This window comes from Pseudomonas sp. BS-2016, from assembly GCF_001806145.1.
Lineage (GTDB): Bacteria > Pseudomonadota > Gammaproteobacteria > Pseudomonadales > Pseudomonadaceae > Aquipseudomonas > Aquipseudomonas lundensis.
The window spans coordinates 57,672-115,342 of the sequence record NZ_MLCT01000015.1; the positions used below are offsets into that span (position 1 = coordinate 57,672).

At 57.3% G+C, this 57,671-nt stretch carries 50 protein-coding genes and 3 tRNA genes (2 of these 53 cut by a window edge); 31 read left to right on the plus strand and 22 right to left on the minus strand.

All coding sequences use genetic code 11. From position 1 onward, the window contains the following. From BKD70_RS05715 to BKD70_RS05725, 3 genes are all read right to left on the minus strand, one after another. Positions 1-274, minus strand: the 5' portion of a protein-coding gene (locus BKD70_RS05715) for a co-chaperone GroES (RefSeq protein ID WP_016779794.1). Its footprint begins 20 nt before the window's first position; 274 of the gene's 294 nt are visible here — the first part of the coding sequence; the start codon lies at positions 272-274; the stop codon falls past the left edge of the window. Between the two features lie 242 nt (positions 275-516). After that, positions 517-990, minus strand: a complete 474-nt coding sequence (locus tag BKD70_RS05720) for an FxsA family protein (RefSeq protein ID WP_047274179.1) — start codon at positions 988-990, stop codon at positions 517-519. A 71-nt stretch (positions 991-1,061) separates the two neighbouring features. After that, a complete protein-coding gene (locus tag BKD70_RS05725; protein ID WP_047274177.1) occupies positions 1,062-1,787 on the minus strand; it encodes a HugZ family protein in 726 nt (241 codons plus the stop codon). Between the two features lie 156 nt (positions 1,788-1,943). Between BKD70_RS05725 and BKD70_RS05730 the strand changes: the two genes are divergently transcribed. Beyond that, positions 1,944-2,702: an SDR family oxidoreductase gene (locus tag BKD70_RS05730; protein ID WP_047274175.1), complete on the plus strand. Its 759-nt coding sequence runs from the start codon at positions 1,944-1,946 to the stop codon at positions 2,700-2,702. Between the two features lie 123 nt (positions 2,703-2,825). Here the strand turns inward: BKD70_RS05730 and BKD70_RS05735 are convergent, their stop codons facing one another. After that, positions 2,826-3,839 carry a DUF481 domain-containing protein gene (locus BKD70_RS05735; protein ID WP_047274173.1) on the minus strand — a complete coding sequence of 338 codons (1,014 nt, stop codon included), beginning with the start codon at positions 3,837-3,839 and terminating at the stop codon, positions 2,826-2,828. A 165-nt stretch (positions 3,840-4,004) separates the two neighbouring features. Here BKD70_RS05735 and BKD70_RS05740 point away from each other — a divergent pair, with 165 nt between their 5' ends. The 4 genes from BKD70_RS05740 to BKD70_RS05755 all read left to right on the plus strand — a co-directional run bounded on the left by BKD70_RS05740 (position 4,005) and on the right by BKD70_RS05755 (position 8,737). After that, a complete protein-coding gene (locus BKD70_RS05740; RefSeq protein ID WP_047274171.1) occupies positions 4,005-4,358 on the plus strand; it encodes an MGMT family protein in 354 nt (117 codons plus the stop codon). A 42-nt stretch (positions 4,359-4,400) separates the two neighbouring features. Next, positions 4,401-5,945, plus strand: a complete 1,545-nt coding sequence (locus BKD70_RS05745; RefSeq protein ID WP_047274169.1) for an AmpG family muropeptide MFS transporter — start codon at positions 4,401-4,403, stop codon at positions 5,943-5,945. 103 nt (positions 5,946-6,048) lie between these two features. Then, on the plus strand, positions 6,049-7,764 hold the full coding sequence (locus BKD70_RS05750) for a proline--tRNA ligase (RefSeq protein ID WP_047274166.1): 1,716 nt from the start codon (positions 6,049-6,051) through the stop codon (positions 7,762-7,764). Between the two features lie 19 nt (positions 7,765-7,783). Next, entirely contained in the window at positions 7,784-8,737 is a 954-nt protein-coding gene (locus BKD70_RS05755; RefSeq protein ID WP_047274165.1) for a hypothetical protein, read from the plus strand. Between the two features lie 8 nt (positions 8,738-8,745). Here BKD70_RS05755 and dinB read toward each other — a convergent pair whose 3' ends face one another. Then, positions 8,746-9,813, minus strand: coding sequence for a DNA polymerase IV (gene dinB, locus BKD70_RS05760; RefSeq protein WP_047274163.1), 1,068 nt, complete (start codon positions 9,811-9,813; stop codon positions 8,746-8,748). A gap of 284 nt (positions 9,814-10,097) precedes the next feature. Here dinB and BKD70_RS05765 point away from each other — a divergent pair. From BKD70_RS05765 to BKD70_RS05785, 5 genes are all read left to right on the plus strand, one after another. Next, positions 10,098-10,174, plus strand: a tRNA-Met gene (locus tag BKD70_RS05765). A gap of 197 nt (positions 10,175-10,371) precedes the next feature. Then, positions 10,372-10,448: transfer RNA gene (locus tag BKD70_RS05770), tRNA-Met, on the plus strand. A 147-nt stretch (positions 10,449-10,595) separates the two neighbouring features. Beyond that, positions 10,596-10,672: transfer RNA gene (locus BKD70_RS05775), tRNA-Met, on the plus strand. A 259-nt stretch (positions 10,673-10,931) separates the two neighbouring features. Next, positions 10,932-13,574, plus strand: coding sequence for a bifunctional lysylphosphatidylglycerol flippase/synthetase MprF (mprF, locus tag BKD70_RS05780; RefSeq protein ID WP_047274162.1), 2,643 nt, complete (start codon positions 10,932-10,934; stop codon positions 13,572-13,574). Further along, entirely contained in the window at positions 13,574-14,854 is a 1,281-nt protein-coding gene (locus BKD70_RS05785; RefSeq protein ID WP_047274161.1) for a virulence factor family protein, read from the plus strand. Before mprF ends, BKD70_RS05785 begins: the two co-directional genes overlap by 1 nt. 67 nt (positions 14,855-14,921) lie before the next feature. On the opposite strand, the gene BKD70_RS05790 is transcribed toward BKD70_RS05785, so the two are convergent. After that, positions 14,922-16,823 (minus strand): potassium transporter Kup, encoded by a 1,902-nt coding sequence (locus BKD70_RS05790; protein ID WP_047274160.1) that lies wholly within the window; start codon positions 16,821-16,823, stop codon positions 14,922-14,924. 291 nt (positions 16,824-17,114) lie between these two features. Here BKD70_RS05790 and rimO point away from each other — a divergent pair, with 291 nt between their 5' ends. From rimO to tsaA, 5 genes are all read left to right on the plus strand, one after another. Beyond that, complete coding sequence (rimO, locus tag BKD70_RS05795) at positions 17,115-18,452, plus strand: 30S ribosomal protein S12 methylthiotransferase RimO (protein WP_047274158.1); 1,338 nt, start codon at positions 17,115-17,117, stop codon at positions 18,450-18,452. A gap of 104 nt (positions 18,453-18,556) precedes the next feature. Beyond that, on the plus strand, positions 18,557-19,042 hold the full coding sequence (locus BKD70_RS05800; RefSeq protein ID WP_047274156.1) for a GNAT family N-acetyltransferase: 486 nt from the start codon (positions 18,557-18,559) through the stop codon (positions 19,040-19,042). A gap of 50 nt (positions 19,043-19,092) precedes the next feature. Further along, positions 19,093-19,803 (plus strand): rRNA pseudouridine synthase, encoded by a 711-nt coding sequence (locus tag BKD70_RS05805; RefSeq protein ID WP_047274154.1) that lies wholly within the window; start codon positions 19,093-19,095, stop codon positions 19,801-19,803. 75 nt (positions 19,804-19,878) lie between these two features. Further along, positions 19,879-20,340, plus strand: a complete 462-nt coding sequence (locus BKD70_RS05810; protein ID WP_047274152.1) for a DUF1456 family protein — start codon at positions 19,879-19,881, stop codon at positions 20,338-20,340. Positions 20,341-20,392: 52 nt separating this feature from the next. Continuing rightward, positions 20,393-21,088 (plus strand): tRNA (N6-threonylcarbamoyladenosine(37)-N6)-methyltransferase TrmO, encoded by a 696-nt coding sequence (gene tsaA / locus BKD70_RS05815; RefSeq protein ID WP_047274150.1) that lies wholly within the window; start codon positions 20,393-20,395, stop codon positions 21,086-21,088. A gap of 64 nt (positions 21,089-21,152) precedes the next feature. On the opposite strand, the gene fpr is transcribed toward tsaA, so the two are convergent. Further along, positions 21,153-21,932: a ferredoxin-NADP reductase gene (fpr, locus tag BKD70_RS05820; RefSeq protein WP_047274148.1), complete on the minus strand. Its 780-nt coding sequence runs from the start codon at positions 21,930-21,932 to the stop codon at positions 21,153-21,155. 117 nt (positions 21,933-22,049) lie between these two features. Between fpr and BKD70_RS05825 the strand changes: the two genes are divergently transcribed. Beyond that, positions 22,050-22,976 carry a LysR family transcriptional regulator gene (locus tag BKD70_RS05825; RefSeq protein ID WP_047274145.1) on the plus strand — a complete coding sequence of 309 codons (927 nt, stop codon included), beginning with the start codon at positions 22,050-22,052 and terminating at the stop codon, positions 22,974-22,976. On the opposite strand, the gene BKD70_RS05830 is transcribed toward BKD70_RS05825, so the two are convergent. The 3 genes from BKD70_RS05830 to BKD70_RS05840 form a co-directional block, all read right to left on the minus strand. Beyond that, a complete protein-coding gene (locus BKD70_RS05830) occupies positions 22,973-23,335 on the minus strand; it encodes a diacylglycerol kinase (protein ID WP_047274143.1) in 363 nt (120 codons plus the stop codon). The two genes, BKD70_RS05825 and BKD70_RS05830, sit on opposite strands and share 4 nt — an antisense overlap. 73 nt (positions 23,336-23,408) lie before the next feature. Beyond that, complete coding sequence (gene erdR / locus BKD70_RS05835) at positions 23,409-24,059, minus strand: response regulator transcription factor ErdR (protein WP_047274141.1); 651 nt, start codon at positions 24,057-24,059, stop codon at positions 23,409-23,411. Between the two features lie 295 nt (positions 24,060-24,354). Next, entirely contained in the window at positions 24,355-25,107 is a 753-nt protein-coding gene (locus BKD70_RS05840) for a tRNA-uridine aminocarboxypropyltransferase (RefSeq protein WP_047274317.1), read from the minus strand. A 227-nt stretch (positions 25,108-25,334) separates the two neighbouring features. Here BKD70_RS05840 and BKD70_RS05845 point away from each other — a divergent pair, with 227 nt between their 5' ends. Beyond that, complete coding sequence (locus tag BKD70_RS05845; RefSeq protein ID WP_047274139.1) at positions 25,335-25,745, plus strand: PA3611 family quorum-sensing-regulated virulence factor; 411 nt, start codon at positions 25,335-25,337, stop codon at positions 25,743-25,745. A 206-nt stretch (positions 25,746-25,951) separates the two neighbouring features. Further along, positions 25,952-27,052 carry a TIGR00730 family Rossman fold protein gene (locus tag BKD70_RS05850; RefSeq protein ID WP_047274137.1) on the plus strand — a complete coding sequence of 367 codons (1,101 nt, stop codon included), beginning with the start codon at positions 25,952-25,954 and terminating at the stop codon, positions 27,050-27,052. A gap of 100 nt (positions 27,053-27,152) precedes the next feature. Here BKD70_RS05850 and recX read toward each other — a convergent pair whose 3' ends face one another. From recX to BKD70_RS05875, 5 genes are all read right to left on the minus strand, one after another. Further along, positions 27,153-27,620 (minus strand): recombination regulator RecX, encoded by a 468-nt coding sequence (recX, locus tag BKD70_RS05855; RefSeq protein ID WP_047274135.1) that lies wholly within the window; start codon positions 27,618-27,620, stop codon positions 27,153-27,155. 7 nt (positions 27,621-27,627) lie between these two features. Beyond that, complete coding sequence (gene recA, locus BKD70_RS05860; RefSeq protein ID WP_047274133.1) at positions 27,628-28,746, minus strand: recombinase RecA; 1,119 nt, start codon at positions 28,744-28,746, stop codon at positions 27,628-27,630. A gap of 83 nt (positions 28,747-28,829) precedes the next feature. Then, positions 28,830-29,330 (minus strand): CinA family protein, encoded by a 501-nt coding sequence (locus BKD70_RS05865; protein WP_047274131.1) that lies wholly within the window; start codon positions 29,328-29,330, stop codon positions 28,830-28,832. A 111-nt stretch (positions 29,331-29,441) separates the two neighbouring features. Further along, on the minus strand, positions 29,442-29,756 hold the full coding sequence (locus BKD70_RS05870; protein WP_047274129.1) for a phage holin family protein: 315 nt from the start codon (positions 29,754-29,756) through the stop codon (positions 29,442-29,444). A 273-nt stretch (positions 29,757-30,029) separates the two neighbouring features. Next, on the minus strand, positions 30,030-30,752 hold the full coding sequence (locus tag BKD70_RS05875; protein ID WP_047274127.1) for an XRE family transcriptional regulator: 723 nt from the start codon (positions 30,750-30,752) through the stop codon (positions 30,030-30,032). A 192-nt stretch (positions 30,753-30,944) separates the two neighbouring features. Here BKD70_RS05875 and mutS point away from each other — a divergent pair, with 192 nt between their 5' ends. Both mutS and fdxA read left to right on the plus strand, forming a co-directional pair. Then, positions 30,945-33,524 (plus strand): DNA mismatch repair protein MutS, encoded by a 2,580-nt coding sequence (mutS, locus tag BKD70_RS05880; protein WP_047274125.1) that lies wholly within the window; start codon positions 30,945-30,947, stop codon positions 33,522-33,524. A 130-nt stretch (positions 33,525-33,654) separates the two neighbouring features. Further along, positions 33,655-33,978 carry a ferredoxin FdxA gene (gene fdxA / locus BKD70_RS05885; protein ID WP_047274122.1) on the plus strand — a complete coding sequence of 108 codons (324 nt, stop codon included), beginning with the start codon at positions 33,655-33,657 and terminating at the stop codon, positions 33,976-33,978. Between the two features lie 128 nt (positions 33,979-34,106). Here the strand turns inward: fdxA and BKD70_RS05890 are convergent, their stop codons facing one another. The 3 genes from BKD70_RS05890 to BKD70_RS05900 all read right to left on the minus strand — a co-directional run bounded on the left by BKD70_RS05890 (position 34,107) and on the right by BKD70_RS05900 (position 36,489). After that, entirely contained in the window at positions 34,107-34,736 is a 630-nt protein-coding gene (locus BKD70_RS05890) for a CoA transferase subunit B (protein WP_047274121.1), read from the minus strand. A 2-nt stretch (positions 34,737-34,738) separates the two neighbouring features. Further along, positions 34,739-35,437 (minus strand): CoA transferase subunit A, encoded by a 699-nt coding sequence (locus BKD70_RS05895; protein ID WP_047274119.1) that lies wholly within the window; start codon positions 35,435-35,437, stop codon positions 34,739-34,741. 380 nt (positions 35,438-35,817) lie between these two features. Next, entirely contained in the window at positions 35,818-36,489 is a 672-nt protein-coding gene (locus BKD70_RS05900) for a TetR family transcriptional regulator (protein WP_047274312.1), read from the minus strand. A 267-nt stretch (positions 36,490-36,756) separates the two neighbouring features. On the opposite strand from BKD70_RS05900, the gene BKD70_RS05905 reads away from it, so the two are divergent. From BKD70_RS05905 to BKD70_RS05925, 5 genes are all read left to right on the plus strand, one after another. Then, the gene (locus tag BKD70_RS05905; RefSeq protein WP_047274117.1) at positions 36,757-37,908 is read left to right on the plus strand and encodes an efflux RND transporter periplasmic adaptor subunit; all 1,152 of its coding nucleotides are present in this window, start codon (positions 36,757-36,759) and stop codon (positions 37,906-37,908) included. A 3-nt stretch (positions 37,909-37,911) separates the two neighbouring features. Next, positions 37,912-41,073, plus strand: coding sequence for an efflux RND transporter permease subunit (locus BKD70_RS05910; protein WP_047274116.1), 3,162 nt, complete (start codon positions 37,912-37,914; stop codon positions 41,071-41,073). Next, positions 41,070-42,521, plus strand: a complete 1,452-nt coding sequence (gene adeC, locus BKD70_RS05915; RefSeq protein WP_047274114.1) for an AdeC/AdeK/OprM family multidrug efflux complex outer membrane factor — start codon at positions 41,070-41,072, stop codon at positions 42,519-42,521. Before BKD70_RS05910 ends, adeC begins: the two co-directional genes overlap by 4 nt. Before the next feature lie 854 nt (positions 42,522-43,375). Beyond that, entirely contained in the window at positions 43,376-43,576 is a 201-nt protein-coding gene (locus tag BKD70_RS05920) for a hypothetical protein (RefSeq protein ID WP_047274113.1), read from the plus strand. 429 nt (positions 43,577-44,005) lie between these two features. Further along, positions 44,006-45,478, plus strand: a complete 1,473-nt coding sequence (locus BKD70_RS05925; protein WP_047274111.1) for an inorganic phosphate transporter — start codon at positions 44,006-44,008, stop codon at positions 45,476-45,478. A gap of 192 nt (positions 45,479-45,670) precedes the next feature. On the opposite strand, the gene ccoM is transcribed toward BKD70_RS05925, so the two are convergent. The 3 genes from ccoM to BKD70_RS05930 form a co-directional block, all read right to left on the minus strand. Next, positions 45,671-45,784 (minus strand): cytochrome c oxidase subunit CcoM, encoded by a 114-nt coding sequence (gene ccoM, locus BKD70_RS25535; protein WP_019411060.1) that lies wholly within the window; start codon positions 45,782-45,784, stop codon positions 45,671-45,673. Positions 45,785-45,926: 142 nt separating this feature from the next. After that, complete coding sequence (locus tag BKD70_RS25010; RefSeq protein ID WP_094987356.1) at positions 45,927-46,088, minus strand: hypothetical protein; 162 nt, start codon at positions 46,086-46,088, stop codon at positions 45,927-45,929. Positions 46,089-46,164: 76 nt separating this feature from the next. Beyond that, positions 46,165-46,500, minus strand: a complete 336-nt coding sequence (locus BKD70_RS05930) for a hypothetical protein (protein WP_047274109.1) — start codon at positions 46,498-46,500, stop codon at positions 46,165-46,167. Positions 46,501-46,672: 172 nt separating this feature from the next. On the opposite strand from BKD70_RS05930, the gene rapA reads away from it, so the two are divergent. The 3 genes from rapA (at position 46,673) to BKD70_RS05945 (ending at position 54,380) form a co-directional block, all read left to right on the plus strand. Further along, complete coding sequence (gene rapA / locus BKD70_RS05935; protein WP_047274106.1) at positions 46,673-49,519, plus strand: RNA polymerase-associated protein RapA; 2,847 nt, start codon at positions 46,673-46,675, stop codon at positions 49,517-49,519. A 259-nt stretch (positions 49,520-49,778) separates the two neighbouring features. Continuing rightward, positions 49,779-51,983, plus strand: a complete 2,205-nt coding sequence (locus BKD70_RS05940) for a bifunctional diguanylate cyclase/phosphodiesterase (protein ID WP_047274104.1) — start codon at positions 49,779-49,781, stop codon at positions 51,981-51,983. 213 nt (positions 51,984-52,196) lie between these two features. Then, the gene (locus tag BKD70_RS05945) at positions 52,197-54,380 is read left to right on the plus strand and encodes a hypothetical protein (RefSeq protein ID WP_047274102.1); all 2,184 of its coding nucleotides are present in this window, start codon (positions 52,197-52,199) and stop codon (positions 54,378-54,380) included. A gap of 148 nt (positions 54,381-54,528) precedes the next feature. On the opposite strand, the gene BKD70_RS05950 is transcribed toward BKD70_RS05945, so the two are convergent. Beyond that, on the minus strand, positions 54,529-54,834 hold the full coding sequence (locus tag BKD70_RS05950) for a DUF2288 domain-containing protein (protein WP_047274101.1): 306 nt from the start codon (positions 54,832-54,834) through the stop codon (positions 54,529-54,531). A gap of 363 nt (positions 54,835-55,197) precedes the next feature. Between BKD70_RS05950 and BKD70_RS05955 the strand changes: the two genes are divergently transcribed. The 3 genes from BKD70_RS05955 to BKD70_RS05965 all read left to right on the plus strand — a co-directional run. Then, positions 55,198-56,319 (plus strand): branched-chain amino acid ABC transporter substrate-binding protein, encoded by a 1,122-nt coding sequence (locus BKD70_RS05955; RefSeq protein WP_047274099.1) that lies wholly within the window; start codon positions 55,198-55,200, stop codon positions 56,317-56,319. A 248-nt stretch (positions 56,320-56,567) separates the two neighbouring features. After that, entirely contained in the window at positions 56,568-57,491 is a 924-nt protein-coding gene (gene livH / locus BKD70_RS05960; protein WP_047274097.1) for a high-affinity branched-chain amino acid ABC transporter permease LivH, read from the plus strand. Then, positions 57,488-57,671, plus strand: the 5' portion of a protein-coding gene (locus tag BKD70_RS05965) for a high-affinity branched-chain amino acid ABC transporter permease LivM (RefSeq protein WP_047274095.1). It continues 1,073 nt past the right edge of the window; only the first 184 of its 1,257 coding nucleotides appear in the window; the start codon lies at positions 57,488-57,490; the stop codon falls past the right edge of the window. Before livH ends, BKD70_RS05965 begins: the two co-directional genes overlap by 4 nt.

Genomic DNA, 57,671 nt, shown 5'->3' on the forward strand with positions numbered 1-57,671 from the left:
GAATCTCGTTCTCAGCCATTACCAACAGGTCTTCGCCGTCTACCTTCACGGTGTTGCTGCCGGAGTAAGGGCCGAACACGACTTTGTCACCCACTTTCACGGCCAGCGCACGCACTTCACCGTTGTCCAGAACGCGACCCGTGCCCACGGCGATCACTTCACCGCTGTTGGCTTTTTCGGCAGCCGAACCAGGCAGAACGATACCGCCAGCGGTTTTCTTTTCTTCTTCGCTGCGACGGATTACGACGCGGTCATGCAGAGGACGAAGCTTCATTGTCGATCTCTCCTAATTGTGGTGTTCATCGGCCGGTGTCATACCGGCTGGGTTTACAAGTCCGGAATTGCCGGGGGTGTTTCGCGGATAAGTGCTTGCTGTTGCCAGCAAAACCCTGCGGTGTCCGTTACATGAGGGCGACCGTGGTGATTACAAGGGTCGACCCATGATTTTTTTTGCGCGCTCCTGCGGCTAAAAACGAACACGGCACCGAAGTGCCGTGCTGTAAAAGCTGAAGCGTTTTACTTGTCGCGGTGCTCAAACTCACCTTCGATCACATTGGGTTCACGCCCCAAGGGCTGGTGTGTACCGGGACGCGCCGTGGCATCGAATTCATCCGCAAAGGCACGCTGGCGCATGGCTTGCTCTTCAGCGCGTTTGCGCAAGCGATTGACCAGCAGACCGCGAACCGGTGGCAGCAGCAACAGCAAACCGGCGATGTCGCTGATAAAGCCGGGCAGCACCAGCAAGCCACCGCCCAACGCCATCATCAAACCGTGGAGCATTTGTTCGGCAGGTAACTCGCCGCGATTCAAACTTTCGCGCGCGCTGAGTGCCGTCGCCAATCCGGCGACCCGCACCACAAGAATCCCCAGCATGGAGCCAGCAATGATCAGCAACAACGCGGGGAAAAAACCTATCGCGGTGCTGACCTTGAAAAAGACGTACAGCTCTAGCACGGGAAACAACAGAAAGAGCAATAGAAAAGCGCGCATCAAGTGATTCCTCTCCGGAAGAATATCTTCCAACTCAACCTAGATGACGGCGCTTGGCGCTGAATTCAAGGTCAGGCTGGCTGTTTTTTCGGCCATTCGCTGGCGCGGGCCAGAAGAACCAAGGCTTCGCGCGCTTGTATCGGGGTGTTGCAGCTCTCAGGAAAGCCTAGCCAATAAAGCCCCTCACCGATGCGCAAATGCATGCCCTCGCTGTCTATTCCGACCAGCACGGCAGGTGTGGTTTGCGGCAACCCGGCTAACTGCACGTAATGCTGAATGGCATTGGCATGGTCGTCGTTCATGTGCTCAACCATGCGCTGCTCGACCTGCCCGGCAAACGGGTTGGCCAACGTCACCTGATCCAGCCAGTGGATGGCACCAAACCCGCCGATATAACGATGGCGCACCGGTTTTAGCACCCAGAAATCAAAATCGTGGGCCGTGTGATAGCTGCGGGACTCGGGGAAGTAGCGGTAATAACGCTCGGCAGCCGCTTCAATGGCCGCCGCATCGGTCAACTGCTCGGCTTCGGCCATCACGGTCAAACGCCCTACAGCCTGTACATCCTCTGCCCCACGCTCGCCAACCATCAATGAGCACTTGGGGTCTTGACGCAGGTTGTGGGTGTGTTGGGCAATGCGACTGATGAGAATCAAGGGACGACCTTGATCGTCCAGGCAATACGGCACCACCGAGCCGAACGGGAAGCCCGGCATCGCCTTGGACTGCGTCGCCAGTGCTCCACGGTATTCCTTGAGCAGTAATTCTCGGGCATGCTTGGCAGCTTCAACGCTCAATCTGTGACTCCTTATAAAAAATCCGTCGAAAACGGACGAGTTCAGGGCATGCAGTACACCCGCACTCAGGGCTGTATTTGATAGACGACCACTCCCCCGGCGTCGATCAAAGGCAGTGTAAGGAATCACTCCGATGAATTGCTGCCGAGGGCTGTCATGCAACTTAAAGACAAAGTAATCATTATCACTGGCGGTTGCCAAGGACTAGGTCGTGCCATGGCCGAGTATCTGGCGGCCAAAGGCGCAAAGCTGGCGCTGGTTGACCTGAACCCCGAAAAGCTCGAAGTCGCCGTAGCGGCCTGCCAGGCCCAAGGCGTCGAAGCCCGGGCCTATCTGTGCAACGTGGCGGATGAAGAGCAGGTCACCCAAACGGTGTCACAGATTGCCGATGACTTTGGTGCAATCCACGGCCTGATCAATAACGCCGGTATCCTGCGCGATGGCATGTTGCTCAAGGTTAAAGACGGCGAGATCACCAAGATGAGCCTGGCGCAGTGGCAGGCGGTGATTGATGTGAACCTGACCGGTGTGTTCCTGTGCACCCGTGAAGTCGCCGCCAAAATGGTCGAGCTGAACAATCAGGGGGCGATTATTAATATCTCGTCCATCTCGCGGGCCGGCAACGTGGGTCAGACCAACTACTCGGCGGCCAAAGCTGGCGTAGCCGCTGCGACCGTGACCTGGGCCAAAGAGCTGGCGCGCTATGGCATTCGGGTCGCGGGCATTGCACCGGGCTTCATCGAAACTGAAATGACCTTGGGCATGAAACCGGAAGCCCTGGAGAAAATGACGTCGTTCATCCCGCTCAAGCGCATGGGCAAAGTCGAAGAAATCGCTCATTCAGCGGCTTATATCTTTGAAAACGACTACTACAGCGGCCGAATCCTGGAGCTGGATGGCGGGCTGCGAATTTAACCCGCGATTGCGCCGCGCCCGCCCGGGCAGTTGTTTCGGGCAATGCCATTCACGCAGCAAGCATTTGGCACCGAAACTGCCCATACAGGCAATTTCGGCAGCCGATGCGCCTCGGCTGACTGATTACCAGGTCACACCAAAACCTGCGGTGTATCGGGTTTTGTTGAGCGTGTTGTCCGTCCCGCTGCCATTGCCCACCAGGTCTTTCTCAGCCTTGAGGTTGAGGGAGGCCCATTCGGTGACTTTGTAACGCAGGCCGATTTCAGCCTCAAGGCTGTAATCCGAGGCACTGGACAACGGCTTGCCCACTTCGCCATTGGTGAACAGCGACACCGTCTTGCCCAGCAAATAACGGTTGTAGTCCCAACGCATGGCCAAGGAATAGAAGTTGTCTTTCTTGCCGTCTGAATATTCGTAATCCGTGCGGTTCACCAGTGAGCCCAGTGAGAACGCGCCGAGCTCGTCATCCCAGAACTGATAGCCAGGACCCGTACCCACGGTGCGCTGACGGGAGATATCTTCGACCTTGTCACGCTTGTACGTCAGGCGACCTTGCCAATACCACTTTTCATCAATGAAGTGGTCAAGGGCGTATTCAGCGCTCCAGTTATCCGTGGTGACCACATCGTTCTGGAACTCGCGGTTATATTCGCCTTCAGCGTGATGACGCCAGGCACCGTGACGGGCAGTGGTTTTAAAGTCGATGTCGTAGTCGTCGGTGTCTTTGTCGGCACGCTTGTAGTCGAGGGCCACATCTATATTGCCCTTCCAGACCAGATCTTCGATCACCGGTTTGGGCTTGATGATCTGTTGAATGCTTGCCAGGTCGACTGTTCTGGGGGCATCACCATTGGCCAACGTGACCTTGCCGTCCTCGGCTGCTTTTAGCGATTTGGCTTTTTCGCCCGTGTACTCATCCTGTTTGACCAATAACTCCTGATCGCTCTCAAGGGTTTTAACCTCTTTCCAATCAATGGGAATGGCCCCCGCATATTTGGTTTGAATGAGTAACTTGCCGCCATCAAACACTTTGATCTTGCCGCTCAGGCGGTCGCCGTTTTTCAACCAGACCGTATCAGCAAGCAAAGGCGTGGACACATTCAACACAGCGAGGCATAACAGGGTTCTGGACAACATAAGCAGATGCGAAACTCAGGTTTGCGAAAGAATGCCGGCATTATCCAGATGGACACGCCCCAGGCAAAGAAAGACCGGCTGAAAAGGATGTAGTTCCTTCATTAGTCCAATTGACAGAAATGCCTTCAGCTATACACCCCAGCCAACTCGATAAAGAAACCTGACGTGAATTGCGACCCATCTCCCACTCAAACGCCAGCCGATATTCGGCGCGAAGCCCTCTATTCAACGCTGATGCAGGTGCCCGCAGGCTCTGTGGTGACGTACGGTCAGCTCGCCGGGCTGGCGGGCCTGGGCCGGGCAGCGCGGTGGGTCGGGCGCACACTCAGCCAGCTACCGGAAGGCTCGCGCTTGCCGTGGCACCGTGTCGTGGCCGCGGGCGGGCGTATCAGTTTGCCAGCAGGTTCGCCGTCAGGGGACGAGCAGCGCGCGCGGCTTCGCGATGAAGGGCTGAGCATTGTGAATAATCGCGTGGATATACAACGCCATGGCTGGCGCCCGATAGAGCACTGCGGTTAGAGTGCGCCCTTTGTTTCCGTAACCTGAGGCAGACTCCAGCCCATGCCCCGTAAAACCTGGCGCGCCGCGCTCGCTGCCTATGCCAGCCCCTCGACTCTTGTGCTGTTGTTGCTCGGTTTTGCCGCCGGCTTGCCGTACATGCTGGTGTTCTCAACGCTTTCCGTCTGGTTGCGCGAAGCCGGTGTGGCCCGCGAAACCATTGGTTATGCCAGCCTGATCGGCCTGGCATACGCTTTTAAGTGGGTGTGGTCACCCCTGCTCGACCAATGGCGCCTGCCCTTGCTGGGCAGGCTCGGCCGCCGCCGTTCGTGGCTGGTTCTGTCGCAGTCGCTGGTCATTCTGGGCCTGGTCGGCATGGGGTTCTGTGACCCGCAAAAACATCTGTCCTGGCTGATTGCCATTGCCGTAGTCGTGTCTTTTGCTTCGGCTACCCAAGACATTGCCGTCGACGCGTACCGCCTGGAGATTGCGGAAGACAGCCGTCAGGCCGCACTCGCCGCCAGCTACATGTCGGGCTATCGGGTAGCCGCCTTGCTGGCCACGGCCGGCGCCCTGTTTTTCGCGGAAGGATTCGGCTCCACCGGGTTTAACTACAAACACTCCGCCTGGACCGGCACCTACGTGCTGTTCGGGGTGCTGATGGTCCCGGCCCTGCTGACCACCTTTTTCATGCGCGAACCGCCCGTGCCCCTGCGCACGCAGTTGTCCGCCGGGCGATACGGCTTCGGCCATCAACTGGCATCGGTATTCGTACTGATTGTGCTGCTGGTCTCGTTCCCCGCGATGTTTACCCAGCTCTACAACACCGATTTCGCAAGTGTGCTCTTTGGTGACCAGACACCTCTTGATTTACTGCTGGAAGACCGGGCTTTTCTGCGTGCGATTCTTTACACCCTGCTGACCGCGATGTGCCTGTCTTCAATCGGACGACGCGGGTTGGCGCCCGTGCTTACCCCTGTAAACGACTTTATCGTGCGTTATCGGTGGCAAGCACTGTTGCTGCTCGGCCTGATCGCCACCTACCGCATGTCTGACACGGTCATGGGCGTCATGGCCAACGTGTTCTATATCGACCAGGGCTTTACCAAGGATCAGATTGCCGGGGTCAGCAAGATTTTCGGCCTGATCATGACCCTCGTGGGAGCAGGCATGGGCGGCCTGCTGATCGTGCGCTTCGGCATCTTGCCGATCCTGCTCATTGGCGGCGCGGCGTCGGCCGGGACGAACCTGCTGTTCATGCTGCTGGCCGACATGGGCCCGAACTTGCAGATGCTGATTGTCACGATTTCACTCGACAACTTCAGCTCCGGCCTCGCTACGTCGGCGTTCGTGGCCTACCTGTCGAGCCTGACCAACCTCAAGTTTTCCGCCACTCAATACGCGCTGCTCAGTTCCATCATGCTGCTGCTGCCGCGTCTGATGGGGGGTTACTCCGGCGTTCTGGTCGAGAAGTTCGGCTACCACAACTTCTTCATCATTACGGCGGTGATGGGCATCCCCACGCTGCTGCTGATCAGCCTGCACTGGTATCAAGAGAGCCGCCGCGCACGGCAAAAACCGCCTGTCGACCTCCAAAAAGCCCCGTAAACACTCGGGGGAGCCAGCCTCCCCCGCCCGGCCTGTACGCAAGCACATCTCGCCCGTACAATGCCCAGTCATTTCTAGTCATCAGCAACGGCACCGGCTAACCATGCGCACCAGTCAATATTTGCTCGCCACACAAAAAGAAACGCCATCGGACGCGGTCGTTATCAGCCATCAGCTGATGCTGCGCGCAGGCATGATTCGCAAACTTGCTTCCGGCCTGTACACCTGGCTGCCGATGGGCCTGCGCATCATGCGCAAGGCCGAAGCCATTGTTCGTGAAGAAATGAACGCTGCAGGCGCTCTGGAAGTGCTGATGCCGAGCATCCAGCCGGCCGAACTGTGGCAAGAATCCGGGCGCTGGGAAGAATACGGCCCCGAGCTGCTGCGCCTTAAAGACCGTCATGGCCGTGAGTTCTGCGTGGGCCCGACCCATGAAGAAGTGATCACCGACCTGTGCCGCAACGAGTTGAACAGCTACAAACAGCTGCCTATCAACCTGTATCAGATCCAGACCAAGTTCCGTGACGAAATCCGTCCCCGTTTCGGCTTGATGCGCGGCCGTGAATTCATCATGAAGGACGCGTACTCCTTCCACGCAGACGACGCCTCGCTGCAGGTCACTTACGACCGCATGCATCAAGCGTACTGCAACGTGTTTACTCGTCTGGGCCTCAGATTCCGTCCGGTTGAAGCCGATAACGGCTCCATTGGCGGCGCCGGCTCCCACGAGTTCCACGTACTGGCTGAATCGGGCGAAGACGACATCGTGTTCAGCAACGGCTCTGACTACGCGGCCAACATTGAAAAAGCCGAAGCCATTCCAACTGAAACCGTGCGCCCGGCTGCCACTGAAACGCTGCGCCTGGTGGACACCCCGGACGCCAAAACCATTCAGCAATTGGTCGAAGGCCATGGCCTGGCGATTGAAAAAACCGTCAAGACCCTGATCGTCCACGCCGCCGAAGAAGGCAAGCTGATTGCGCTGGTCATCCGTGGCGACCACGAACTGAACGAAATCAAAGCGTCCAACCACCCGCTGGTGGCCAGCCCGCTGGTCATGGCGGGCGATGCCGAACTGCGCGAGGCCATCGGTGCCGGTGCAGGCTCGCTGGGCCCGTTGAACCTGCCATTGCCTTGCATCATCGATCGCTCGGTCGAAATGATGAGCGACTTCGCCGTAGGCGCGAACATCGACGATAAGCATTACTTCGGCGTGAACTGGGAGCGTGATCTGCCAGTACCGACGGTTGCCGACCTGCGTAACGTCGTGGCGGGCGACCCGAGCCCGGACGGCAAAGGCACGCTGGAAATCAAGCGCGGCATCGAAGTGGGGCACATTTTCCAGCTGGGCACCAAGTACAGCGAAGCCATGAAGTGTCAGGTGCTGGGCGAGAACGGCAAGCCGGTCACGCTGAGCATGGGCTGCTACGGCATTGGCGTGTCGCGCGTGGTTGCCGCTGCCATCGAGCAGAACAACGACGAGCGCGGCATTATCTGGAGCGATGCGTTGGCGCCGTTCCAGGTGGCGCTGGTGCCGCTGCGTTACGAAACCGAAGCGGTGCGCGAAGCCACTGACACCCTGTATGCCCAACTGACAGCGGCAGGCTTTGAAGTGCTGCTGGATGATCGCGATAAGAAAACCAGCCCCGGCATCAAGTTTGCCGACATGGAACTGATCGGCATCCCGCACCGCATCGTAGTCAGCGACCGTGGCCTGGCCGAAGGCAACCTGGAGTACAAGAGTCGCACCGAAGCAGAGCCGCAAGCCCTGCCCGTGGCTGACGTCCTGGCCTTCCTTCAGGCACGCATCCGTCGCTGAACCCGAATATAGAGACGCCATGTTCAATCGAAGTACCTTAACCCTCGGGGGCGCCGCCATGTGCGGCGCCCTGCTGTTGAACGGCTGTGCCAACCACATGTCGCAACGCAGCGAGCACGAGGAGCGCATCGAGCGCAAACTGCTGTCCCACAGCCTGCTCATCGATGTGGGTTCGCCGGCTGTTCTGGAGTTGCCGCAACGTCGTGTGCGCATCAACGAGCAAAAGACCTTCGAAGTCACCGAGTTCGATGTCACCCGCCGTTACGACCGCTACACCCCTTACCAGCCCTGGAGAGAAATCTACGAGGTGCCATTGGGGGCTGTGGCAGTGGTTGCGGGGGTCGGCGCCAATGTGCTGAACATCTTCATGTTCGGGCAATTGCCGGACAGCGTCACCAGAGACTGGCTCAGCTATGGCGTTGACGGGCTGAATCCGGCCATGAACGTGCAATCCAATGGCCGGGCCCAACAGAGCCTGGCCGGGATCGAAGACGTCCAGCGCGATTCTCGTCTGGAGTATTCCAGCCTGCCGTGGGCTGAACGTCCCGTAGCGGTGACAGCGGGCAAACAGACCCACGAACTGACCACTGACCGCAATGGCGTGTTACGCCTCAACCTGCTGGACGGCCCTTTTGCCGAACAGGATCTCAACCACGTCGGCAAATTGACGATCACGGTAGAGGACGCACAGGACGAGACGCACTCCGACTCAACCCTCTCAATCAGCAGCCACTTGCGCGGCAAACTGCTGGAAGCGCACAACCTGATCTTCGACGACCTTGAGGGTGACGATGTCAACCAATGGGTGCATCGGGTCAAACGCTTGTCTGAGTTAGGCCTTGAAGAAGAAGCCAGCGAACTGGAACAGAGCCTGATCGAACTCACACGCAACGATCCTGAGTTGCAGCGTGAATTCCTTCAGTCTCTGACCAAAAACGCCGGTCGGCTGGTCGCAGACCCCGGCGTAAGTTGAGGGGCGCGCTACGAGCGCCCGTCAAATAACTCCAACTGCTCAAACCCGGTACTCAAATCCTGCAAGCGCACGCCAAGCCCGAGCAATCGAACGGGTTTGGCGCCGCGCGCAAAGGCCTGACTCAACAGGCCCTGATAACTCTCCAGATCCCTTCCGGCCCCCGACTGCTCAAGCGTGGTCTGGGTGAAATCGTGAAACTTCACTTTGACGAACGGCTTGCCCGGACGGTAACTCGCGTCCAGCCGCCCGATACGCCCATTCAAGGTGTCGAGCAGTTCCGGGAGTTTTTCCAGGCAGGTCGCCAGATCCGGCAAGTCGACGTCGTAGGTGTTTTCAACACTCACGGACTGACGGCGACTGTCGCTGTGCACCAGGCGCTCATCAATGCCTCGCGCCAGCCCCCACAACCGCTCACCAAAGCTGCCGAATTCACGCACCAGCGCCAGCTTGCTCCAATCGCGCAATTGCAGGCAGGTCTCGATCCCCAGCCGCGCCAGCTTGTCGGCGGTCACCTTGCCTACGCCATGCAGCTTGTTGACCGGTAGCGCAGAGACAAAATCGTCCACTTGATCTGGGGTAATCACAAATAACCCGTTGGGCTTGCGCCAGTCACTGGCGATTTTTGCCAGAAACTTGTTAGGCGCCACCCCGGCCGAGACCGTGATGTGCAACTGATTGGAAACTCTGCGCCGGATATCCTGAGCAATGCGCGTGGCACTGCCGGCGAAGTGCGGACTGTCCGACACATCCAGATAAGCCTCATCCAGCGATAACGGCTCAATCAACTCGGTGTAATCGCGCAGGATGCCGTGAATCTCGCGGGATGCTTCTTTATAAGCGTCCATCCGCCCATGCACGATCACCAGATCCGGACACAGCTTCAGCGCATGCCGCGAGGACATGGCCGATCGCACCCCATAAGCCCGCGCTTCATAGTTGCACGTTGAGATCACGCCCCGCCGATCTGCTGAGCCTCCGACCGCCATAGGCTTGTTTGCCAGGCTCGGATCATCACGCATCTCAATGGCGGCGTAGAAACAGTCACAGTCGACATGAATGATTTTTCGCTGCGTCATGTGGGGCGGCGTTCTTTCTAAGGCTCAAAGCGGGCCGCCAGTATGTCATCCGCAACTGTATATAGCACCAGTAGTCTTCAGCATCCCCGACCAGCGTGGTTCTACAGCGGCACATATTTATTTCCCCTATCGAACTCACCCCTTTAATAGAGCAAACTCCCATACCACGTGGCCTGCAGACCCTCATATAACTTCAATCACGGCCTAACCAATTGAACCAGAACACTTTTTTCTAAATTAACGTTTGACACATGCGCGTATCGCTGTAGAATCCGCCCCACAGACGCGGGATGGAGCAGTCTGGTAGCTCGTCGGGCTCATAACCCGAAGGTCGTCGGTTCAAATCCGGCTCCCGCAACCAAACATCGAAGAAGGCCACTTGAAAAAGTGGCCTTTTTTGTGCGCGTCAGTTTCTGCGTACCCTGCGGCGCCCGGCATTACTCATTTCGTTCCCGCGCTTGATTCACGCAGACAACCAACAGCATTTCATCTAATTGCCTGCATTTATGCATTAAAGGTTGACTCCTCAGCTCATCACTGTAGAGTGCGCCCCACAGACGCGGGATGGAGCAGTCTGGTAGCTCGTCGGGCTCATAACCCGAAGGTCGTCGGTTCAAATCCGGCTCCCGCAACCAAACATCGAAGAAGGCCACTTGAAAGAGTGGCCTTTTTTGTGCGCGTCTACTTTTACCCTTACCGTCACGCAAACCCGTCTAATTCGACCGCAGAGTCAATTAGACGTTGACACATTTGAGTTCCTCTGTAGAATGCGCCCACACAGACGCGGGATGGAGCAGTCTGGTAGCTCGTCGGGCTCATAACCCGAAGGTCGTCGGTTCAAATCCGGCTCCCGCAACCAAACATCGAAGAAGGCCACTTGAAAGAGTGGCCTTTTTTGTGTGCGCTCAAAAAGTGAGCGGCAGACGTTTATTGACAATAAACGACATATTTCTGAAAGTTCGCCCGCCTATGCTCAATCCCCACGACGCCCCTCTTTTCAAGCTCGCAACCTGAACCTCAGGCAAACGGCTGAAAGTATTTCAAAATATTTTAACCAAAAGGATTGGTAACTTGAGTCGATGCATCCATCCTATCGCGCACGATCCACGAGGTGATTGATGCCCGATAATTCGCCACTCCCTAAAGACTCCGTTACTGCAGCCCAGCCCATTGCCGCGGCGCGTTTGCGCTGGCTGGATTTGCTGAGCAAATACCGTCAGCCCATCGGACTTGCCCTCACCCTGCTGTTGTTCGCAATCGCCCTGATCGCGTGTCGACACTTGCTCAGTGAGCTGGACCTGAGCGCATTGCACGACTCGATTCTGGAAGTGCCCAAACCCGCACTTTTTGGCGCCGTGGCTGCCACAGCAGTCGGCTTTGTCATTTTGCTGGGGTACGAGTGGTCAGCCAGCCGTTACGCAGGTGTCAAACTGCCGCCCAAGACCCTGGCGCTTGGCGGGTTTACTGCCTTTGCGATTGGCAATGCCATCGGGCTGTCGCTGCTCTCCGGCGGATCGGTTCGCTACCGCTTGTACGCACGTGAAGGCGTAGGCGCCTCGGAAGTCGCACACATGACGCTGTTCGCCAGCTTGTCATTGGGATGCGCTCTACCGCCGTTGGCAGCCCTCGCGACACTAAGCAACCTGCCCGCCGCCTCTGCCGCCCTGCACCTTCCAACTTATGTACTGGGGGCGATTGCCATCGCAGTGCTGGCATTGTTCGGCCTGCTCGCGCTGGGCATTTACCGCCGACGCCTGCCCGAACAACCGATCCCCGACAACCTGCTGGTGAAAGCCGGCCGACGCACCCTGCGCCTGCCCAGCCTGCGTCTGACATGGCTGCAACTGCTGATTACCGCGCTGGACGTGGCTGCCGCTGCCACCGTGCTCTATCTGTTACTGCCAGAAGCTCCGCCTTTCGGTGCCTTCCTGTTGGTCTATCTGCTGGCCCTGGCTGCAGGCGTGCTCAGCCATGTCCCCGGCGGGGTCGGGGTGTTCGAAGCCATTTTGCTGGCCGCGTTTGCCGACACGCTCGGCGCCGCCCCGCTGGCCGCGGCGTTGCTGCTGTATCGCATGATCTACGTGATATTGCCGCTGCTGATTGCCTGCCTGATGCTGCTTATCAATGAAGCGCAACGCTTGATCCAGACCCGCCAAAGCCTGCGCGTAGCCTCTGGGCTTGCGGCACCGATTCTGGCGATTCTGGTGTTCATGTCCGGTGTCGTGTTGTTGTTCTCCGGCGCCACGCCTGAAATCGACACGCGCCTGGAACACATCGGCTTTCTCATCCCCCATCGTCTGATCGACGCGTCGCACTTTGGCGCCAGCCTGATTGGCGTGTTGTGTCTGTTGCTGGCTCAAGGCTTGCGCCGACGCTTATCGGCCGCCTGGATGCTCACCACCGTTTTGCTGCTGGTCGGCGCCGTGCTGTCGCTGCTCAAAGGCTTCGACTGGGAAGAAGCCTGCATCCTGACCCTCACGGCCAGTTTGCTGGCCCTGTTTCGCCGCTCGTTCTACCGCCCGAGCCGTTTGACCGAACTGCCGTTCTCGCCGCTTTATCTGGTTGCCAGCCTGTGTGTATTGGCGGCGTCGATCTGGCTGCTGCTGTTCGCCTACCAAGATGTGCCTTACAGCCATCAGTTGTGGTGGCAGTTCACCCTGGACGCAGACGCGCCTCGCGGTTTGCGCTCGCTGCTAGGCGCTGCGGTGGTGCTGGTGGTGGTGTCGCTGACCTGGTTGTTGCGCACGGCCCGCCCGGTGATCCATCTGCCCGATGCCAGCGAGTTGGAACGCGCAGAGAAAATCCTCCTCGCTTCCGATCAACCTGACGGCGGCCTGGCCCTGACCGGCGATAAAGCGTTGCTCTTCCACCCGGACGACAACGCCTTTCTGATGTATGCCCGTCGCGGTCGCAGCCTTGTTGCGCTGTATGACCCCATCGGCCCCAATCAGCAACGCGCCGAACTGATCTGGCAATTTCGCGACCTGTGCGACACCTTCCACGCCCGCCCGGTGTTTTATCAGGTGCGCGCTGAAAACCTGCCGTTCTACATGGACATCGGCCTGACCGCGATCAAACTTGGCGAAGAAGCCCGCGTCGACCTGCACCGCTTTGATCTCGATGCCAAAGGCAAAGAGATGAAAGACCTGCGCTACACCTGGAACCGCGGCACCCGTGACGGGCTGTCACTGGAGATCCACGAGCCGGGCGAGGCACCGATGGATGAACTGAAGGTGATTTCCGATGCGTGGCTGACTGGCAAAAACGTGCGTGAAAAAGGCTTCTCCCTCGGGCGATTCAGCGAAGCGTACATTCGGCATTTTCGGGTGGCGATCATTCGTTTCGAAGGCAAGCCGGTGGCCTTTGCCAACCTGCTGGAGACCCACAGCCATGAGCTGTCGAGCCTGGACCTGATGCGCGCGCACCCGGACGCGCCGAAACTGACCATGGAATTCATGATGGTCGGCCTGATTCAACACTATAAGAAGCACGGCTACGCCCGCTTCAGCCTGGGCATGGTGCCGTTGTCGGGCCTGCAACCCCGGCGCGGCGCGCCGTTGACCCAGCGCTTGGGCTCAATGCTGTTCCAGCGCGGCGAGCACCTGTACAACTTCCAGGGATTGCGCCGATTTAAAGACAAATTCCAGCCCGACTGGGAACCTCGATACATGGCCGTGCCTGCCGGGCTTGATCCGCTGGTCGCACTGGCTGATACCGCCGCCCTGATCGCGGGCGGCTTGACTGGATTGGTGAAACGTTAATGAAACATCGTTCCTGGCGGTTGTTGCTGGTAACTCTGGTGGTCGTGGTAGCGCTGGCCGCAGGCGGGTATGCATGGTGGAACCGCCCCGCGCCTGAACCAACAATCGAACATGTCAGTCAAGCCGACGGCTCCACACTGACAAACGTCATGCCGGGCGAAAAGGCCCGCGCACAGGTCGTCATCGCCACGCCCGCTGACCAAGCGCTGAATGACAAGCAACTGCTGGCATTGAGCCGTGGCGGGGCTGCGCAGCTGGTTCAAGTGATCGTGCCCAAGGATGACTGCACGCTGCAACAGCAAGCCCTGCAAAGCGCCCTGAGCCAACTCAAAGGGCCTGCCACGCTGGTCAGCGGCATTGGCCCCGGTGCCAGCCTGGCATGGCGCTGGCTCGCCGGGCAAACCAGCGACAACGCCCGGGCAGTGTCGGTGGGGTTCGCACTGGAACAGCCGGGGTGCGCCCTGCCGCTGCCCGCGTCCGCAGTCCATGGCAACTGGCTGGTGGCCTGGAACGACAACCCCGACGATCCAAGCGCTGCTTTCGTGCGCGATCAACCGAACGCACAGACCAGCATCAGCGATTACGACATCCACTTTGCGCAAGTGCTGAGCAACGAGCTGCGCAAGCTACTGGTGGGCACCGAAAACGGCGGGTTGAACATGCCCGTGGTTGAAGTGCCCGCGGGCCAGCAAAACGACACCGTGACCCTGTTCCTGTCCGGTGACGGCGGCTGGCGTGACCTGGACCGCGACGTGGCGGGCGAAATGGCCAAGATCGGCTTTCCGGTGGTAGGCATCGATATGCTGCGCTACTACTGGCAGCACAAAACCCCGGAACAGAGCGCCACCGACCTGACTGAACTGATGCAGCACTATCGCCAGAAATGGGGCACCCAGCGCTTTGTCCTGGTGGGCTATTCGTTCGGCGCTGACGTACTGCCCGCCACGTATAACCGTTTGCCGGAAGCCGAGAAGAACCGGGTTGACTCCATCCTCCTGCTGGCTTTTGCGCGCAGCGGCAGTTTCGAGATCCACGTCGATGGCTGGCTTGGCAAAGCGGGCGCCGAAGCCGACACCGGCCCGGAAATGGCCAAACTGCCCGCTGCCAAGGTGGTGTGCATTTATGGCGAAGAGGAAGTCGACGAAAGCGGCTGTACGGCCAAAACCGCTGTAGGCAAAGGCTTGAAGCTGCCGGGCGGTCATCACTTCGATGAAAACTACCCGGCCCTGGCCCAGCGCCTGGTCGACCTGATCAAGACGCATCAGGCCGCCGCTCAGTAACGCTCATAACGCTGACAGCCGCACACAATAAAGCCCGACCTCTTGCGAGGCCGGGCTTTTTTTCAGGCTAGATTTCGACCTGTGTGCCCAGCTCGATCACCCGATTGACCGGCAATTTGAAGAATCGCAGATTGCCGTTGGCGTTTTTCAACATGAACGCAAACAACCCCTCGCGCCAGCGCGCCATGCCCACCAGTTTGGAGGGAATCACGGTCTCGCGACTGAGAAAGTACGTGGTGCGCATCGGGCTGAAATCCAGTTCATCCAGATGACACAGCTTTAATGCTTGCGGCACATCGGGCTCATCCATGAAGCCAAAGTGCAGGATCACCCGGAAAAAACCGTCGCCATAGGCGTCCACTTCAAAACGCCGTTCGGCTGGCACCCGCGGCGAGTCTTCGTTGACCACCGTCAACAGCACCACTTGCTCATGCAATACCTGGTTATGCAGCAGGTTATGCAGCAACGCGTGGGGCACGGCATCCGGCCTTGCGGTCAGGAACACGGCCGTGCCTTGCACGCGATGCGGGGGCTGCACGCGGATGCTGCTGATGAACAGCGGCAGCGGCAATGCGTTTTCGTCCAGACGGTCCACCAGCAATTGCTTGCCCCGTCGCCAGGTGGTCATCAGCACGAACAGAACAATACCGGCCAGCACCGGGAAGGCCCCGCCCTGCACGATTTTCGGCACGTTGGCAGCAAAGAACAGCCCGTCCACTAGCAGAAAACCCACCAAAATCGGCACCGTGAGGATCGGCCGCCATTTCCACAGCAACAGCATCACAGCCGACACCAGAATGCTGGTGATCAGCATGGTGCCGGTCACCGCCACGCCATAGGCCGAAGCCAGTGCGCCCGAGGACTCAAAGCCCAGCACCAGCAGAATCACACCGACCATCAGCGACCAGTTCACAGCACCGATGTAAATCTGGCCCTGCTCGTCACTGGAGGTGTGCTGGATATGCATGCGCGGGATGTACCCCAACTGAATGGCTTGACGGGTCAGGGAGAACGCCCCTGAAATCACCGCCTGCGACGCGATCACCGTGGCCAGCGTCGACAGCACCACCAAAGGAATCAACGCCCAACTCGGGGCCAGCAGATAAAACGGGTTGCGCGCAGCTTCGGGGTTTTCCAGCAACAGCGCACCCTGACCGAAGTAGTTCAGCGCCAGCGCTGGCAGCACCAGAATGAACCAGGCACGGGCAATCGGTTTGCGGCCGAAGTGCCCCATGTCGGCATACAGCGCTTCGGCCCCGGTCAAGGCCAGCACCACCGCGCCCAGAATGGCCACCCCCATGCCCGGGTGGGACACAAAGAAACGCACGCCCCATATCGGGTTCAGCGCGTGGAGCACTTCAGGGTGTTGCGCGATCCCGTGGATACCCAAGCCGCCCAGCACCACAAACCACACCACCATCACCGGGCCAAACAGCTTGCCAATACTGGCGGTGCCATGACGCTGAATCAAAAACAGCAACACCAGCACAATCAAGGCCAGTGGCACCACCCAGTGCTCCAGCCCGTCGAAGGCCAGTTCAAGCCCCTCGACTGCCGATAACACAGAAATGGCCGGGGTGATCATGCTGTCGCCGTAAAACAACGACGCGCCGATCAGCCCAAGGATGACCAGCATCGTGCGCAGTTTGGGATAGGGAGACGCGGCACGACGTGCCAGTGCGGTCAGGGCCATGATGCCGCCCTCGCCCTGGTTGTCGGCACGCAAGATAAACAGCACGTACTTGATTGACACCACCCAGATCAGTGACCAGAGGATCAGCGCCAAAATGCCGAATACGCCGTCGTGGTTGACTTGAACCCCGTAAGCACCGGAAAACACCTCTTTGAGGGTATATAACGGGCTGGTCCCGATGTCGCCGTAGACCACCCCGACTGCTGCAACCAGCATCCCAATCGGCCTGGCTGTGGAATGCCCGCTTTCTGCCGCCTGACTACTTGCCTGCCCCATCAACCACTCCTACAACTCTGGTCTACGTTTCTTAATGGCGAGCGCTACGCTTGATCGGCAGCATGCGCTGATTGTCTGACTGTTATCTACGAAAAATCGCAGGTTAAAAACCCTACTTTCGCAACGGCGCGCAGCATAGCGCAGCACTCGTCGTAAATCCCCGTATAACGCTGGTCAAGTGCGTTGACCATAGCTAAAATTGCGCACTTTTTTTCACTAGAGGCGCATCAAGCGTCCGTTCGTCGTGCAGCCTTTACGGGCATGTAACGTCACTACATACCGAGGTTCGCCATGTCCACCGTTACCACGCCAGCCAACCCCAAGGTTGGCTTCGTCTCTCTGGGTTGCCCGAAAGCGCTGGTCGACTCCGAGCGCATCCTGACGCAGCTGCGTATGGAAGGCTACGATGTCGTTTCCACCTACCAGGACGCCGACGTCGTGGTGGTCAACACCTGTGGCTTCATCGACAGCGCCAAGGCTGAGTCGCTGGAAGTCATCGGCGAAGCCATCAAGGAAAACGGCAAGGTCATCGTGACCGGCTGCATGGGCGTCGAAGAAGGCAACATCCGCAACGTGCACCCAAGCGTGCTGGCGGTGACTGGCCCTCAGCAATACGAGCAAGTGGTCAATGCCGTGCACCAAGTCGTGCCGCCACGTCAGGATCACAACCCGCTGATCGATCTGGTGCCGCCCCAAGGCATCAAGCTGACCCCGCGTCATTATGCGTACCTGAAGATTTCCGAAGGCTGCAACCACAGCTGCAGCTTCTGCATCATTCCCTCGATGCGCGGCAAACTGGTCAGCCGTCCGGTAGGCGATGTGCTGGACGAAGCTCAACGCCTGGTCAAGTCCGGGGTTAAAGAGTTGCTGGTCATCTCCCAGGACACCAGCGCATACGGCGTGGACGTGAAATACCGCACCGGCTTCTGGAATGGCGCCCCCGTCAAAACCCGCATGACCGAGCTGTGTGAAGCGTTGAGCACGCTGGGTGTCTGGGTGCGCTTGCACTACGTTTACCCGTACCCGCACGTGGACGAGCTGATTCCTTTAATGGCAGCGGGCAAAATCCTGCCGTATCTGGACATTCCGTTCCAGCACGCCAGCCCTAAAGTGCTCAAGTCCATGAAGCGCCCGGCGTTCGAAGACAAGACCCTGGCCCGCATCAAGAACTGGCGCGAAATCTGCCCGGACCTGATCATCCGCTCAACCTTCATTGTCGGCTTCCCCGGCGAAACCGAAGAAGACTTCCAGTACCTGCTGAACTGGCTGACTGAAGCGCAACTGGACCGCGTAGGCTGCTTCCAGTACTCGCCGGTAGAAGGCGCACCGGCCAATGATCTTGACCTGGACGTCGTGCCAGACGAGATCAAGCAAGATCGTTGGGAACGCTTCATGGCGCATCAGCAAGCCATCAGCGCCGCACGCTTGCAGATGAAAATCGGCAAGGAGATCGAAGTCCTGATCGACGAAGTGGACGAGCAAGGCGCAGTGGGCCGCTGCTTCTTCGACGCACCGGAAATCGACGGCAATGTGTTTATTGCCACCGAAAAAGACATCAAGCCGGGTGACAAGATCATGTGCCGTGTCACCGATGCGGACGAATATGACTTGTGGGCTGAAGCGCTGTAACACGCCATCAGCTCTCAAAAAGCCCTGCCGCGCTCGCGTCAGGGCTTTTTTTACGACTATTGTTAAGCCATGCCCTTAATCACGGATGAGGAGACCTGCTCAGAATGAAGCCGACTTGGGTCGTTCAAACACCGAGCCTCAAAGATTTCAATGAACTCGCCAATGTGTGGGAAGCATCGGTTCGCGCCACCCACGATTTTTTGCCCCGCAGCTACATTCAGGAGCTTAGAGAGCTGGTGGAGCATCGCTACCTGGATGCCGTGATGCTGGTGTGCTGCCGCGACCCTGTGAACAAGCGCATTGCGGGGTTTGCCGGGGTGGCGGCGCGCAAGGTCGAAATGCTGTTTATTCACCCCGATTACCGGGGACACGGGGTGGGCAAGAGCTTGCTGATATTTGCCATCAACGAGCTAAACGCGACTGAACTCGATGTGAATGAGCAGAACCCGCAGGCCATCGGCTTTTACCTCAAACAAGGCTTTGAAGTGATCGGCCGCAGCGAAACAGACGGTCTGGGCGAACCCTATCCGCTGCTGCACCTGCGATATAAGCGCGCAACCCGAAGCCAGGACAAATGTTGCCGGGCTTAACCGGCTCGAGGCGGGTACAATAGCCGCCCAATTACATTACGGCCCTTGTCATGTCTGAACCGATACGTCTCTCCAAACGCCTCATCGAACTCGTCGGCTGCTCCCGCCGTGAGGCCGAACTGTTCATTGAAGGTGGCTGGGTCACGGTAGATGGCGAAGTCATCGACGAACCGCAGTTCAAGGTCGACAACCAAAAAGTCGAGCTGGACCCGCAAGCCAAGGCCACCGCGCCTGAACCCGTGACCATTCTGCTGAATGCCCCCGCCGGGCTGGACACCGACAGCGCCATGGCACTGATCGGCCCGGACTCCTTGAGCGAAGAGCACCGCTATGGCAAGCGCCCGCTTAAGGGCCACTTCCTGCGCCTGAGCGTGGGCAATGAGCTGCAAGCCAACGCCAGCGGTCTTTTGGTGTTTACCCAGGACTGGAAAATCGTCCGCAAGCTGACGGCCGACGCGAGCAAGATCGAGCAGGAATACGTGGTCGAAGTCTCCGGTGAGATGGCGCCTCATGGCTTGAATCGCCTCAATCATGGCATGACCTACAAGGGTCGCGAACTGCCTGCGGTCAAAGCCAGCTGGCAAAGTGAGAACCGCCTGCGCTTTGCGATGAAAAACCCGCAGCCGGGTGTCATCGCCCTGTTTTGCCAGGCCGTGGGCCTGACCGTGATTTCAATGCGCCGCATCCGTATTGGCGGCGTGTCGATGGGCAAGCTGCCCGTCGGGCAATGGCGCTACATGACAGCCAAAGAAAAGTTTTAACGACAGCTCAACCCCGCACATTTCGACACCGCAGCACGCCTGCGGTGCTCACTGCTGACTATCAGGATTGCTCACATGATTCATAACGACGTACTGCGCAGCGTGCGCTACATGCTCGACATCAGCGACAACAAAGTGGTCGACATCATCAAGCTGGGTGGGCTGGACGTCACCAAAGAAGACGTGCTGACTTACCTGAAAAAAGACGAAGAAGAAGGGTTTGTGCGTTGCCCGGACAACGTGATGGCGCACTTCCTCGACGGGCTGGTGTTCTTCAAGCGCGGTAAGGATGAAAGCCGCCCACCCGTACCGGTGGAACTGCCCGTGACCAACAACACCATTCTGAAAAAGCTGCGTGTGGCCTTCGAACTCAAAGAAGACGACATGCATGCCATTTTGAAGTCGGCAGGGTTCCCGGTGTCCAAGCCAGAGCTGAGCGCACTGTTCCGCAAGTTTGGCCACACCAATTACCGCACCTGTGGCGATCAGTTGTTGCGCAACTTCCTCAAGGGTCTAACCCTGCGTGTTCGCGGCTAAACCCTGAGGCACTGAAACAGCCCATGTCCTCGTTGTCCAAGGCTTCAACTTCATGACCTACAACGTGTCTGCGATAGGTTTTGTGCGCTCCTGCTTCAAGGAGAAGTTCGCCATCCCGCGCCAGCCCCAACTGGCGCCCGCGGCCCGTGGCGTCGTGGAGCTGATCGCCCCGTTCAATCAGGGCGATGCCGTGCAAGGCCTGGAACAGGTCAGCCACGTCTGGTTACTGTTTGTGTTCCATCAGGCCCTGGAGGACAAGCCGCGGCTCAAGGTGCGCCCGCCACGCCTGGGAGGCAACGCTTCCATGGGGGTATTCGCGACCCGCGCCACCCATCGCCCGAACGGCATAGGCCAGTCCGTGGTCAAGCTGGACAAGGTCGAGGCTGATCGGCTGCATGTCTCGGGCATCGACCTGCTCGACGGCACACCGATTCTCGATATCAAACCCTACGTCCCTTACGCCGACATCATCGCCGGCGCGAGTAACAGCATGGCCAGTGCAGCGCCGGTGCTGATTCCTGTGAGCTGGACGGACACGGCGTTGCAGCAGGCACAGAGCCACGGGCTGCGTCTTCAGGAACCGCTGGTGGAACTGATTGAACAGTGCCTGGCCCAAGACCCGCGTCCGGCCTACCAGACGCCAACAGCGCAACGTGAGTACGGCGCACAGTTTTGGGACCTGGATGTGCGCTGGCACTACCCGGAACCGGGCATGATCCGCGTACTGGAGGTCATTGCCGCGCGTTAAGTGCCCGACAGCAAAAAGCCCGCGCAGTCCTTGGACCCCGCGGGCTTTTTGTTGAACGACGCGGTTACTTCTCTACGAAGGCGCGCTCGATCAGGTAGTCACCCGGCTCGCGCATGCGCGGCGAAACGGTCAGGCCGAAGCTGTTGAGCACTTCACTGGTTTCGTCCAGCATGCTTGGGCTGCCGCACAGCATGGCGCGGTCGTCCTGCGGGTTGATCGGCGGCAGGCCGATATCGCTGAACAACTTGCCACTGCGCATCAGGTCGGTCAGACGCCCCTGATTTTCAAACGGCTCGCGGGTAACCGTCGGGTAGTAGATCAACTTCTCGCGTACCGCATCACCGAAAAACTCGTTCTGTGGCAGGTGCTCGGTGATGAATTCGCGGTAAGCGACTTCGTTCACATAGCGCACGCCGTGGCACAGAATGACCTTGTCGAAACGCTCGTAGGTTTCCGGGTCTTGAATCACGCTCATGAACGGCGCAAGGCCTGTGCCGGTGCTCAGCAGGTACAGGTGCTTGCCCGGCTTCAAGTCGTCCAGCACCAGCGTACCCGTAGGTTTTTTGCTGATGATGATCTCATCGCCTTCCTTCAAGTGCTGCAACTGGGACGTCAGCGGGCCATCCGGCACCTTGATGCTGAAGAACTCCAGATGCTCTTCCCAGTTGGGGCTGGCGATCGAATAGGCGCGCATAAGCGGACGGCCGTTGGGTTGCATCAGGCCGATCATCACGAACTGACCGTTCTCAAAGCGCAGGCCCGGGTCGCGGGTGCACTTGAAGCTGAACAGGGTGTCGTTCCAGTGGTGAACACTGAGGACACGTTCGTGGTTCATGTTGCTCATCTACGGGGCTCCTAATTTCGCCTGCGCTGACTATGGGCGCGATTGCATAGCATTCTAATGGCGAGGACAATATCTGTTAACTGAATTATCAAGATAAGGGTTATCGGTTATATCGATATGCGATTTACTCTCAGACAACTCCAAGTGTTCGTCACCGTCGCCCAACAAGAGAGCGTGTCACGCGCTGCTGGCTTGTTGGCCCTTTCCCAGTCCGCCGCCAGCACGTCGATTACCGAACTGGAACGCCAGACCAGTTGCCAACTGTTTGACCGTGCCGGCAAGCGCCTTAGTCTCAATGCCTTGGGACGCCAATTGCTGCCACAGGCGGTCGCGCTTCTGGACCAGGCCAAAGAAATCGAAGACTTGCTCAATGGCAAATCCGGTTTTGGCTCACTCACCGTGGGTGCAACCCTGACCATCGGTAACTACCTGGCCACGCTGCTGATTGGCAGCTTCATGCAAGCTCACCCCGAGAGCCAAGTGAAACTGATCGTTCAAAACACAGCGCATATCGTGCAGCAAGTGACCCACTATGAAATTGATCTGGGTCTAATTGAAGGCGACTGTAGCCATCCGGACATCGAAGTGCAGAGCTGGGTGGAGGATGAGCTGGTGGTGTTTTGCGCACCGCAGCATCCGCTGGCAGCGCGAGGTCACGCCACTCTGCAAGAGTTGACCCGCGAAGCCTGGATCCTGCGCGAGCAAGGATCCGGCACACGCCTCACCTTCGATCAGGCCATGCGCCATCATCAAAGCGCGCTCAACATCCGCCTTGAACTGGAGCACACCGAAGCGATCAAGCGCGCCGTCGAATCAGGGCTGGGCATTGGCTGCATCTCCCGCCTGGCGCTGCGCGACGCCTTTCGACGCGGCAGCTTGGTTGCGGTTGAAACCCCCGAGCTGGACCTTGCGCGGCAGTTTTATTTCATCTGGCATAAAAAGAAGTACCAGACCTCCGCCATGCGCGAGTTTTTGGACCTGTGCCGCGCCTTCACCGCCGGGGTACACCGCAGCGACGAAATCGTACTGCCCAATATCGCTTAAAGCAGGATCACCGCCCACACCACTGCAATCAGGGTCAGCACCACAAACTGCGCGGCGCTGCCCATGTCTTTGGCGTTTTTCGACAACGGGTGCAGGTCCAGGGAGATACGGTCGATCGCGGCTTCGATGGCCGAGTTAATCAACTCGACAATCAGGGCCAACAGGCACACCGCGATGAGTAACGCACGCTCTACCCGACTGACACTCAGGAAAAACGTCAACGGGATCAGTACCACGTTGAGCAACACCAACTGACGAAACGCCGCTTCACCGGTGAAGGCCGCACGCAGGCCATCCAGCGAATAGCCGCCAGCGTTCAAAATCCGTTTAAAACCGGTTTTCCCTTTAAAAGGCGACATATAAGTAACTGCGTAAGAAATGAGAAATGGACGCTAGATCACGCTTCGTCAAAAAAGCGTGAAGAGCGACCGATTAATGGCTCGAAATTGACTCCAGTTGTTGCAGAAGCAGCGCAGCCTGTGTGCGCGTACGCACGCCCAACTTGCGGAAAATCGCCGTCACGTGGGCCTTGATGGTCGCTTCCGACACGCTCAGCTCATAGGCGATCTGCTTGTTCAACAGCCCTTCACAGACCATGGTCAGCACCCGAAACTGCTGCGGCGTCAAACTGGCCAGACCTTCGCTGGCCGCTTTGGCTTCAGCAGACACTTGAACCTGTTCGAACGCCTGTGGCGGCCACGACACATCGCCATCGAGCACGGCGCGCACGGCCGTTTGAATCTGCTCCAAAGAGCTGGATTTTGGAATAAACCCGCTGGCGCCGAACTCTCGGGACCGCACCATCACCGAAGCCTCTTCCTGGGCAGAGACCATGACCACCGGAATTTGCGGATATTGCCCGCGTAACAGTACCAACCCGGAAAACCCGTAGGCGCCCGGCATGTTCAAATCGAGCAGCACCAGATCCCAATCCGCCTTGATGGCCAGCTGTTTTTCCAGCTCGGCAATACTGGCGACCTCTACCAGACGAACATCTGGTCCCAGCCCCAATGTCACCGCCTGATGCAAGGCGCTGCGGAACAGAGGATGGTCGTCGGCAATCAGGATTTCGTATGTGGCCATTTTTTAAATGATCCCGTTTCAGGCGAGTACTGACGCATTGCAGTACCCGCTAAGGCAACTTGAGCAACAGTGTCGACACCGTGCGTCAAAGGGCGCGTTTTACGCTAAACGTCGCGAAAAATAGGGGTTTGAACGGCAGCAGCGCCCGAATCGGCGCCAAGCATGCCCAGCGAATGCAAGAGGGTCAAGGATAAAACAGACGTCGCCTTTGAGCCCTGTCTGACATCCAGCACACCTGCAAGGCCGCGACTCTTTGACACACCCTGTCATTGCTGAAAATTGTAGCGCTACTTCTTTAGTCTATTGAGAGCGATTCTGGCGAAGGTCTTTTACAGAAAACGTCCAGCTCACGGTGCGCTGCGCTGCTTTCGTTGATCGGCAACTGATTGCGGGCATCGAGGTAGTGCTGGCTGAACACATCGAAGTAGGCGTCCAGCGCAGTAGAAGCCTGGGTATCGCCGGCCAGATCCAGGCACAGGCTCGCGACTTCTGCGGTGCATAAATGCTCGCTGCGGGTGGAGCGACGAAGTCGGTAGCGCGACAAACGCTCGGGCAACAGGCTCAGAATGGGCAACCGATCAAAGTAGGGGCTTTTGCGAAAGATCTTGCGCGCTTCCGTCCAGGTCGCGTCCAGCAGGATAAACAGCGGACGCTTGGCACTGTCGAGTTCAACGCTATGGGTCACACGCTCAGGCTCGACATATTCACCCGGAAACACCAGATACGGTTGCCATTGCGGGTCGGCCAGTAACGCCAGCAAGCCCGGATCGGTTTCGGTACGCGACCAAATGAAGGCGTAGTTGTCACTCACCACATCCGCAATCAACCACCCGGTATTACTTGGCTTGAACACTTCCTTTTTGGTCATGATCAGGCACACGCCCGCCCGCGTGCTGACCTGCGGTCGCCAGCGGCACAAGCAATGACTCGCGATCACCCGGCAGGTGTGGCAACGGGGCGCGCGTGAGCCGCGGGACAGGTAGGGTTTAGTGCTTTCCTCTTCTCGCTCGTCTCGTAAACGGGCGACTGCATTCGGGGAAAAAGTCATCAGGGTCATGTTTTTTACTTAAGGGGCAGATCGCCCGCTCGCCTCGGATGGGCGCAGGAGTCGATTCACTGAATAAAGGCGCGCAGTCTAACAGAGGCCACGCCCTGACGGCGGCGCCCGTGACGTGAGGCATTTCCTGACAGCGCAGGCTGACCTATACTCCCGCGCCACTGAACGCATAGACCTGTGGCGGGTCAAAGCCTGCGTCACTGAATCAGGAGAGTTTCATGCTGCGCTATATCATTCCGACCGTTGCTCTATTGCTCGCACTGCCTTTGGGCGCACAAGCGGCCTCTCTTGCAGAATTCAACCTGAACAAAACCCTGCGCCAAGTTGCCGAAAATAGCAACGTAGGCAAACCACGGGCAATCAACGCCGACTTGCTGGACAAAGGCTTTACTGTTGAAGGCACGGTACTGATCAATAACCTGGAAGCGAGTCCGAACCTAGCCGCCCAGATGCGCTCCGCACCAGAAGCGGCTATCCCCCAGTTGGGTCGCAGTGTTTGCAGCAATCCAAACTTCCGCAAGCTGATGACCACAGGCGCAACCATGCGCTTTAACATCCGGGAATATAAAACCAACAAGCCTGTGCTGGTTCAGGACATCGGCGCCGACAACTGCCAGCGCAAGAAATAACGGTTTAGCCCTCTAGGCCTGCACGCCGCATACCGATGCGGCGTGAACGGTCTCTGCACGTTTTACGATTCTTCATGCGCTTCAAGTAATTAGCGGTTGCCAGCCTTGGCGGTGCAAGACCATCATCAGGCCATCACTTTTGACACGGTGTGTCTGCGCTGTCTCATTCGCAGCGCCCAAAGGATGTTGTACTGAAGGAGACGTACATGCCTGACCAACCCCATGAATCCCTGCCTTTTGAACCTGAGCACTTGAGCCTTGATATTGCGACGCAAGTAGACGCTCAACTGCAGTTGATAGCACCCGACAGCCCTAACCGCCCGCTCTACCGCGAAATGCTGATGACCGTGTTGCGCATGGCCCACGACGACCTTGATCGCTGGAATGCCAAAATCACACTGCAAGCCATACGCGAACTGGAAAAGACGTTCCGCGTACTGGAGCAGTTCCGGGGCCGTCGCAAAGTGACAGTATTTGGTTCTGCGCGAACCCCCATCGAAGATCCACTGTATGCATTAGCCCGAGAAGTGGGCGCAACGCTTGCGCGATCAGACTTCATGGTCATCACGGGCGGCGGTGCTGGCATCATGGCAGCTGCGCACGAAGGCGCTGGGGCGAATCACAGCTTGGGCTTCAACATCACCTTGCCTTTCGAACAGCGCGCCAACCCCACCATTCTTGGCACCCCCAATCTGCTGGCGTTTCACTTCTTCTTCACCCGCAAACTGTTCTTCATCAAAGAGGCCGACGGGCTGGTCATGTGCCCTGGAGGGTTCGGCACGCTGGATGAAGTGCTGGAGGTGCTGACCCTGATTCAGACGGGTAAGACGCCGTTGGTACCGGTGGTGTTGCTGGACATGCCGGGCGGAACATTCTGGCAAAGCGCGCTGGACTTTGTTCACAACCACCTTGAAGCCAATCATTACATCTTGCCCAACGACCTCAAGCTGATGCGGCTGGTTCACAGCCCCGAAGAAGCCGTGGCCGAGATTAACCAGTTCTATAACAACTTCCACTCGACCCGCTGGCTGAACAAACTCTTTGCCGTGCGCATGAAACGCCCACTCAATGAGGAGGCGTTACATCAGGTTCAACAAGCGTTCGCAGACATTTGCCTGAGCGATGGCTTCCATCAGCACGTCGACGATGAGCCCGGCTTCAGTCATTTGACTCGCTTAAGCTTTGCTTTCAGTGGTCGCAATCAAGGCCGCCTGCGTGAACTGGTTGATTTTATAAACCTGCCGCGCAACTGGGCTGAACAATCGGGGGCGAGCTGTAACCCAGAGATGGGCACAACCTGCACTTAATGAGGCGTACTGAAACACGAAGGGCTTGAGGCACATCACAACGCTTGGCAGCGACAACCGCTGTTATCTGCAGTCGCTGCCAAACGCTGTGAGAGGTGTACTAATCATCAAACTCTCGGCCACTCAGCAGTCGACCGATCATTTCAAGCGAATAACCGCGATAGCTCAAGAAACGCCCCTGACGGGCGCGCTCTTTGGGATCTTCTGGCATGCATCCGGAAAACTTTCGCTGCCACGCCTCTTTCAACTGCTCTTGCCAGTTGATGTCAGACTCACGCAATGCTTGCTCAATATCCCCCCGCGCCAAGCCACGCTGGTTGAGCTCTTCACGAATACGCAAAGGGCCATAACCGGAACGAGCGCGATAGCGGATATAGCTTTCGAGGTAACGCGACTCTGACAACAGCCCCTCTTCCGTTAAACGGTCGAGGGCGATGTCGATCATCTCAGGGCAAGCGCCGCGCTGACGCAATTTGCGCGTCAGCTCGACTCGACCATGCTCGCGGCGCGCGAGCAGGTCCATTGCGGATCGCCGGATGGCGGTGAGGTCTTCCAGAACAGCTGTCATGGCTCAATCAGTTGCTGTCGTCGTCCGAACCGGTGTTTTCAAGCTCCATTTCGGCAGCTTCCTGCTCAGCCGCCGCTTGCTTGGCCGCCTTGCTCATTTTTGGCATGACTTTCATTTCAGCCAGTTCGCTTTCAGTCTTAGGGCCCAACAGCTTGTCACGCAGCTGCTTTTCAAGGGTGGCCTTGATGTCCGGGTTCTCATCGAGGAACTTGGCCGAGTTGGCCTTGCCCTGACCGATTTTGCTGCCCTGATAGCTGTACCAGGCACCGGCTTTTTCAACGAAACCGTGCAATACGCCCAGCTCGATCATCTCGCCATTGAGGTAGATGCCCTTGCCGTACAGAATCTGGAATTCTGCCTGGCGGAAGGGAGGTGCCACTTTGTTTTTGACGACTTTGACTCGGGTTTCGCTGCCGACTACGACGTCGCCTTCTTTCACTGCACCGGTACGACGGATGTCCAGTCGAACCGAAGCGTAGAACTTCAGGGCGTTACCACCGGTAGTGGTTTCCGGGCTACCGAACATCACGCCGATTTTCATACGGATCTGGTTGATGAAGATCACCAGGCAGTTGGCGTTTTTGATGTTGCCGGTAATTTTGCGCAAGGCTTGCGACATCAAGCGGGCTTGCAGACCGACGTGGGTATCACCCATGTCGCCTTCAATTTCCGCTTTAGGCGTCAGGGCCGCCACGGAGTCAATGATGATCACGTCAACCGCATTGGAACGCACCAGCATGTCGGTGATTTCCAGTGCCTGTTCGCCGGTGTCAGGCTGGGAAACCAGCAGGTCATCAACATTCACGCCAAGCTTGGCAGCGTATTCAGGGTCCAGCGCATGTTCAGCGTCGACGAATGCGCAGGTGGCGCCCGCTTTTTGGGCTTGCGCGATAACGGACAGGGTCAGTGTGGTTTTACCGGAAGACTCTGGACCGTAGATTTCAACAATGCGGCCCTTTGGCAGACCGCCAATGCCCAGCGCGATGTCCAGGCCCAGCGAACCGGTAGAAATAGCCGGGATGGCCTGGCGCTCCTGATCGCCCATCAGCATGACGGCGCCTTTGCCGAATTGACGTTCGATCTGACCCAAGGCCGCAGCCAAGGCTTTCTTCTTGTTGTCGTCCATTAAAGTCCTCTCGTAATCAATAAGGCCTGGCGGCCGATAACTGTATAAGTAGCCAGTATTATTCCACAGGGTTTCAGGATCGCCTACCCCTGATTTTTTATTTCTCTTACCGTTCGGCGTATTAAGCCTTCCAGAGCCGCTTCGACTGTTTGCCGGCGGACATCGTCGCGGTCCCCCGGGAAATGCCTGCACTCGGCAGAAACCTCGCTGCCAACCCCCCAGGCCAGCCAGACCGTGCCCACCGGCTTGGCCGCAGAACCTCCGCCGGGCCCTGCCACACCGCTGACCGCAACTGAAAAACGTGCCCCGCTCTGCGCTTGTGCGCCGCGGGCCATGGCCTCTACCACTTCACGGCTGACAGCGCCGACCTGGGCGAACAATGGCTCCGGCACTTGCAACTGCCTGGTTTTCTGCTGATTGGAATAGGTAACAAACCCCGCTTCAAACCAGGCCGAACTGCCTGCGATACGGGTGATGGCTTCTGATATTGCGCCACCGGTACATGACTCGGCGGTCGTGACCTGCGCATTAAGAACCTGCAATTGCCGCCCAAGTTCAGCCGCAAGCTGAGTTAATTCATCCACGATCGACTCCTTTAAAGCGCTCACTCGGGCCACTAAGCTACACGACCCCAATTCGGGTCGCCACGGGCCGGGCATAACCTCAGGCGGTGAGCGCTCGTCAGCCCAAAAGGGCTAACCGTCAACCCCCAAACGCTTTGCAGCCCAACGTTGATACAAGCTGATGGCAGCATCTGCACCCGCCAGTGCCGTCAAACACCCCAAGGCGCCCGCGGCCCAGACCGACATCCCGGCCGCGTAAAGCAGCATGAACGTCGAGACCCCGCACACCATGCAAGCGCCAGAACGCAGTGCCAGCCGGCGCACCAGCGGCCATCCGCTCGCACCCTCTTTGTCGGCCCGCCACATTTCGCCAAAAATACCGCCCACCAATGCCAGAAGGACGACCAGCAACACCGGCATATCCAACAAAACTTGCGGATCATTCATCGCTTCATCACTCCTGAGTCCTTATTGAAAAGCGTCAATGTCTGACTTATAGGCTGACCACTTGACGCTCCTCTCGCACCACATCCTTGCGTAAGGTCGACCTCTGCAGCCATAAAACCAAGATTATGCCTGTATGAATATACAGTCAATGCACTGATGCATATTCTTTCTTTCGCTTATGAGTGTCAGCTGCCATCGCAAGCCGGGCAGGACATTTCTTTTCAGGTGCGAAAAAAAGCCTGCTGTGAGCAGGCCTTAGGGGGGAGAAGCGTCTTAGCGGGCGTACATGCCCCACCAGAACACATGGCCGAGAATCACCAGTTGCTCATCCTCAAGGTCGGCATAGAGGTAATCCTCGTCTGGATACTCGTCGCGGTTAAAACTGCGCAAACGCAGCCCAGTCGCCAAGCGATACAGCTGTTTTACCCGAAGCTCGCCGTTGTGGTTGATTGCATACAGATCGCCGTCCACGACATCGTCCAGTGAACGTTTACCGGCATTGACACCGACTGTTGCGCCGTCACGCAGGACCGGCAGCATGCTGTCGCCACGAACCGTTACACATTTCGCCTGATCGAACTGCACACCGTTGTGCCGCAGGCTGCGCTTGCCAAAACGCAACTTGGCTCGCTCACTTTCCTCAATGGCAAAACGCCCGGAACCTGCCGCCAGCTCAACCTGACGCAAGAACGGGATCGATACCTCGTCATCGGCCACCGGCGTATCGTCATCCCACAGGCAAATATCACGCAGCTCCGGATGCCGCGGCTCGGGGTGAGACACGGGGTCCTCACGCCCACGCAGGCGGTCAGTACTGATATTGAAATACGCGGCTATTTTTGAAAGATGGCGGTCAGAGGGCTCGGCAATCTTGCCACTCAAAATTCTGGACAGCGTGGATTGCGGGACACCGGTCAGGCGATGCAACGCCATGGCACTGATGTGGTGCCGTTCGAGCAACGCTTTAAGGACGGTTGAAACAGTACGTTTAGGCATGCGCGGAATATTGCTGGGCAAGCGCCCCGTTGGCAAATCCTAATTCTTCTCTATATAGCAACACGCCGGACTGAGCCGAGCATGCCTGTAGATGCAAGGCGCTGGCATGTTAACCTTGCGCCCATTGCCATAAAGCTGTGCACGGCACCCGCTTTTCACTCCTCTTTTATAAATGAATCCGCCTAAGCCCTGATGAGTAAAAATACTTCCGACCTGTCTTCCCACACACCGATGATGCAGCAGTACTGGCGCCTGAAAAACCAGCACCCTGATCAGTTGATGTTCTATCGCATGGGCGACTTTTACGAGATCTTCTACGAAGACGCGAAGAAGGCCGCCAAGTTGCTAGACATCACCCTCACGGCACGTGGACAGTCGGCAGGACAGGCGATTCCCATGTGTGGCATTCCTTATCATGCGGCCGAAGGTTATCTGGCCAAGCTGGTGAAGCTGGGCGAGTCGGTGGTGATCTGCGAGCAGGTTGGCGACCCGGCCACCAGTAAAGGACCGGTTGAGCGTCAAGTGGTGCGGATTATCACGCCAGGCACCGTCAGTGATGAAGCGCTGCTGGATGAGCGCCGCGACAACCTGATTGCCGCCGTTCTTGGCGATGAACGTTTGTTTGGTCTGGCCGTTCTGGACATCACCAGCGGCAATTTCTCGGTATTGGAAATCAAGGGCTGGGAAAACCTGCTGGCTGAACTGGAGCGTATCAATCCGGTTGAGCTGATGATCCCCGACGATTGGCCTCAAGGCCTGCCCGCCGAGAAACGCCGTGGCGTGCGTCGTCGTGCACCGTGGGACTTTGAGCGCGATTCAGCCTTGAAAAGCCTGTGCCAGCAGTTTTCTACCCAAGACCTCAAAGGTTTTGGCTGTGAAAACCTGACATTGGCCATTGGTGCAGCCGGTTGTTTGCTCAGTTACGCCAAGGAAACCCAACGCACCGCCCTGCCCCACTTGCGCAGCCTGCGCCACGAGCGCCTGGACGACACGGTGGTGCTCGATGGCGCCAGCCGTCGCAATCTTGAGCTGGATACCAACCTGGCGGGCGGGCGCGACAACACGCTGCAGTCGGTAGTGGATCGCTGCCAAACGTCCATGGGCAGCCGCTTGCTGACCCGATGGCTGAATCGTCCATTGCGCGATTTACCGGTACTGCTGTCACGCCAGACCTCGATTACCTGCCTGCTGGACGGCTATCGCTTCGAGCGCTTGCAGCCCCAGCTCAAAGAAATCGGCGATCTGGAGCGCATTCTGGCGCGTATCGGCCTGCGCAACGCAAGGCCCCGCGATTTGGCACGCCTTCGTGACGCACTGGCCGCACTGCCTGAACTGCAAGACGCCATGCTCGATTTGCACGCGCCGCACTTGCAGCAGTTGGCGGCCACCACCAGCACCTATCCCGAACTGGCTGCGTTGCTGGACAGAGCGATTATTGATAACCCGCCTGCGGTGATTCGTGACGGCGGCGTGCTGAAAACCGGCTATGACGCCGAGCTGGATGAACTGCAAGCCTTGAGCGAGAACGCGGGTCAGTTCCTGATTGACCTGGAAGCCCGTGAAAAAGCCCGTACCGGGCTGGCCAATCTCAAGGTCGGGTACAACCGGGTACATGGCTATTTCATCGAGCTGCCAAGCAAACAAGCAGAACAGGCGCCTGCGGACTACATCCGTCGCCAGACCCTCAAAGGTGCCGAGCGGTTTATCACCCCCGAGCTCAAAGCCTTTGAAGACAAGGCCCTGTCCGCCAAGAGCCGTGCCCTGGCCCGCGAGAAAATGCTTTACGAAGCGCTGCTTGAAACCCTGATCGGTGAATTGCCGCCGCTGCAAGACACGGCCGCCGCACTGGCCGAACTGGACGTACTGAGTAATCTGGCCGAACGCGCTTTAAACCTCGACCTCAATTGCCCGCGGTTCGTTGAAGAACCGTGCATGCGCATTCAACAAGGTCGTCATCCGGTGGTGGAGCAAGTGCTGACCACCCCTTTCGTGGCCAACGATCTGGCGCTGGATGACAACACCCGCATGCTGGTGATTACCGGCCCGAACATGGGTGGTAAATCCACTTACATGCGGCAAACCGCCCTGATTGTGCTCTTGGCGCACATCGGCAGTTTTGTCCCGGCCGCCAGTTGCGAACTGTCGTTGGTCGACAGGATTTTCACGCGTATCGGCTCCAGCGATGACCTGGCTGGCGGGCGCTCTACCTTTATGGTGGAAATGAGCGAAACCGCCAACATTCTGCACAACGCGACAGAGCGCAGCCTGGTGTTGATGGACGAAGTGGGCCGTGGTACCAGCACGTTTGACGGTTTGTCGTTGGCATGGGCTGCGGCAGAACGTCTCGCTCAATTGCGTGCCTATACGCTGTTCGCTACCCACTATTTCGAATTGACCGTGCTACCAGAGAGCGAACCACTGGTGGCCAACGTGCATTTGAGCGCGACCGAACACAACGAGCGCATTGTCTTCCTGCACCACGTATTGCCTGGCCCTGCGAGTCAAAGCTACGGGCTTGCGGTGGCCCAACTGGCGGGGGTTCCGGCGAATGTCATCACTCGTGCTCGCGAACATTTAAGCCGACTCGAAACCACCAGCCTGCCCCATGAAGTGCCTGCACCGGCCCCAGGCAAACAATCAGCGCCCCAGCAAAGCGATATGTTTGCTAGCCTTGCGCATCCGGTGCTGGACGACCTGGCCAAGCTGGATCTTGACGACCTGACGCCACGCAAAGCCCTTGATTTGCTCTACACATTAAAGACACGCATCTAACCATGCGATAGAATCGCGCGCGGTTCGGGATGCTAATGGCCTTTTAGCCTGGTCAATAGATACCACTCCCGAGCCTGGCGAGCCCGACCTGGAAGGGCTTCGCTGCCGCCGCCTGAGGAGAAAATTAGAAATGACCTTCGTCGTCACCGACAACTGCATCAAGTGCAAGTACACCGACTGCGTAGAAGTCTGTCCGGTGGACTGCTTTTACGAAGGCCCGAACTTCCTGGTGATTCACCCGGACGAGTGCATTGATTGCGCGCTTTGTGAGCCTGAATGCCCGGCGAACGCCATCTTCTCCGAGGATGAAGTGCCACAGGGTATGGAGAATTTCATTCAGTTGAATGTGGAGCTGGCTGAAATCTGGCCGAACATCACTGAACGCAAAGACCCTTTGCCGGACGCGGAAGAGTGGGATGGCAAAACAGGCAAGATCGAACACCTGGAGCGCTGATTCACGCTGCACTAAAAAGCCCCGTCTCTTGCGAGCCGGGGCTTTTTACGTTTTGACGGTGCGCTTTAATCCTCATCCGGGCCGCGCGCCTCTCCCGCCATAGCAAAGCAGGCCGGGCTTAGCGCTGATTAGCCTGCGATGTCGCACCCCGTGGCTTCTTGCAATTGTTCACGGGTAACACCGGACGCCAGCTCTACCAGCTTGAGCCCTTGCTCGGTGACATCCAGCACCCCCAAATCGGTGATGATGCGATCCACCACACCCACGCCAGTGAGCGGCAGATCGCATTGCTTAAGCAGTTTGTGGGCGCCACCTTTGGCGGTGTGCTCCATCAATACCACCACGCGTTTGACTCCGGCCACCAAATCCATAGCCCCGCCCATGCCTTTAACCATCTTGCCGGGAATCATCCAGTTCGCCAGGTCACCCTTCTCGGAGACTTGCATCGCGCCCAGGATCGACAGGTTGATGTGCCCGCCGCGAATCATCGCGAAAGAGTCCGCGCTATTAAAGAAGCTGCTCCCGGGCAAGGTGGTGATGGTCTGCTTACCCGCATTGATCAAGTCAGCATCGACTTCTTCTTCAGTGGGAAACGGACCAATCCCCAACAGACCATTCTCACTTTGCAGCCAGACGTCCATGCCTTGCGGGATGTAGTTGGCCACCAGCGTCGGCAAACCAATGCCCAGGTTGACGTAAAAACCATCCTGCAGTTCTTGGGCGGCGCGGTGCGCCATTTCTTCACGAGTCCAGGCCATGCTCAGGCGCTCCGCACAGTACGTTGTTCGATGCGTTTTTCCGGGGTGGCATTGAGGATCAGCCGCTGTACGTAGATCCCGGGTAAATGAACCTGATCAGGTTCGATCTCGCCAATTTCAACGATTTCTTCCACCTCGACCACACACACTTTCGCGGCCATCGCGGCCAACGGGTTGAAGTTGCGCGCTGTTTTATTGAACAGCAGGTTGCCTGACTTATCGGCTTTCCAGGCTTTAACCAGTGCGACGTCGGCACGCAGTGAGCGTTCCATGACGTACCACTCGCCATCGAATTCGCGGGTTTCTTTGCCTTCGGCAACCAGGGTTCCGTAACCGGTCTTGGTGTAGAACGCCGGAATACCAGCGCCACCCGCGCGCAGCTTCTCAGCCAGCGTCCCTTGTGGGGTGAACTCAAGCTCCAGCTCACCGGCCAGGTACTGACGTTCGAATTCTTTGTTCTCACCCACGTAGGAAGAAATCATTTTACGAATTTGCCGCGTGGTCAGCAGTTGACCCAGGCCAAACCCGTCTACACCGGCGTTGTTGCTGATCACGGTCAACTCGCGCTTGCCACTGTCGCGCAAGGCAGCGATCAGGGCTTCTGGAATCCCGCACAATCCAAAACCGCCCACGGCCAGGGTCATCCCGTCTTCGACGAGCCCCTGCAAGGCGGATTCAGCACTCGAGTAAATCTTATTCACTTGTTATTCCTCGAATTGGCCACGGTGCGCCTGGCACCTGTGGCCTGCTTGCTTTAGTCGAGGACGGACACCTAAGAAAACGGCTGTCGCCCATCCCCCGATCTTGGCTGCCCCAGCCTTAGGCCAGAGCGTTGCCCGAGTGTAGGGGAAGGCGGCGAAGGAACTCTAGCCATGAGTGCGGATGGCGTAGAAATAAATGCAGGGTGTGTCGCGTTTGCGCAACGCTTTGACGGGTAAGTCGGGCCACGGATACGATCTTTAACAAACTCGTAACAATTGCCCTACAAAATACTTAGCTCGCTAACTTTAAACCCGCGGCCTAGACGTATATAAAGACCGCCGTGGTAGTAAACGTCCTACAGACAAAATCTTCTCTCGCCTTATGGCTGTAGAGAACTAGACTCTGATTCAGTTTTGTCTGATGTTCGCAGGCTCGGGGTCAAGCGCAGCATATCCAAGCCCACGTCGACCCAGGACTCCGCTTCTTTATGAAGTTCAAAACTGTCGGGAACCAGCAGCCATTGCCCGAGAAGACCGTCGATATAGGCGTGAAAACAGATGGCTGCGCGGCGTACGTCAAGGGTTTCGGGGAGTTGGTGCCGATGAATCGCATTGCTCAAGGTGAGCTCGATCCGGGTGTTGCAATCGATCATCGCCACCTGGCGCTGACGTCGCAAATCGCACATTTCGTCAGTGAATTCGCATTTATGAAACAAAATCTCATTGATTCGCCGAGTTTTTGGATCAATTGCCACTTGGTGAAACAAATGGATCAGCAGCTTACGCATGCAACCCAGGGGGTCGATTTCGTCTTGGCTCTCACACGCTTGAGCGAGCGCATCCAAAGGCTCATGCAGACTGTCCAGCATGGCCTGCACCACGTCAGCCTTGTTGCTGAAATGCCAATAGATCGCGCCTCGGGTCACCCCGGCCAGCGTGGCGATATCCCCCAGCGTCGTGCGCGCAACACCTCGCTCATAGAAAGCCCTTTCGGCCGCTTCGAGGATCGCACTGCGGGTTTCCTGAGCTTCTTCTTTGGTACGACGCACCATGGCAATAAAAACCTCAATCAGGGTGGTCAAGACGACTCTGAAAAGCCTTCCAGACCTATATCGGGTGGCGTTTGTTGTGCCTTATCCCGGCCTACAGCTCACGCATTGAAAAGGGTTGCGGCATGCCTTTAACGACACAGCCCTGCTATTTACAAACAGACACGAATGTAAGTATATTCCTTAGCAAGCTACTTATCCACCCGGAACAGCTTTCTTCACCCTTCCACTATTCTTGTGCGCTTTCGCGTGCCTGACCCGAGGATCTTCATGCAATTCAAGCCAGCTGTTACCGCTCTGGTTGCCGCCGTCGCCCTGGCATCGCTGCTCAGCGGATGCAAAAAGGAAGAAGCGGCACCTGCCCCCCAAATCCCTCAGGTCGGTGTTGTCACGCTGAAAGCCCAGCCCTTTACCTTGACGACCGATCTTCCAGGCAGAACAACGTCCTACCGTTCTGCCGAGGTTCGCCCACAAGTGAACGGGATTATTCTTAAGCGCCTGTTCAAAGAAGGCTCTGACGTCAAAGTCGGTCAGCAGCTGTATCAAATTGATCCGGCCATCTATGAAAGTGCCGTCTTGAGCGCACGCGCGACCTTACAGTCGGCCAAATCACTGGCTGACCGCTACAAGCAATTGGTCGCAGAGCAAGCCGTAAGCCGCCAGGAATACGACAACGCCGAAGCCGCACGCCTTGAAGCTGAAGCCACGCTGAACACGGCTCAGGTCAACTTGCGTTACACCAAGGTATTGGCACCTCTGACCGGCCGCATCGGTCGTTCGCTGTACACCGAAGGCGCGCTGGTCACCAGCGGCCAGGCCAATGCTCTGGCAGTGATCACGCAACTGGACCCGATCTACGTGGACGTGACCCAGTCGTCGGTTGAAATGCTGGAGCTGCGCAAAGACCTCGCCGATGGCCGCCTGAAGAAAGCTGGCGAAAATGCCGCCAAGGTCAAGCTGACACTGCCCGATGGCAGTGAGTATGGTCAGGAAGGCCGCCTTGAATTCAGCGAAGTCTCGGTCGACGAAACCACCGGTTCGGTGACCTTGCGCGCCGTATTCCCCAACCCTGATGAAATCCTCTTGCCCGGCATGTTTGTGCACGCGCAACTGGAAGCCGGTATCGACAGCAATGCAATCCTCGCGCCTCAAGTGGGCGTGACCCACAACCTCAAAGGTCAACCGACAGCATTGATTGTCGGCCCGGACAACAAGGTTGAGCTGCGTGTGCTTGAAGCATCGCGCACCGTGGGCAGCGACTGGCTGGTCGAGAAAGGCCTGAACCCGGGCGACCGCCTGATTACTGACGGCCTGCAATTCATCAAGCCTGGCGTTGAAGTCAAAATCATGGAAAAACCACAAGGCGCAACCCCGGCATCTGCCCCGGCAACAGAAAAAGCTGCAGGCAGTAAAGGGGAATAAACCATGTCGAAATTTTTTATCGACCGTCCGATTTTCGCTTGGGTAATCGCCCTTGTGATCATGCTGGTCGGGGCACTTTCGATCTTGAAACTGCCAATCAACCAGTACCCGAGCATCGCGCCTCCGGCCATCTCGATCTCCGTGACCTATCCGGGTGCTTCGGCACAAACCGTACAGGACACCGTGGTTCAGGTGATCGAGCAACAGCTCAACGGTATTGACCACTTGCGTTATGTGTCGTCTGAAAGTAACTCCGACGGCAGCATGACCATCACCGCGACCTTTGAGCAAGGGACTGACCCGGACACCGCCCAGGTGCAGGTGCAGAACAAGCTCAACCTGGCCACCCCACTGCTGCCCCAAGAGGTTCAGCAGCAAGGTATCCGTGTGACCAAGGCAGTGAAAAACTTCCTGATGGTTATCGGCGTGGTGTCTGAAGACGGCAGCATGAACAAGGATGACTTGTCCAACTACATCGTCTCCAACATGCAAGACCCGATCTCCCGTACCGAAGGTGTGGGTGACTTCCAGGTGTTTGGTGCCCAGTACGCCATGCGCATCTGGCTCGACCCAGCCAAGCTGAACAAGTACAACCTGACCCCGATTGACGTTAAATCCGCCATTTCCTCGCAGAACGTACAAGTGTCTTCCGGGCAACTGGGCGGCCTGCCAGCGGTCAAAGGCCAGGAACTGAACGCCACCATCATCGGCAAGACGCGCCTGCAAACTGCCGAAGAGTTCAAAAAAATCCTGCTCAAGGTCAACACCGACGGCTCGCAAGTACGCTTGCATGATGTCGCCGAAGTCGCCCTGGGCGGTGAAAACTACAGCATCAGCGCGCAGTACAACGGCAAGCCGTCCTCGGGCCTTGCAATCAAGCTGGCGACCGGTGCCAACGCACTGGACACCGCTAAGGCGCTGCATAAAACCATCGACGACCTGGCCCCGTTTTTCCCGCCCGGCATGAAAGTGGTTTACCCGTACGACACCACGCCCGTGGTATCGGCCTCGATCAAAGGGGTGGTTGAAACCCTGGTCGAAGCGGTTGCGCTGGTGTTCCTGGTGATGTTCCTGTTCCTGCAGAACTTCCGCGCCACCATCATCACCACGATGACCGTGCCAGTGGTATTGCTCGGTACTTTCGGGATCCTGGCGGCGGCCGGTTTCAGTATCAACACCTTGACCATGTTCGGCATGGTACTGGCCATCGGCTTGCTGGTGGACGACGCCATCGTGGTGGTGGAAAACGTCGAACGGGTCATGAGCGAAGAAGGCCTGCCCCCCAAAGAAGCCACCAAGAAATCCATGGAGCAAATCCAGGGAGCGCTGGTCGGTATTGCCCTGGTTCTGTCAGCCGTACTGCTGCCTATGGCGTTCTTCAGCGGCTCGACCGGTGTGATCTACAAGCAGTTCTCGATCACCATTGTTTCGGCGATGGCGCTTTCGGTACTGGTTGCCCTGATCTTCACCCCGGCCCTGTGCGCCACCATGCTTAAGCCGGTCAAGAAAGGCGATCATGGTGAGAACAAGCGCGGCTTCTTCGGCTGGTTCAACCGCACATTCGACAGCGGTGTAAAACGCTACGAGAAAGGTGTCGGCAGCATCCTGCGCCACAAAGCACCGTACTTGCTGGCCTATGTCTTGATCGTTGTCGGCATGGTGTTCCTGTTCACCCGCATCCCGACCTCGTTCCTGCCGGAAGAAGACCAAGGCGTTCTCTTCGCTCAGGTACAAACCCCGGCCGGTACAACTGCAGAGCGCACCCAGGTCGTGATCGACCGCATGCGTGAATACTTGCTGACGGACGAGTCGGCGGCGGTGTCCTCGGTCTTTACCGTTAACGGCTTTAACTTCGCCGGTCGCGGCCAAAGCTCAGGCCTGGCGTTCATCATGCTCAAACCGTGGGCCGACCGTGATGCCGATAACAGCGTATTTGCGCTGGCGGCACGTGCTCAGGCGCACTTCTCCACCTTCCGTGACGCCATGGTGTTTGCCTTTGCTCCGCCGGCCGTAATGGAGCTGGGTAACGCCACTGGCTTTGACGTGTACCTGCAGGACCGTGCCGGTATTGGCCACGAAAAGTTGATGCAAGCCCGTAACCAGTTCCTGGGCATGGCATCGCAGAGCAAAATCCTGGCAGGCGTGCGTCCTAACGGCCTGAACGATGAACCTCAGTACCAGTTGGAAATCGATGACGAAGCAGCCCGCGCCCTTGGCGTAGGTCTGAGCGACATTAACAACACCCTGTCCATCGGTCTGGGTGCCAGCTATGTCAACGACTTCATCGACCGTGGTCGTGTGAAAAAGGTCTATCTGCAAGGCGAAGCTGACTCGCGGATGAACCCCGAAGACCTGAAAAAATGGTATGTGCGCAACGCTGAAGGAACCATGGTGCCGTTCTCTGCATTTGCCAAGGGCAAGTGGATTTACGGTGCGCCGAAGCTGTCGCGTTACAACGGCGTAGAAGCCATGGAAATCCTGGGCGCCCCGGCACCCGGCTACAGCAGTGGTGAAGCCATGGCTGAAGTCGAAGCACTGGCCAAGAAGCTGCCGGCAGGCGTCGGTATTTCCTGGACCGGCCTGTCCTACGAGGAACGTTTGTCAGGTTCTCAAGCACCTGCGCTGTATGCGATTTCCTTGTTGATGGTGTTCCTGTGTCTCGCGGCACTGTATGAAAGCTGGTCGATTCCGATTGCGGTCATGCTGGTGGTCCCTCTGGGGATTATCGGTGCACTGCTGGCCACCAGCCTGCGGGGGTTGTCCAACGACGTGTACTTCCAGGTGGGCTTGCTGACGACCATCGGTCTGGCCTCGAAAAACGCCATTCTGATCGTCGAGTTCGCCAAAGAGCTGCACGAACAAGGGCGAACCTTGACCGAAGCCGCCATTGAGGCCTGCCGCATGCGTCTTCGCCCGATCATCATGACCTCGCTGGCGTTCGTACTGGGCGTTATCCCGCTGGCCATTTCTTCGGGCGCAGGTTCGGGTAGCCAGCACGCCATTGGTACAGGTGTGATCGGCGGTATGATCACTGCAACTGTTCTGGCCGTGTTCTGGGTGCCGCTGTTCTTCGTCGCGGTGTCGTCCTTCGGCAGCGGCAAAGACAAGGACTCGGAAAAGAAAGTGGACCTGACTAAAACTCCAAATCAAGAGGCTGGCCAATGAGCAAGTCGCTTCTCGCAGTCGCCGTAGCAGCGTTTACGCTGGGCGGTTGCTCGCTGATCCCTGACTACCAGCGCCCTGAAGCGCCGGTAGCAGCGCAGTACCCGCAAGGCCCGGCCTACAAGCCTAACGAAGCGCCAGCTCAAGCGGCGGCAGAACAAGGCTGGCGTGAGTTCTTCCGCGACCCGGCCCTGCAACAGTTGATTCAGACAGCTCTGGTGAACAACCGCGACCTACGGGTCGCGGCCCTGAACATTGATGCGTATGCCGCGCAGTACCGTATTCAACGTGCCGATCTGTTCCCGGCGGTGACGGCCAATGCCAGCGGCAGCCGTCAACGGATGCCAGCACGCCTGTCGCAAACCGGCGAGTCAGGCATCACCAGCCAATATTCGGCGACCCTCGGGGTCAGCGCGTACGAGCTGGATCTGTTCGGTCGCGTTCGCAGCCTGAGCGATCAGGCCTTGCAGAACTACTTTGCGACTGAAGAAGCCCGACGCACCACTCAGATCAGTCTGGTTGCCAGCGTCGCCAATGCTTACTTGACCTGGCAAGCCGACAAAGAGCTGCTCAAGCTGACTGAAGACACGCTCAAGGCGTTCGACGAGAGCTACAAGCTCACCTTGCGCAGCAATGAAGTGGGCGTTGCTTCGGCACTGGAAGTCAGCCAGGCGCGGACCTCGGTGGAAAACGCCAAGGTTCAACTGGCGCGCTACACGCGTCAGGTGGCTCAGGATCAGAACAGCCTGGCCTTGCTGCTCGGCACGACCCTTCCGCAGAACCTGCCCGCGAGTAAACCGCTCGCCGCTGATCTGCTGACAGAAGTACCAGCAGGCCTGCCTTCAGATTTGTTGCAACGCCGTCCTGACATTCTGGAAGCCGAGCATAAGTTGCTGGCCGCCAATGCCAATATCGGCGCCGCACGTGCCGCGTTCTTCCCGAGCATCAGCCTCACCGCCAATGCCGGGACCTTGAGCCCGGACCTGTCGGGGCTGTTCAAGGGAGGCTCGGGCACTTGGCTCTTCTCGCCGCAAATCAACCTGCCCATCTTTAACGCAGGGGCTTTGCGCGCCAGCCTGGACTACTCGAAAATCCAGAAGGACATCACCGTCTCGCAGTATGAGAAGGCGATCCAGACAGCATTCCAGGAAGTATCTGACGGCCTGGCAGCGCGCCAGACCTACAATCAACAGTTGCAAGCCCAGACGGACTTCGTTAACGCCAACCAGGATTACTACCGGTTAGCCGAGCGTCGTTATCGGATTGGTGTCGACAGCAACCTGACGTTCCTTGATGCACAACGCTCCCTGTTCAGCGCGCAACAATCGTTGATCAGTGACCGCCTTTCGCAGCTGACCAGTGAAGTCAATCTGTACAAGGCGCTGGGGGGTGGCTGGTACGAACAGACCGGGCAAAACCGCCCGATCTCGTCCGAGCCGCCTAAGGCCTGATAGAGAAACTGCTAAACACACAAACCCGCCTTTTGGCGGGTTTGTGTGTTCAAGGGCGGTGAATTTACCTAAACGCGCTGAGCATTTTCTCCCCTGACGTGCCTTGGCCGTTGATCACACCAGTGGGCGTAAAAATGAAATACATGGCTTAAAGTCCTGACTGCCTTATTAGTGGATATCAGATCCCGACCCAACATGCTGCTTTGCGCAACGATGCTTAGCCCTTATGGCAACCGTAGGATATGCAAACTTGATAGTCGCCACTGCGGTTCAGCACTGTATAAGCGGCCCTGAAAGATTGATCCGCCTCAGTTGCCAGGCCATTTAACTACCTGACTGAACACGCAGGGTGATTTCACCCATCGCTCTTTGCGCACGTGCAACCCGTACCGTGTGGATATAGAACGCGCGTTCTATATCCACACTTCACTTATCCAAGAACACCCCCTCCTCAGAAGTTATTTGCTCCTGAAAGACGCTCATTGATTAATCATTCAATACGTTTGTTTCTTTCGTCCGATAACCTGCTGTTTTGTCACTCATGGAAGTTGACGTGCCCGAACAGCATCGGCGATAGTAGCAGCCACTGTTCAGACGCAGCACAGAACAGTCTACACGCGGGCTAAAGTGCCACTCTCTCAACCGCCTCTTCTTGGCCCATTCAGCGCCAGGACGGTCACCGAGCGATTGATTGTTGCGTGGCTTTTAAAAAGGGTGAAGTCGCAAACTTTAACAGGACAGTTAAAGCGTCCCGGTGCGTGGGACATGGCGGTTTAATAGCCGGCTTATTTATGAGCGACGTACACGGCCAATACGCATTAACCGATTCAAACTCTACTTAATTAGGTAACACTGTGACGAAAGACGAACTGCGCGCTGAACTTGAGCGTCAGGAGCAACGTTACAAGGACGTTTACGGTGGTGAAGTGACGACTTACGCAGCTCAACCCGAGCCCGAGCGTAAGCCATGGCGCAAGCGCGCCAGCCTGCTTGACCAGGCCTTCACACAAGAAATCCAGAAAATTGAAAAAGAGTTAAAACCCGAGGCCCCCTGACAGGGGCTTCGTCTGCGCCCTGCCGAAACCGGCCTGTAGGGTGAACCCGCCAAAGGCGTGTGCACCCATCATCCTGTACGAACGACTGTGTTCAAGGTGCGCAATGCAAGCCGGATCGTGCAACTGAAGCCACTCAGTAGCACTCGCCTGGGGTTTTCAGGTCTCTGACAAGAACGGGCTGCGGCTAAACACCGCAAAAAAGAAATTTCATACACCTCATTCAGACCTGCGCCAAGGGCCAACACTTGCCTGCCAAACAGCGTAGAGCCTTTGTTATCAGCGGCTTGGAAGCGTTTTCCGACCCATTGAAGCTGACCGGTCTGACAGGCTTTTTCATTTACAGATGTTACCAACGGGCAGCTAGTGCATCGATTACCAAGGTTTTCTGGCATAATCCGGCCCCCTTTATGACCGTGTCAGAAAACCTTCATGATCGATCTATTAAGCGGATTGGATGCCTGGGTTCTTGTCAGCCTCTTCTTCGCCCTAGCCTTTGTTCTCGCGTTTGAGTTCATCAACGGCTTTCATGACACCGCGAATGCGGTAGCGACTGTCATCTACACCAAAGCCATGCCGCCTCACCTGGCGGTGTTCTTTTCCGGTGTGTTCAATTTTCTCGGCGTTTTGCTGGGTGGTGTGGGTGTGGCATACGCCATTGTCCATTTGCTACCGGTCGAACTGCTGGTCAATGTGAATACCGGACATGGCCTGGCCATGGTGTTCTCACTGCTTGCAGCGGCCATCACCTGGAATTTGGGTACTTGGTACTTCGGCATCCCAGCCTCCAGCTCCCACACCTTGATCGGTTCGATCCTGGGTGTAGGCCTGGCCAACGCATTGATCACCGGTATCCCGGTGAGCGATGGCGTGAACTGGCAGAAGGCAATCGACATTGGTGCTTCGCTGGTGTTCTCGCCGCTGGCAGGCTTTGTTGTCGCCGGTTTACTGCTGGTAGGCCTTAAGTGGTGGCGTCCGAACTCCAAGATGCACAAGACGCCCGAGCAACGCCGCAAGCTGGATGACAAGAAGCATCCACCGTTCTGGAACCGTCTGGTACTGGTGATCTCGGCCATGACCGTGAGCTTCGTGCACGGCTCCAACGATGGCCAGAAAGGTATCGGCCTGATCATGCTGGTGTTAATCGGTATCGTGCCAAGCGCCTTCGTACTGGACCTCAACAGCACGACGTATCAGATCGAACGCACACGCGACGCGACCCTGCACTTGAGTCAGTTCTATCAACGCAATAACGCGAGCCTCAGCGAGTTCCTGGCGCTGGGTAAAAGCGTGAAAGACGACTTGCCCGGCGAGTTCCGCTGCAACCCGCAACAAACCGAGCCGACCATCGCGGCCTTGCTCAGTTCGTTGAAAGGTGTCGAGAACTATCAGTCGCTGTCGGCCGAGAAGCGTATCGAGATCCGTCGTTACCTGCTTTGCCTGGATGACACCGCGAAGAAAGTCAGCAAATTGCCAGTGCTTGAGCCACGCGAGAAAGCGGACCTCGAAAAACTGCGCAAAGACCTGACGGCCACCACTGAATACGCGCCGTTCTGGGTGATTCTGGCGGTAGCCCTGGCCTTGGGCCTGGGCACCATGGTTGGCTGGAAACGCGTGGTCAAGACCATCGGCGAGAAGATCGGCAAACAAGGCATGACCTACGCACAGGGCATGGCGGCACAGATCACCACCACCTTTGCCATTGGCCTGGCCAACATCTTCGCCTTGCCGGTATCCACGACTCACATTCTGTCGTCGGGTGTCGCGGGCACGATGGTTGCGAACAAAAGTGGCCTGCAAGGCAACACCATCAAGACGATTCTGATGGCATGGGTGCTGACGTTACCCGCAACGATTGCACTCTCTGCTGCGTTGTTCTGGCTGGCGTCCAAAGCGCTCGCTTAAGCGACAAACGCACTAAAAAAGGTACGCCCCCAGGGGCGTACCTTTTTTTTGCCTGACGCAGGCACTCAACGGACACTTGCGGCATGGCCTGGCAACCACGACACGCCCCTGCGCAAAACACACACGCAAAAAAATAGGCGACCGAAGTCGCCCAAAATGCCTTGCGTGCTCGCGTACCGAAAAGACCCGGCGCTACTTATTGCGCTTCTGGGAGTCTTTCCAGATAAAAATGCCCAAACCCGCGAAAAACAGGACCATGAGGCCGACGGTAAGTACTCCAGCGATAACCACATTATCGAGAAACATGACGGCCTCCTGCGCGTGTTTGTTTGCGTGAAGCCAGAATAACCAGACGCGCAGGCGAGGAACTTGACCGGGATCAATAGTGACCACCGCTTCGAGGACGTTAGGGGGAATAGTTGACGCAGATCAGGAAAAACGCCGCAGTTCAGCGTTTTTTAGGCTTTTTTTTTGGCTTTTTCTTGGGACTGGTCAGGGGCATGGCCTGCTCAAACGCCTGGCGTACTTCATTAAGGCGCTTTTCGTTGAGGTCATGCACGCGTTTGGCACGTTCGGCGCCCAGGTCTACGAGCTTGCTGTCTTGGTTCATAACGGGATCGGATCACTGTCAATGTGTCGGCAAGGGCCCATAATGCGGCGCGCCAGCCGAGCTGACCAGAAAAAATTCAGACCTCGATGTCCACCCACTGACCCTGACGCGGCGCACCGTCGATCAGCGGCGAGACGGGCACGGTATTGTCTTCATTCAACTCATCACCCGGCACGATGACCACCTCTTGAGCCTGATCGCGCGACTCACGCCGACGCTTGTCCTGCTGGCGTCGTTGCTCTTCGCGCAACAACAGCGAGGCCTGATCGGGGTCCTGATTCTTCAAGTTGATCGTGCTGTCACCCGAGCTGGCTTGCGCTGGCACCACGGGCGGAATATCCGGACGCGGGCGCACCGGATCCTGTTGGGATGTGACGGGCACCACACTGATGGGAAGGATCGGCGGCAGCATAATTATTGTTCTCCTGTTTTCAGGCTGTCGGCCCGACGCCGATTGACTTGAGGCGCCCGTTAAATCCGGCAGCAGACTGAAGGACGTCGATCAGGTTTTTATCAGAGACCTTTGGTCTCAGGCCCTCGTTCCGTTAATATACTCGGCTTTTTCAAAGCGGGAGTCAGGCAGCATGGCGCAGCAGTATCAACCGGGGCAACGCTGGATTAGTGACAGCGAAGCTGAGCTAGGTTTAGGCACCGTTCTGGCACAGGACGGTCGCTTGTTGACCGTGCTCTATCCGGCCACTGGCGAAACCCGTCAATATTCGCTGCGCAACGCACCGCTTACGCGCGTACGTTTCTCGCCGGGTGATTCCATCATCCACTTCGAAGGCTGGAAGATGACCGTGCGCGAAGTCGAAGATGTCGACGGTCTGATGGTGTACCACGGCCTTAACGAGCAAAACGAAGTCGTTACCCTGCCCGAAACCCAACTGTCCAACTTCATTCAGTTCCGTCTGGCCAGCGACCGTCTGTTCGCCGGGCAAATCGACCCGCTGTCCTGGTTTTCGCTGCGTTATCACACCCTTGAGCACACCAGCCGCCAGTTGCAATCGCCGCTGTGGGGCCTGGGTGGCGTACGGGCGCAACCAATCGCCCACCAATTGCACATTGCCCGTGAAGTCGCGGATCGCATTGCGCCACGTGTCCTGCTGGCTGACGAAGTGGGCCTGGGTAAAACCATCGAAGCCGGCCTGGTGATTCATCGCCAGTTGCTGAGCGGTCGTGCAAGCCGCGTGCTGATCGTGGTACCCGAGAACCTGCAGCACCAGTGGTTGGTTGAGATGCGTCGGCGCTTCAACCTTGAAGTCGCGCTGTTTGATGAAGAACGCTTTATCGAAAGCGATGCCAGCAACCCGTTTGAAGACACCCAGCTGGCGCTGGTAGCGCTGGAATGGCTGGTGGACGATGAAAAGGCGCAAGACGCGCTGTTCGCCGCCGGCTGGGACCTGTTGGTGGTCGACGAAGCCCACCACCTGGTCTGGCACGAAGACAACGTCAGCCCCGAGTACGCGCTGGTTGAACAGTTGGCCGAAACCATCCCTGGCGTCCTGTTGCTGACCGCGACCCCGGAGCAGTTGGGTCAGGACAGCCACTTTGCCCGTTTGCGCCTGCTCGACCCCAACCGCTTCCACGACTTGGCGGCCTTCCGGGCCGAAAGTGAAAACTACCGCCCCGTGGCTCAGGCGGTGCAGGAGCTGCTGGACAAAGGCAGCCTGTCGCCGCAAGCACACGCCACCATTCACGGCTTCCTCGGCGCTGAAGGCGATGCCCTGCTGGCTGAAGTCAATGCCGGTGATGCCGAGGCCAGCGCACGTCTGGTGCGTGAACTGCTGGACCGTCACGGCACGGGCCGCGTGCTGTTTCGCAACACCCGCGCCGCTGTTCAGGGCTTCCCGGAGCGCAAGCTGCACGCCTACCCCCTGCCCTGCCCGGACGAATACCTGGAATTGCCGCTGGGCGATCACCCCGAGCTGTACCCCGAAGTCAGCTTCCAGTCGCAGCCGGACATCAGCGAAGAACAACGCTGGTGGAACTTCGACCCTCGCGTCGAATGGCTGATCGACACCCTGAAAATGCTCAAGCGCACCAAAGTGCTGGTGATCTGCGCCCACGCCGAAACCGCAATGGACCTGGAAGACGCCCTGCGCGTACGTTCCGGCATCCCGGCCACGGTGTTCCACGAGGGCATGAACATCCTGGAACGCGACCGTGCCGCGGCGTACTTCGCTGACGAAGAATTCGGCGCGCAAGTGCTGATCTGTTCGGAAATCGGCAGTGAAGGCCGTAACTTCCAGTTTGCCCATCACCTGGTGTTGTTCGATCTGCCGTCGCACCCCGATTTGCTGGAACAGCGTATTGGCCGTCTCGACCGTATCGGCCAAAAACACGTGATCGAACTGCACGTGCCGTACCTTGAAACCAGCCCGCAACAGCGTCTGTTCCAGTGGTACAACGAAGCGCTCAACGCGTTCCTCAACACGTGCCCGACCGGCAACGCGTTGCAGCACCAGTTCGGCCCGCGCCTGCTGCCGTTGCTCGAAGCCGCCGACGATGACCAGTGGCAAGCACTGATCGACGAAGCCCGTACCGAACGCGAGCGCCTTGAAGAAGAACTGCACACCGGCCGCGACCGCTTGCTGGAGTTGAACTCAGGCGGCGCAGGCGAAGGCGAAGCGCTGGTGGAGGCGATCCTTGAGCAAGACGATCAATTCGCCTTGCCGATCTACATGGAAACCCTGTTCAACGCGTTCGGCATCGACAGCGAGGATCACTCCGAAAACGCCCTGATCCTCAGGCCCAGCGAAAAAATGCTGGATGCGAGCTTCCCGCTTGGTGACGACGAAGGCGTGACCATCACCTACGATCGCAATCAGGCACTGTCGCGCGAAGACATGCAGTTCATCACCTGGGAACACCCGATGGTGCAAGGTGGCATGGACCTGGTGTTGTCCGGTTCGATGGGCAACACCGCCGTAGCACTGATCAAAAACAAGGCACTCAAGCCGGGCACGGTATTGCTTGAGCTGATTTACGTCAGCGAAGTGGTTGCCCCGCGCGCCCTGCAATTGGGCCGCTACCTGCCCCCTGCTGCCCTGCGCTGCCTGCTGGACGCTAACGGCAACGACCTGTCTTCGCGCGTGTCGTTCGAAACCCTGAATGAACAACTCGAAAGCGTGCCACGTGCCAGCGCCAACAAGTTCGTGCAGGCCCAGCGCGACCAGCTCACGCCAAAGATCAACGCCGGTGAAGCCAAAATTGCGCCGCGTCATGCTGAACGTGTCGCTGAGGCCCAGCGCCGTCTGGCCGCTGATACCGAAGAAGAACTGGCACGCCTGACCGCGTTGCAGGCCGTCAACCCGAGCGTGCGTGACAGCGAACTCGTGGCATTGCGTAAACAGCGTGAACAGGGCCTGGCCATGCTTGAAAAAGCGGCGCTGCGTCTTGAGGCCATTCGCGTTCTGGTCGCAGGCTAACCTCAAACGCTCGTCACTGCGCCAGACTGCAACGGTCTGCCCGTCAGTCACTTCAGGATCGGGTAAGAGACTCAACGCTCTTACCCGACCGGCGTCTAATCGCTGATAGCCAGCAAGTTTGGGTATAAAAACCCGCTGCTAATAGCAAAATGGTAAGCATCATCTTGCCATCATTCCGCATTCCTACATTCCGCCTTCTACACTTCAGACAAGCTAGCGCCTGACGACTAGCACCCTGCACTCAGTGTTGAGGCATGCAATGGAATGGCTGGGCCTGCAGTTTATGGGAGACCGCACCGCCAACGGGCAACTGCTAATCATCAGCAGCCATAACCCGTACCTGGTGTTTCTTGCCTTTTTGGTCGTTTGCGCCGCGTGCCTGGCGACGTTGCATATGTATGAACGGGCGTGCAACGCCGAAAAACCGGCTGCCAAAACCGTCTGGCGCTGGGTGGGTGCAAGTTCGTTGGCGGGCGGCATATGGGCCATGCATTTCATCTGCATGCTCGCTTACCAATCCCCGCTCAACGTGCATTACGACTTAAGCATTACCGTTGGGTCGCTGTTTATCGCACTGCTGTCTGCCGTCATCGCCATGCAGGTTTTAGTAAAACCCCACGTAACACGCGCCCGCCTTCTGGTTGCCGCGCTGGTGTTCGGCTCAGGCATTTGCACCATGCATTACGTGGGCATGTCTGCCATGCACTCCAGCCATTTGCAGCACTACGACCCCGTGCTGTTCGTGCTGTCGTGGCTGATCGCCGTTTCAGCCTGTTATGCAACACTGCTGCTGGCCCGTGCGCTGCGTAGCGCCAGCGGTCTGGTGCATCAGTTTTTCAAGTACTTCATCAGCTTGGTCGCCGGTCTGGCCATTCTCAGTGTTCATTTCGTGGGGATGTGGGCATTGCACACTTATGCCCCGGCAGATGGCGCGTTAAATGCACCCATTGAAAACAATCACTGGCAACTGGCATTGACGGTGGCGTTGATCGCCCTCTTGTTAATTGGCAGCAGTATCAGCGCAGCGTTGGTCGACAAAAAGTTGCAACTCAAAGAGCATGACCTCAGGCGCGTCAACGCGCTGCTTAGCCAGCTGGATCAGGCGCGCGCCTCATTGCAACAAGTTGCCCATTACGATCCGCTGACCAACTTGATCAACCGTCGTGGTTTCAATCAATTGTTTGCCGAAAAGTTGATTGAGCGCGCCAGCAACAACAGCATGCTGGCGGTCATGTTTCTCGATATTGACCACTTCAAACGCATTAACGACAGCCTGGGTCATGATGCAGGTGATGAGCTTCTCAAGGTGATTGCCGCGCACATCAAAAGCGCAACCCGTCATCATGAAGACGTCGTGGCGCGTTTTGGCGGCGATGAGTTTTGCATTCTGTTCAGCCTGAACAGCCGCGAAGAAGCCCGAAACATGGCCCAGCGAATCATGCTCAAAATGAAAGAGCCAATCGAGCTGGCGGGCCGCCACATGGTCATGACCACCAGCATCGGGATCAGCGTGTTCCCCGATGATGGCACCACGATTGACGAACTCCTCAAGCATGCCGACCTGGCGCTGTATCAATCCAAAGACGCCGGGCGCAACAGCCTGCACTTTTTCAGTTCAAACCTGAAAGCCCGCGCCTCGCTTGAATTGCAGATTGAGGAGGAACTGCGCACGGCCATGCGCGGCGATCACGGGCTGTTCCTGCACTATCAACCGATCTTCGACCTGAAAACCGGGCAGGTTGCCAAACTTGAAGCCTTGGTCCGCTGGCAACATCCGGAGCACGGACTGCTGGGCCCGGACCGTTTTATTCATGTTGCAGAAGCCAATGACCTGATCGCAGAACTCGATAACTGGGTGTTGCGCAAGGCTTGCCATGACATGGCCGCGCTGACGGCGCTGGGCTGGACGGACATCAGCGTTGCCGTCAACTGCTCGGCGCTGAATCTGGTGCGCGAAGCGCTGGGCGACGAAGTCGAAAGCGCTCTGCGCTCAAGCGGCCTGAGTGCCAATCGTCTGGAACTGGAAGTCACTGAAAACGCCTTGATGGGCAATATCAGCAATACATCTCACCTGTTGCGCCACATCCGCTCGCTGGGCGTTTCCCTGTCAATTGACGACTTTGGCACCGGCTACTCTTCCCTTGCGTATTTGAAACGCCTGCCACTGAACACGTTGAAGATTGATCGATCCTTTATTCAAGACATCCCCAATTCCAGCCAGGACATGGAGATCGTTCAAGCCATCATCGTCATGGCCCACACCCTGCACCTGCAAGTGGTCACCGAAGGCGTAGAAACCCATCAGCAATTCGCGTTCCTCAACCAGTACAACTGCGACTTTATTCAGGGCCACCTGCTCAGCCATCCCGTGCCTTTTGAAGCGCTGCACAGCTTGCTGCAGGCGCTCAACACAAGCCCCTTGTCGAGCTTTGATTTCAGTCCCTTACAGCTCTCAAGCCAGTAAATTGCCAGCATCCTCGTAACGGACCGAAAACAGTCATTAAAGAACCCACGGTTCAGGCCGATTCTTTTCTATCCGCGCCGTTTAAAAGCCTTATACAAAATAAGGATTAAGCGCCGCGAACGCCTGATCGCCCCGTAAATACGCGATTACCACCCTCGTATTGGCCTGTTGAATGTCCCTCAACAGTCGTCCAGCCCAGACAGATGGCAAACAATGACGTCGAACAATAATGCGACACCCTTGGTCTCTGACGTGTCTCTAAAAACAATAAACGAGCCCCAACGTTCATCGAACAGTTATTCGAGCCAGCAGCCACTGGCGACTCAGCAGTACCTGTACTTCACCGAGACCAACACCGACCGGATTCTCGATAACCTCGACGGTTTGCGTGACATCGTGTTCCCGCAGCCAGAACTGATCGAGGGCGACAACGAGCACCGCGCCGAACAGCAATTCCCTTCGGTGTGCCTCATCGGGCTGGGCCGTTGCGGTTCCAACATTGCGCTGGATGTCGCCGAACTGGTGTACAACGCCCGCACGTTCTACCTCAACGAATTCAGTACGGTCGATCCGCGTCACGAAGACAAACGCTACAGCCCCGGACAATGGATTCGCAATAACCTGCGCCTGGTACACAACAAGCCGACCAAACCCGTATTTCTGGTCGAGCCGCTGGTGCTGCTGGGGGATCTGGACAAGGACATCGCCGGGCGCATCCGGTTTTCGCGCAAGAGCGAAAAAAGTAACTTCATCCGCGACTACAGCAAGATGAAGATCATGGACTTGTCGGAAGTTCACGCAGGTGGCGCGGGTAATGCGCCTATTTTGGGTCAGTACCTGGCCAAGATTATTCTCAATAAAGATGCGCAGCGCTTCTCCAGCCCCGACTGGAAGCTGATCCACTCCTACCTGATCGACTCCTGCGGCATCAAGGCCAACCAGTCGCGTCTGTATTTCTCGATCTTCAGCGCTGGGGGCGGTACGGGCTCGGGCATGGCCTCGGAGTTCGGCCTGGCTCAACAGTTCTCGTACATGAACAAAACGTTCGACACCAAGCCCGCGGATGAACACGACAGTAAAAGCGGCCACGCCTTTGTCTTCGAGCCCATTTTCACCAGCGGCATTTGCGTGTTGCCGAACATCTCGGATCACCGCAGCGAAATGTCCGAGGCGTTGCACATCAACGCCGGTCGTTTGCTGTGTAAGTACCTGTCCGAAGAGTGGGACTTCTCATACAACTTCGATAATGAAGACTGCAGCGAAGCCAGTGTCATGGGGCGCATTCGCCCCTGGAACGCGATGATGCTGATCTCCAACGACATCATGCGCTATGCCGAACAAAGCGATGACGGCACGATTCAGAACATCGACGTCAACGCGATGGAAAAGCACGCCAACCAATATATCTCGCAACAGATCTTCAACATTCTGACGGCCCAGGCAGTCACCACAGACTACGATCAGAATTACTTCCGACGCGCCGGGATCGACATTGGCGAAACCATCCGCCTCGACGCCAACGACTTGTTCATGAGTCTGGCCGGGCCTGTGGCCATTGCTTATGCAGAATCGGTGGTGCCTGAACAGCCCGTACCGGGCACAGACAAATTTAAAGTGTTCGAAAAAGAGCCGCCGCGGCTGGACATCGATGACTTGTTCTTCCGTTCCATCGATTTGCCGCATTTCAACAAGGACACCCAGGCCATCGAAGGCATCAGCCTGCTGCCCATTGAGTCTCAGCGCTACCGTGCAGCGCTGGAACAATACAAGCACTCGGGGTATGACGCCGCTGCCCTGCATGACCTGCACTTCTTCAAGAACTGCTCATCGGTGGTGTCCATCGTGTCGCTGCCCAAGGACTACAAGCTGTCGTACATGGACTTGAACCGCCTCAAGACCCACCTCAACAGCCTGTTCCCCAACACCACCCTCAAGCGCTATGCGCTGGTGATTGGCGCCTCGGCCAACCTGTCGCTGACGACCCTGATCGCGAAAAGCCCGTGTTTGTCGGATGATTTTCTGACCTTGATCGTGGCCTTTATCAAACGCTGCTTTGCCCGTAACCCTTACCGGTTTGACGACACGCTCGACGATTCGGTGCTGGAGTTCATCACGGGTGAGCACTTCGATGAAAGCCGGATCGATGAACTGCTCAACGCGTTTGAAAACCCGGCGAAAATCCTCGACACCAACTGGTACGCCATCAAACCGATGTACGAGAAGAAGTACCGCGAGCTGATCAACGATAAAGACAAATTTGTCTCTATCAACGACATCCGCCTATCACGCGATTGCGTGAAAAAAGCCATCAAATACCTGCGCGAGATCTATCGCCACCGTATCGGCAAAACCCGGATCATCTCGCTCAACAGTCACACCGGTAAAACCGCGTACTGAAGCCGCGCGGCAAATAAAAAAAACGCCACAGCACTAACTGTGGCGTTTCTCTACGGCAACTGGCCACTATCGGGCAACCGGTTACTGGCCTACACACTTGAGCGTGAGCGTTGTGCGCCTCAGCATCGCCCGATTTTGGTGCGCAGCATTAATTTTCTGCCCTTTCCTGGATCAGGATCCAGGGCGAAACCACCACTGCCCACAGCACCGGATCACGCTCGGCAAAGTCTAACGCCTGCGTATCAGACACTTTGTCGAGGGCTCCCTCGGCCATCCACTGCGCCACTTTCCCTGCCTCATCCTGGCTCACAGCCTGCGCCGCTTCGATCAAGTCCACATCGTCGCTGACCCACAGCAGTTCACCTTTGGCGAAAAACTTTTCCAGCGCTTTCCATTCGATTGTTGAGGTCTCGCCGAGCAGCTTGGCATAGAGGGTGCTAGGTTCTTCGATCATGGGGTCCACCAGGTAAAAAATCGGCGCAATGATAGCGCTGCTGACCTGGTAGAAAAACCCGGATTCAGGTGGGAGTACGAAGAAAGCGACGGGGACGAGGCATGCGGGGGGACGACAGCAACATCCTGTTAATAAAGCCCCAGCCATTTCGCCGCCATTCTGTCTCTTTCTTTCGTTTAGGCGACATTTCTCGGTTTTTCCCTCTTCAGCCCGCTATTCAACCGCTGAAGGGCCGCTCTACACTGTACCGGTACAGTTGCAGGGGGGATTGGCCGGGATTTTCGCTCAGAAACAGACCCGGTCCGGCTGCCTTGGCTTCCAGGACTATAAAAATTACAACAGAAGAGTGGAGCAACAATAAAGATGGCTATTAAGCACATGACTAAACTGTTTGCCGCTATGGTGTTGGCCGGCGTTGCCAGCCATTCGTTTGCCGCAGACACCATCAAGATCGGTATTGCCGGCGCCAAGACCGGCCCTCTGACCCAGTATGGCGACATGCAGTTCTCGGGCGCCAAGATGGCCATTGAGCAGATCAACGCCAAAGGCGGGGTAGACGGCAAAAAGCTAGAAGTCGTTGAATACGATGACGCTTGCGAGCCCAAGCAAGCCGTCGCGGTGGCGAACAAAGTGGTTAACGACGGCGTTAAATTTGTGGTTGGCCACCTGTGCTCCAGCTCCACTCAGCCTGCTTCGGACATCTACGAAGACGAAGGCATCATCATGATTACCCCGGCCGCTACTGGCCCTGAGATCACTAACCGTGGTTACAAAATGGTGTTCCGCACCATCGGTCTGGACAGCGCCCAAGGCCCGGCTGCTGGTAACTACATTGCCGATCACGTCAAACCGAAGATCGTCGCTGTGGTTCATGACAAGCAGCAGTACGGTGAAGGTATTGCCAGTGCTGTGAAAAAAACCCTCGAAGACAAAGGCGTGAAAGTAGCGGTCTTCGAAGGCATCAACCCAGGCGAAAAAGACTATTCCTCCCTGATTGGCAAGCTCAAGCAAGCCAATGTCGATTTCGTTTACTACGGTGGTTACCACCCGGAACTGGGGTTGATCCTACGTCAGGCTAAAGAAAAAGGCCTGAACGCCAAGTTCATGGGCCCTGAAGGCGTGGGCAATGACTCTATCTCGCAAATCGCTCAGAACGCTTCCGAAGGGCTCCTGGTAACCCTGCCGCAAGCATTCGATAAGGACCCGGCAAACCAGCCATTAGTTGAAGCTTTCGCTGCCAAGAAAGAAGACCCCAGCGGCCCGTTCGTATTTCCGGCCTACGCGGCTGTAGAAGTAATTGCGCAAGGTATCGCGCAAGCCAAGAGCGAAGACCCGGCCAAAGTGGCAGAAGCCATCCACAAAGGTTCTTTCAAAACCCCTACCGGCGAGTTGACCTTCGACGAGAAAGGCGACGTGAAGAATTTCAAATTCGTCGTCTACGAATGGCATTTCGGCAAACCTAAAACCGAAGTCAGCCCTCAATAAGGGCCGCGTGTTGATCTGACAACGAAGCCCACTGCACAGCGGTGGGCTTTGTTTTACGGACGTTCGTTGGACTGAATTGGGGCTGCGTTTTCGTGATCCGAAAGCCTGTCCACCTGAAAATCTTTAAAACCGTCACCAGCGGTTCGCTGGGAGAAGGCTTGTGCGCCAAGTGGATGCAAATCCACACCGCCAAGTCCGGAAAATGACTCCACCAGTGAAATGCGTCTCAGGTTTTTAGGAGCTTGGTAATGCCTGACATCTATCACTTTTTCCAAATGCTGGTTAACGGCCTCAACGTTGGCAGCACCTATGCCCTCATCGCCATCGGCTACACGATGGTGTACGGCATTATTGGAATGATCAACTTCGCCCACGGCGAGGTGTACATGATTGGTTCCTACATCGCGTTTATCGCCATTGCCGGACTGACCATGATGGGGCTGGACAGCGTGCCGTTGCTGATGACGGCAGCGTTCCTCGCCAGCATTGTGGTGACCAGTGCCTACGGCTACAGCATCGAACGGGTTGCCTACCGTCCGTTGCGCGGCAGCAATCGCCTGATCCCTTTGATCTCTGCCATTGGTATGTCGATCTTCCTGCAAAACATGGTGCTCTTGTCACAGGACTCAAAAGACAAATCCATCCCGAACCTGATTCCGGGAGGCTTCACCTTCGGGCCGGGTGGCGCGAGCGAAGTGGTTATTTCCTACATGCAGATTGTGGTCTTCATCGTCACCTTCCTTGCCATGCTGGGCCTGACGCTGTTCATCTCCCGTTCACGCTTGGGGCGCGCCTGCCGCGCCTGTGCCGAAGACATGAAGATGGCCAACCTGCTGGGCATTAATACCAACAACGTGATTGCGCTGACCTTTGTGATTGGTGCTGCTCTGGCCGCCGTCGCGGCGGTTCTGATCAGCGTGCAATACGGTGTGATCAACCCCAACGCCGGTTTTCTGGTGGGGCTAAAAGCCTTTACCGCCGCCGTGCTGGGGGGTATCGGCAGCATTCCTGGCGCCATGCTGGGCGGGCTGGTACTGGGGGTAGCTGAAGCCTTTGGCGCTGATATTTTCGGCGACCAATACAAAGACGTTGTGGCGTTTGGCCTGCTGGTATTGGTGCTGTTGTTCCGTCCGACCGGCATTCTGGGGCGTCCGGAGATCGAAAAAGTATGACTAGGAATCTTAAATCGGCGTTCTTCAGCGCCCTGTTGGTCTGGGCTGTGGCCTACCCGGTACTGGGTCTGAAACTGACCATCGTCGGCATCAACATCGAAGTTCACAACACCAGCACCTTCACGCTCAGCGTGATCGCTCTCTGTTCGTTGCTGATGTTTGTGCGCGTGTTGTTCAACC

Bases quoted from the DNA above. Each gene is read 5' to 3' on its own strand.
- erdR (WP_047274141.1), bottom strand. From the start codon at position 24,059: ATGGCCACATACGAAATCCTGATTGCCGACGACCATCCTCTGTTCCGC.
- BKD70_RS05810 (WP_047274152.1), top strand. From the start codon at position 19,879: ATGATTCATAACGACGTACTGCGCAGCGTGCGCTACATGCTCGACATC.
- BKD70_RS05940 (WP_047274104.1), top strand. From the start codon at position 49,779: ATGGAATGGCTGGGCCTGCAGTTTATGGGAGACCGCACCGCCAACGGG.
- BKD70_RS05730 (WP_047274175.1), top strand. From the start codon at position 1,944: ATGCAACTTAAAGACAAAGTAATCATTATCACTGGCGGTTGCCAAGGA.
- BKD70_RS05875 (WP_047274127.1), bottom strand. From the start codon at position 30,752: ATGCCTAAACGTACTGTTTCAACCGTCCTTAAAGCGTTGCTCGAACGG.
- BKD70_RS05755 (WP_047274165.1), top strand. From the start codon at position 7,784: ATGTTCAATCGAAGTACCTTAACCCTCGGGGGCGCCGCCATGTGCGGC.
- fdxA (WP_047274122.1), top strand. From the start codon at position 33,655: ATGACCTTCGTCGTCACCGACAACTGCATCAAGTGCAAGTACACCGAC.
- BKD70_RS05830 (WP_047274143.1), bottom strand. From the start codon at position 23,335: ATGTCGCCTTTTAAAGGGAAAACCGGTTTTAAACGGATTTTGAACGCT.
- rimO (WP_047274158.1), top strand. From the start codon at position 17,115: ATGTCCACCGTTACCACGCCAGCCAACCCCAAGGTTGGCTTCGTCTCT.
- BKD70_RS05750 (WP_047274166.1), top strand. From the start codon at position 6,049: ATGCGCACCAGTCAATATTTGCTCGCCACACAAAAAGAAACGCCATCG.
- BKD70_RS05735 (WP_047274173.1), bottom strand. From the start codon at position 3,839: ATGTTGTCCAGAACCCTGTTATGCCTCGCTGTGTTGAATGTGTCCACG.
- BKD70_RS05840 (WP_047274317.1), bottom strand. From the start codon at position 25,107: ATGACTTTTTCCCCGAATGCAGTCGCCCGTTTACGAGACGAGCGAGAA.
- BKD70_RS05950 (WP_047274101.1), bottom strand. From the start codon at position 54,834: ATGATCGAAGAACCTAGCACCCTCTATGCCAAGCTGCTCGGCGAGACC.
- BKD70_RS05945 (WP_047274102.1), top strand. From the start codon at position 52,197: ATGACGTCGAACAATAATGCGACACCCTTGGTCTCTGACGTGTCTCTA.
- BKD70_RS05925 (WP_047274111.1), top strand. From the start codon at position 44,006: ATGATCGATCTATTAAGCGGATTGGATGCCTGGGTTCTTGTCAGCCTC.
- BKD70_RS05850 (WP_047274137.1), top strand. From the start codon at position 25,952: ATGCCTGACCAACCCCATGAATCCCTGCCTTTTGAACCTGAGCACTTG.
- BKD70_RS05890 (WP_047274121.1), bottom strand. From the start codon at position 34,736: ATGGCCTGGACTCGTGAAGAAATGGCGCACCGCGCCGCCCAAGAACTG.
- BKD70_RS05930 (WP_047274109.1), bottom strand. From the start codon at position 46,500: ATGCTGCCGCCGATCCTTCCCATCAGTGTGGTGCCCGTCACATCCCAA.
- BKD70_RS05870 (WP_047274129.1), bottom strand. From the start codon at position 29,756: ATGAATGATCCGCAAGTTTTGTTGGATATGCCGGTGTTGCTGGTCGTC.
- BKD70_RS05910 (WP_047274116.1), top strand. From the start codon at position 37,912: ATGTCGAAATTTTTTATCGACCGTCCGATTTTCGCTTGGGTAATCGCC.
- BKD70_RS05955 (WP_047274099.1), top strand. From the start codon at position 55,198: ATGGCTATTAAGCACATGACTAAACTGTTTGCCGCTATGGTGTTGGCC.
- BKD70_RS05790 (WP_047274160.1), bottom strand. From the start codon at position 16,823: ATGGGGCAGGCAAGTAGTCAGGCGGCAGAAAGCGGGCATTCCACAGCC.
- adeC (WP_047274114.1), top strand. From the start codon at position 41,070: ATGAGCAAGTCGCTTCTCGCAGTCGCCGTAGCAGCGTTTACGCTGGGC.
- ccoM (WP_019411060.1), bottom strand. From the start codon at position 45,784: ATGTTTCTCGATAATGTGGTTATCGCTGGAGTACTTACCGTCGGCCTC.
- recA (WP_047274133.1), bottom strand. From the start codon at position 28,746: ATGGACGACAACAAGAAGAAAGCCTTGGCTGCGGCCTTGGGTCAGATC.
- BKD70_RS05805 (WP_047274154.1), top strand. From the start codon at position 19,093: ATGTCTGAACCGATACGTCTCTCCAAACGCCTCATCGAACTCGTCGGC.
- tsaA (WP_047274150.1), top strand. From the start codon at position 20,393: ATGACCTACAACGTGTCTGCGATAGGTTTTGTGCGCTCCTGCTTCAAG.
- BKD70_RS05720 (WP_047274179.1), bottom strand. From the start codon at position 990: ATGCGCGCTTTTCTATTGCTCTTTCTGTTGTTTCCCGTGCTAGAGCTG.
- recX (WP_047274135.1), bottom strand. From the start codon at position 27,620: ATGACAGCTGTTCTGGAAGACCTCACCGCCATCCGGCGATCCGCAATG.
- dinB (WP_047274163.1), bottom strand. From the start codon at position 9,813: ATGACGCAGCGAAAAATCATTCATGTCGACTGTGACTGTTTCTACGCC.
- mutS (WP_047274125.1), top strand. From the start codon at position 30,945: ATGAGTAAAAATACTTCCGACCTGTCTTCCCACACACCGATGATGCAG.
- BKD70_RS05825 (WP_047274145.1), top strand. From the start codon at position 22,050: ATGCGATTTACTCTCAGACAACTCCAAGTGTTCGTCACCGTCGCCCAA.
- fpr (WP_047274148.1), bottom strand. From the start codon at position 21,932: ATGAGCAACATGAACCACGAACGTGTCCTCAGTGTTCACCACTGGAAC.
- livH (WP_047274097.1), top strand. From the start codon at position 56,568: ATGCCTGACATCTATCACTTTTTCCAAATGCTGGTTAACGGCCTCAAC.
- rapA (WP_047274106.1), top strand. From the start codon at position 46,673: ATGGCGCAGCAGTATCAACCGGGGCAACGCTGGATTAGTGACAGCGAA.
- BKD70_RS05845 (WP_047274139.1), top strand. From the start codon at position 25,335: ATGCTGCGCTATATCATTCCGACCGTTGCTCTATTGCTCGCACTGCCT.
- BKD70_RS05900 (WP_047274312.1), bottom strand. From the start codon at position 36,489: ATGGTGCGTCGTACCAAAGAAGAAGCTCAGGAAACCCGCAGTGCGATC.
- BKD70_RS05800 (WP_047274156.1), top strand. From the start codon at position 18,557: ATGAAGCCGACTTGGGTCGTTCAAACACCGAGCCTCAAAGATTTCAAT.
- mprF (WP_047274162.1), top strand. From the start codon at position 10,932: ATGCCCGATAATTCGCCACTCCCTAAAGACTCCGTTACTGCAGCCCAG.
- BKD70_RS25010 (WP_094987356.1), bottom strand. From the start codon at position 46,088: ATGAACCAAGACAGCAAGCTCGTAGACCTGGGCGCCGAACGTGCCAAA.
- BKD70_RS05905 (WP_047274117.1), top strand. From the start codon at position 36,757: ATGCAATTCAAGCCAGCTGTTACCGCTCTGGTTGCCGCCGTCGCCCTG.
- BKD70_RS05785 (WP_047274161.1), top strand. From the start codon at position 13,574: ATGAAACATCGTTCCTGGCGGTTGTTGCTGGTAACTCTGGTGGTCGTG.
- BKD70_RS05745 (WP_047274169.1), top strand. From the start codon at position 4,401: ATGCCCCGTAAAACCTGGCGCGCCGCGCTCGCTGCCTATGCCAGCCCC.